This window comes from Bacillus sp. 95MFCvi2.1, assembly GCF_000374965.1.
In the GTDB taxonomy this organism is placed as follows: Bacteria; Bacillota; Bacilli; order Bacillales; family Bacillaceae_G; genus Bacillus_A; species Bacillus_A pseudomycoides.
Map to the genome: position 1 here is coordinate 1 of NZ_KB895708.1, position 57,671 is coordinate 57,671.

The window sequence follows — 57,671 nt, forward strand, 5'->3', positions numbered from 1 at the left end:
TTACATTACTGCTTTTAAAAGTTCTGTTACTAATGGAAGTACTCCACCTAAGAATGATAAAACTGCCATTGCGATTGCCATATGATTTCCTCCTCTTTGTTCGTATTAAGGTATGATAATTTTTATAAATAATTGCGGAATAATGAACTTACATTACTGCTTTTAAAAGTTCTGTTACTAATGGAAGTACTCCACCTAAGAATGATAAAACTGCCATTGCGATTGCCATATTATTTCCTCCTCTGTTGTTGATGCTAAGATGTGATTTATCTTTATGCTTTTATTATAGTAAGCGCTTACATTTTTATCAATACATTCTTATATGCAATATTGCATATAGGGAGGTAACGAAATATCACATTTTCGCATTAAGACATGTATTAGAAATTAATTGTTCTCTAAAACAAAAAAATGAACTGAATTCTCATAGACAACTGTAGTGAGGTGGAATTTTTGTTTTGGGATACTCCAAAATATTAGGTTGATGGGCATATGGTGCTATTTCTATCACTGAAAGTAAACTAATATTTAAAAGTTCACATTCAAATATTAAGTAAAAAACCTATTCCAGTATTGGAATAGGTTTAACTATTATAGATAAGAATTTGTTGTTAATTCCATGTTTGTAGATTAGAATTTTGGTGAATAATTTTATTATTTTGCCAATCAATTTTATAATTATCTATAGTTCCAAACTTGTCGTGAGGATGCTTATAGGTTTTGCTATTTGATCCTATCCAACCTTTTAAATATTCATAGGATAATGTATACACATCTCGTTCTCTAGCATGTTTTACAGATAAATCTGTTGAAGTTGCATTTTTATCTGCAATTATGATTGCCATTGTACTTGGTTGGAAACCAAATCTTACTAGAGATGGAAGTTCACTGTCTGATGAAAAATTATCTTCTGCATTAATGAGTGGATCGGTACGTGAGCTCATAAATAATTCATTACCATAATAACCATTTGAATCTCTATTATAAGGTCCATATCCTTTATTATAAAATTGATTAAATTCTACATTCCAATCTACTTTTTTATCTGTGTTATTTGTTAAAAACGTTTTATAATTTGGTTGTTCATATGATATAGTATTGGACCAAGATGCACCAGCTGATACGGAAGATGAGGGACCTTCTGGTTTAACCTCTAAGCTCCCACCTACATTGTATGAAACTGTAGAAGATACTGTTTTTGATTCAATTTCATTTTTAGGTGAAACTTTATAAAATTTTGCATTGTCATTACTTGTAATTTCTAACCCTGTTTTAAAAGCGGATGGCCAGAAAATCTGAGCTGAATATGTGCCAGTACCACGCGAAAAATTCGAAGCAATATTACTTCCTTCTGTAAAAACGATAGCATATTTTTTATCAGTATTTGGATCATCAATGAATGAAACTTTTATTGAATTTTTTATGTTTGCTTCAGCATTATAAGTTGAATCTAGACTATGCATAATTTTCGCACCTTGTCCTATTTCTTCAACTTTTGGTAAAGAATCTGCGTGTACAAATGAAGCGTTAAATGCTAAAGATCCACAAACGATTATTATTGGTGGTGGTATTACGGCAAGAGGTACTAAGTTATTAGATGAAGTGAAAGAAGAAGTACAGAAATATTTGCATCAAGAAATTTATAATACATGTGAGATTAGTTTAGCGCAAAATCGCAATCATGCGGGAATGATTGGTTCAATTTACCACTTATTACATCCCTATGAATAAATGATACAGATATTTTCATATAATTGAAAATTTATTCTTTTTTTCAATTGACAAATGATGCTACAATATAAGAGGAGAATACAATATTTTCCCATTTGGAAAATACCTTGTAGAAAGGAAGAAACTTCATGCCTATTATTTTAGAAAAAGGACAGAAGATTGATTTAACGAAGGGACAACCAGGAGTAGCAAAATTACAGGTTGGCTTAGGATGGGATCCAATTGGACAATCAGGTGGATTTCTATCTTCGTTATTTGGAAGTAAACCAAACATCGATTGTGATGCATCTGTGATTATGCTAGAAAATGATCGTTTTTTAAATAAAAATGATCTTGTTTATTTTGGAAATAAACTCTCTGCTTGTGGAAGTATTATTCATTCAGGTGATAATTTAACAGGTGAAGGTTCTGGCGATGATGAAACAATTTTCGTGGAATTACATAAAGTTCCGAGTCGTATTAATCGTTTAGTATTTGTTGTAAATATTTATGATTGCGTGAATCGTCGCCAAGATTTTGGCATGATTCAGAACGCATATATTCGTATTCAAAATCCGCAAACACGTGAAGAATTAGCGCGTTATAATTTATCGGAAAATTACGGCGGGAAAACAACGTTAGTTGCAGGCGAAATGTATCGCGATGGGAATGAATGGAAGTTTTCTGCAGTTGGAGAAGGTACACAAGATAAGAATTTAAGTGAGATTGTATCACGTTATCAGTAATACAATTTAAGGAGGAATAATATATGGCATCGATTTCGTTAAAAAAAGGACAGAAAGTAGATTTAACAAAAACAAATCCAGGTCTTTCTAACGTTCTTGTAGGTCTTGGCTGGGATACAAACCGCTATGATGGACAAAATGATTTTGATTTAGACGTTAGTATTTTCTTAGTAGGTGCAAACGGAAAAGTATCAGGCTCAGAAGACTTTGTTTTTTATAATAATCCAAAGGGAGCAAACGGTTCTGTAGAGCATCTAGGAGATAATCGTACTGGCGAAGGCGAAGGCGATGATGAAACAATTAAAGTAGATTTAAAGAATGTTCCTGCTCATATTGAGCGTATTTGTTTTACAATTACAATTTATGACGGAGAAAGCCGTAGCCAAAACTTCGGACAAGTATCTAATTCTTTCGTACGTATTGTAGATGAAGAAAAAGGTGCAGAGCTAATTCGTTATGATCTTGGTGAGGACTTCTCTATTGAAACAGCAGTAGTAGTCGGTGAGTTATATCGTCATGCTGGGGATTGGAAGTTTAATGCAATTGGAAGTGGATTCCAAGGCGGATTAGGTGCTTTGTGTAGCAACTTTGGTTTAGATGTAGAGTAATAAGAAAAATATATAAATACAAATTGAAAAACCGGCATAAAAGCTTTCTTTTTAGGTGGGAGAGAGCATCCGGCCATGAATAGAAGCGGTCAGATTCTCTTCCTGCCTCATGCCAAATGAAAAGAAAGTGCAGGTCACTTTTGTTTTTTCACAGCAGCAACTTAAATGTTGAAACATCAAAATGGATATATATGAGTGAACATATACTTTACTCGTGTATATACTTTTTAGAATCATAGTATAAGAGGTGAATATAAATGGTTATTCAATTACAAAAAGGACAGAAGATTGATTTAGGTAAGACAAGTCCAGGTCTTACAAAAGCAGTTATCGGCCTTGGTTGGGATATTAAATCATATGATGGCGGATCTGATTATGATTTAGACGCATCAGCTTTTTTATTAGATGCGAATGGAAAATGTACGAAAGAAACAGATTTTATTTTCTATAACAACTTACAATCTCCTTGTGAATCAGTTTTACATACAGGTGACAACCGTACAGGTGAAGGCGAAGGCGATGATGAGCAACTTGTTGTGGATTTAACTAAAGTTCCAGCAGGTGTTCATAAAATTGCAATTACAGTTACGATTTATGATGCGGAAGGTCGCAATCAAAACTTTGGACAAGTTGCAAATGCATTTGTTCGTTTAGCAAATGAAGAGACAAATGAAGAAGTTCTTCGTTTTGATTTAGGAGAAGATTTCTCCATTGAAACAGCAGTTGTCTTTTGTGAATTATACCGTCATAATGGACAGTGGAAGTTTAATGCAGTAGGAAGTGGATTCCAAGGCGGATTAGGTGCGCTTGTAAGAGCGTATGGCTTGGATGCATAAGAAGGAAACGAACTTCGTTTCCTTTTTTTGACCTTTCTATAAATCTAGCAAAGAATAGGGGAAAACAGTAAGATGAGCATTTTACAAGGAATCCTTGATACGTATGCCCAATTTTTTGACTTGGACATGTGGATTAAAGTATTACAAGATCCTGTATCTTGGGGATTAATTGGTACACTTGTTGTACTTGAAGGCTTACTATCTGCCGATAACGCCCTTGTGTTAGCGGTAATGGTAAAACATTTACCAGAAGAAAAACGCAAAAAGGCATTATTTTATGGGTTAATTGGTGCATATGCATTCCGTTTTATTGCAATTGGAATCGGTATGTTCTTAATTAAATTATGGTGGGTAAAAGTATTAGGAGCATTGTACCTTGCATGGCTTTCTATTAAATATTTCATTGATAAACGAAAAGAAAATAGTGAAGAAGAAGAACATGGCCTGAACCAAAATAGTATTCTTTTTAGAATGTTTGGTGTATTCTGGGGAACAGTTGTCATGGTTGAATTAATGGATATTGCATTTTCAGTAGATAGCGTTCTTGCAGCGTTTGGTGTATCCAATGAAGTATGGATTCTGCTTCTGGGCGGAATGCTTGGTATTTTAATGATGCGTGGTATTGCAGGTGTATTCTTAAGATTACTAGAACGTATTCCAGAGCTTGAATCAACGGCGTATATTTTAATTTTAATTATTGCAGCGAAGATGTTACTATCTGTTATTCATATTGAAGTGCCACACTGGCTATTCTTTATGATTTTAGTTATCGCATTTGGTGCAACATTTATTTTGCATTATATGCGAAATTCTGGACAAGCCCGAGAAGAGATTGCAGCTACTAAGAAAGAAGATAAATAATTGAAATGGGTTTGCTCGTTATGCGAGCGCCCATTTTTTATAACTTAAAATAGTTTATAATAAAAAGATAAGATATTATTTCTTTAAAAAAGTAAATGTTTCTGGAGGTGAACTGTCGTGTTTTCGCGTTTTACACTTCATCCATATGCATTAAAAGAAGAAGCTGACTTAAAACAATTCGAAATGATTTTAGAAAAACGCCCACAATATGAATTAACAGAGAATGAGATGAAATTTAGCTATATAGCTTGTCGTATTCTTGGTGTCCCAAACGATGTAGATGAATATTTTAATGAACTATTTGATTATAGCGAAGCAAAAGGAATTACTGTACTACACGAACAGAATTTAAATAAAGTAATCGATTCTGAGAAGCTCCGCCAAATTCAAGAAGTATTTACATTACATCAAGAAGCGCCAAATGGACTTACTGTAAACCGTCTTGTTGCACATTTATCAGGAAAGCAATTGTTACCAAAAGTGGATAATCCAGATTTACAACACTATATACATACAGCATTTATCACTGTATTGAAATTGTATGAGAAACAGCATAATCAATCTTTAAAAACAGAAGGATTTCGCCGTTTCTTAATTGATATAATTAAATTAAGCGAAAATTACGTAGCGAAATGGTTTTCTGCAATTAATTATAAGAAACAAATGCCGCGTATCGTCTGGTACGGTGATGCGAAAGAGAGTCAGATCTATTTCTTATATTTTCTTATTATGCTCGGATGTGATGTTCTCTATTATCATCCAGAAGGAAAAGATGGTTTTGAAAGCATTGATGATGAAGATAGGACTTTTGTCGTTTCTCATCCAGGTCGCGTTTCATTAGAGCCATTCCCTGATCGGCGTCGTGAGCGTGTTGCAACGGTAGCTTATCAAGCATCGAAAGAAATTGAAAAAGTGCTTCATCATGATAATTCATTATTATACAAACCGTGGCAATTTCGTACGTACACGCCTGTAGCACGTACGCTGAAGACAACATACGATGAACTCTTTATAATTACGAAAGAAAAAGCATTTATACGCCCGACATTCTTTGTGGAAAATAAACATATTTATATTCCGTCTTTATTTGCGAAAGTGTCAGGTGTTTCAAAAAATGATAAAGAATATTTTCAGCGATTGAAAGCTGTCACATCGTTTGATAACAGCTTATTAATTAATACATTCCCATTTACAAAAGAACAAAAAGCGAATTTTCAATTTCATTATCGTGATGCGTTAGACCGTGCTGGAAATCTGCATCCCGATCAAATTATGAATAGTCATTGGTGGCCACATAAGCGTTTACCTGAAGGGCTGCAACATGGGATTGCAGAAGCTATTATTCATACGTGTGAAAGTGAACTTTGTAAACCAGTTGGAAAAGAGACAAAACAAGAGGTAGCACTGTATGTTTTTGCACAGCTTTCCCAAATTCCACCTCATATTTTAGAGTTACTTGAGAAATTTGATTATTCGCAAGAAGTACCGAAAATTGTTATATTTAATAATGAAAAGAGTGGGGAATTAACTCGTTCTGATGCTGTCTTGTTGTTGTTTTTAAATCAAATTGGAATTGATGTACTACATTTTAATCCAAGCGGTCGAAATGATATTGAGCAGTATATTGAAGCGGGAGCGTTTGATTCGCATTGGCTCGAAGAAGTGAATTTAGATCTTGAATTTCATGGTTCATCAGCCTACAAGAACTTATCTCAAACAATTAAAGGACTATTTCGTCCATTTTTATAAGGAAAGGGAGAATCATACATGAATAATCCAGTCGTACTAGATTCAAAAACAGAATTGAATGAGCAAATTGCACAAGATGTTCGTTTACAGCTTAGACAAGATGCTGAAGTTCAACGTATTTATAATGCTGTTGATATTAAAGATCAACTGGAATTAATTGAACTTGGTAAAGAACCTTCTATGGAGATTTCACGTTTTGCAGATCAAATTTTACATACGATGTCTTTATCCAAGATAGAGGATTCCGGTGAACTTTTAAAACAGCTTGGTAAAATTATGGACAGATTTGATAGTAAAGATTTCGCGGAAGAGAAAAGTGGCTTTTTCTCTCGTATGTTTAAAAAAGCGGATAAAATGATTGAACAAATCTTTAGTAAGTATCAAACGATGGGCCGTGAAATGGACAAAGTGTACGTGGAAATTACGAAATACCAAGATGAAATGAAAAAATCAATTGGTACGTTAGATGGCTTATATGAACAAAACTTAAAATATTATTTAGACTTAGAGAAATATGTAGTAGCAGGAGAAATGTTATTAGAGCGTCTAAATACAGAACTAGTTCCAATGTATGAAGAACGCGTTCGTAACAATGATCAATTGGCAGGTATTGAATTAGAATCTTTAAGAAACTCTGTCGAAATTTTAGAGCAACGCATTGATGATTTAGAGAAGGCTCGTATGGTTGCGTTATTAACAGCACCACAAATTCGTATGATTCAGCGTGGTAATAACAAATTAATCGGTAAAATTAATACAGCGTTTATTACAACAATTCCTATTTTTAAAAATGGAATTATTCAGGCTGTGAATGCAAAACGTCAAAAGCTTGTTGCGGATTCTATGGCTGAGCTTGACCGTCGTACCAATGAACTACTTAAGAAAAATGCACAAAACATTGCAACGCAAAGTGTAGAGGTAGCAAGAATTTCTGGTTCTTCTAGTATTAAAATGGAAACACTTGAAGAAACATGGAATATTATTTCAAGAGGTATGCAAGAAACACAGCAAATTGAAGAACAAAACAAACGTGAACGTGAAGAAAGCCGCAAGCGTATGGCGGAACTTACAGAGAATATAAAAAAAGAATTACAAGGGTAATGTAAAAAGGCAATGAGGAGCTCCCTCATTGCCTTTTAATTTTTCTTAAACACTTTTATCATTTCGTTTATAACAAGTGGAATAATACTTAGTAATATAACAAATCCCCAATCTTTTAAAGTTAAAGCATGTACGCCAAATATATTAGCAATCGGTGGAATGGAGATAATGCATACTTGCATAAGTACACCAATAAGTAGGGAGAAAACTAAGTATTTATTTGTGAATACTCCGATCGAAAAGATTGATTTTGTACTTGATCGTAAATTGAATGAATGAACAAGCTGTGAAAAACTGAGTACGACAAACGCCATCGTTTGGGCATGTAATAAAGCATCATCATCAATTTGAGATGGGAAAAGAGGGAAGATATTTGTATCTCCTGTATATAATTTTGCCCCAACAATAAAGGCGATTAACGTGATGAACCCAATTATAATCCCGTTTAAAATAAGAAAAGGAACGCTACCATGAAACAAGCTTTCTTTTGCATCACGCGGCTTTTCTTTCATCACATCCGGATCTTCTGGGTCAACACCTAGTGATAGAGCTGGGAGTGTATCTGTAATTAAATTCACCCACAAAATGTGAATCGGACGAAGTGGGGTAGCCCAGCCGAGTAAAATAGCTAAGAAGAGTGCAATAATCTCTCCAAAGTTGCAAGAGAGTAAGAAAAGAATCGATTTTTTAATGTTGCGATAAATATTTCTTCCTTCCTCAACAGCTTTTACAATAGATGAGAAGTTATCATCTGTTAAAACCATGTCAGCCGCACCTTTAGCAACATCTGTTCCTGTAATCCCCATTGCGACTCCGATATCAGCTTGTTTTAAAGATGGTGCATCATTGACACCATCTCCAGTCATAGAAACAATATTTCCTTTTGCGCGTAGTGCCTTCACAATTTTAACTTTATGTTCAGGAGAAACGCGTGCAAAGACGTTTAAATGATTAATTTCATTTGTTAGTTTTTCGTCTGAAATACGATCTAATTCCGTTCCAATCATGACTTCGGATTCTTTTTCAGCAATACCAAGTTCTTTTGCAATAGCAAAAGCGGTATCTTTATGATCTCCTGTAATCATAACAGTACGAATTCCCGCGTTTTTACATTCTGCAATAGATGCTTTTACTTCTGTTCGCGGTGGATCAATCATGCCGACAAGTCCGATGAATATAAGATTTTCTTCCATGTGATTGGTGTTAACGTTTTTTGTGTCATACTGTTTGAAAGCAAATGATAGTACTCGTAAAGCTTTTTGAGACATCATTTGAGCAGCTTCTAATATTTGTTCTTCAATTGCTTCGGTTAAGACCTCCGTCTTACCATTTATAAAGATATGTTTACAACGAGGTAAGAGTTTATCAATTGCTCCTTTTGTCATGCTGTAATAGTTTTCATTGTACTCATGCAATGTTGTCATCATTTTACGTTCGGAGTCAAATGGTAATTCGTTCACGCGTCTATGTTGATCTTCTAAAGTATCCTTTTGAAGATGAAAGATGCTGCCGGCAACAAGAAGAGCAATTTCTGTTGGATCGCCAGTTTGTGATTCAGCCTTATAAGATGCATCGTTGCATAAAATCATATTTTCTAATAATAAGCGCTGAGCATCATTGTTTATATTTAAATTTTTTAGTTTATCGTATGTATGGTCACTATAGAAATCAGTAACTGTCATTTTATTTTGTGTTAATGTTCCTGTTTTATCTGAACAAATAATTGTAACAGAACCGAGTGCTTCTACGGCTGGAAGCTTACGAATAATAACGTTTTGTTTAATCATACGTTGCACACCAATTGCAAGAACAATGGAAACAATAGCTGGTAATCCCTCTGGAATTGCTGCAACCGCTAAGCTAATGGCAGTCATGAACATTTCTAACGTGTCTCGGCCTTGGAAATATCCGATGAAGAACATGGTGATACAGATTGCAACTGCTACAAAACCTAAATATTTCCCGACTTGAGCTAAGCTTTTTTGAAGTGGTGTTGCATCATCATCCGCTTCATGCAAGAGAGTAGCGATTTTTCCAATTTGAGACTTCATTCCTGTTTCAACAGCAACACCAACACCTCGGCCGTATGTAACAAGGGTCGACATAAAAGCCATATTTTTTTGATCACCGAGTGGTATTTGTTCTTCATTTTGAAGAGAAGGATGGTAAAGTGAATCTTTATCCACAGGAACAGATTCGCCTGTTAAAGCAGATTCCTCAATTTTTAAATTGGCGGTTTCAATAAGCCGTAAGTCACACGGAATATAACGTCCAGCATCAAGCATAACGATATCTCCTGGAACAACATCTTCGGACGGAATTTCTTTTAGTTCACCATCCCGTTTTACAATTGCTTTTGGCGTTGCCATCTTTTTTAATGCTTCTAAAGCTTGTTCTGCTTTCGATTCTTGAATGACACCAATTACAGCATTTAAGACAACAACGAGAGCAATAATGCTCGCATCGGCCCACTCACCAACAAAGGCAGAAATAAGAGCGGCAATTAAAAGAACATAGACGAGAACATCATTAATTTGAGAAAAAATACGTTGCCATAAAGTCCGTTTTTGTTTTGTAGTGAGTTCGTTTCGTCCATATTTTTTTAATCGAATTTGCACCATTTCGTCTGTTAGACCATGTTGTTCATTTGTTTCAAGTGCAAGTATTGCTTGATCTTTCGTTTTACTGTACCAATTGCTCATAGATAAACACCTCCGGTAAAAGCAGTTAGCAATGGTAATAAGATAAATATTAAAAAAAGAGTTTGGTGAAAGGGAAGGTCTATGGTGAAGTTCTCCTTTTATTGTACAGTATTTGGAAAATAGATGTAGAAAAGTGGAAGGGTGTCATTAATTTGTCGGAAATAAAAAAGTCCCTTTGTATAAGGGACTTTTCATTATTTTTTAATTAGCGTACCTAATTCTTCAGTAATAGCCTGCATTTCACTAATGCTGAATGTTTCACGTTTCATTACATGGTCGTAAATATCTCGTAAATCTTCGTACATTTCTTGGTTAAAGCTTTCAGCTCTCATTGCTCCTGCGTTTACCATGCGTAACTTTTCTTTAATAGCTTCTACCATATATTCAACATTTTCTTGCGATTTTACGGATAAATCCACCGAAGTGTCCCCCTTTGAAATAACATAAAGATATCTTAACATTTTTTATCATTTTCGTTAATGAAACTTTTCAACCCTATTAAATTAGTAGGGATTTCCTTTATAATTAATAATTGGTTGTTTATACTATATGTATATATAAGAAATGCACCAAGAAGGGAAGAAACAAATATGATTCAAGTATTGTTTGTTTGTCTTGGGAACATTTGTCGTTCACCGATGGCAGAAGCGATTTTTCGTGATCTTGTCGTGCAAGAAGGATTAGAAGATAAAATTCAAATTGATTCTGCTGGAATAGGCGATTGGCATATTGGTCATCCACCTCATGAAGGAACACAAAAAGTTTTAAAAGAAAATGAAGTCTCTTTTGAAGGAATTAAAGCACGTCAAGTAGAAAAAGAAGACTTAACAAAGTTTGATTATATGATTGCCATGGACAACAAGAATATGGCAGATTTAGAAATTTTAGGTAAAGCTGGAGGCTATATTGGTAGACTGTCCGATTTTGTTCCAGACGGTGGCTGGACGGATGTTCCTGACCCTTATTTTACAGGGAACTTTCAAGAAGTATATGACCTTGTAACAGAAGGGTGTGCAAAATTATTAGCATTCATTCGAAATGAGCAAGGAATATGAGAAAGCTTAGAAAGAAATACTTTCTAACATAAGAAATGAAAGGGTGAAGGAATATGGCAAAGAAGAATAATATAGCTCGAAACATTGCAATTGGGGTAGCAGCAGGTGTAGCTGTTTCTATGCTTAAGAAAGAAAATCGTGAAAAAGTGAAAAATACAGCAGAAAAAGCAAAATCAAAAATGATTGAAATTGGCGAGAATGCAAAGATAAAAGAAAAAGTGCAAACTGTTACAGATAAAGGACGCGAACTTGCAGATTTTAATGTAGTAAAGGCGAAGGTAGCGGAAATAAAGAAGCTAACGCCAGCTGTTGTTGGCACGTTAAAGGAAACAAAAGAAATCTTTAGTAAGAAAAAGATTGAACGAGAGGAAAAGCCAGAAACAATTGAAATTCAAGCTGTGTCTCCAAAAGTAGAAGAATTAAAAGTAGAAGAAGAACCGGTAGTAGCTGAAGATGGTGGAATGAAAGAAGCGCGTGAATTATTTATGAAGGACTCTAATGCAGAAGAAAAAAAAACAGAAGCATACATTGAGTTAAAGCAAGATAAAGAAGAGAAGAAAAGCGTTTAGAGAAATATGAAAAAAATTCTAGAGAAAGCAAGGGGAAATCGTGTCTATTCGTTTGGGAAAGATCTATATGACCGAACGATGCGAGATGACGTAGCGGGCCTAGCAGCACAGCTCGCTTATTTCTTCTTGCTTGCTATTTTTCCTGGACTTGTTTTTTTAATTACGCTTCTTGGATTTATTCCAATTCAAACAGAGGATGTGCTCAGTTTATTAGAGGCTTATGTGCCAGAAGATGCAATGAACTTAATTGAAGTGAACGTAGATAAAGTTGTAAATGAACAAAATGGTGGTTTATTATCGTTTGGTTTATTATCAACGTTATGGTTTGCATCAAATGGTGTAAATGCAGTTATGAATGCATTTAACCGAGCCTATGATGTAAAGGAAACGCGCTCTTTTATCGCGACGAGAGCTTTGTCTATTGTGCTTACACTAGCAATGATTTTTATGATTGTCTTCGCGTTAATTGTTCCTGTATTTGGACAAGTAATTGGTGCAGCTGTTTTTAAAGCGCTTGGTTTATCAGAAAGCTTTTCTTTCGTATGGAGTATTATACGGCTAGTAGCCAGTTTCTTAGTGTTATTTGCCTTATTTAGCTTTTTATACACATTTGCACCTGATCGAAAGTTAAAGAGAAGAGAAGTTATATCAGGGGCATTATTTGCAACGGTTGGGTGGATTGTGGTATCGTACTCATTTGCCTATTACGTGGATAAATTTGCAAATTATGCAAATACATACGGTGGTCTTGGTGGTATTATCATTTTAATGTTATGGTTCTATTTAACGGCTTGGGTCATTTTACTTGGCGGAGAAATTAATGGATTACTACATTTTTATCGAACAAGTGACAATAATTCCCGTGATGAAAAATAATTTTCTGTTCCATAATAAAGAGGAACAGGGGGGATTCAAAATGAGTAATAATAAAAAAAATCATAATAACAAAAACCAAGGTAAAAAAAATAGTAGCTCACATCCAAAACATAAAACGAGTAGCAGTGCTAATGGACATAATAGCTATCATTAAAAAAACGGGTTCCCTCTGGGGACCCGTTTAGTTATTTCCTTTTAATAAACGTAAGCCGTTTAAAATTACAAGGATTGTACTTCCTTCGTGACCAATAACGCCAAATGGAAGAGCTAAAAATTGTAGGAAATTAGAGCAAATGAGCATTGCGATTACTGCTAATGAAAAAATAACATTTTGTTTTACAATGCGGTTCATTCGTTTTGATAAACGAATGGCCTGTGCAAGGCGAGAGAGTTCATTTTTCATTAGAACGACATCTGCTGTTTCTAAGGCAACATCTGTCCCTTCGCCCATAGCAACGCCAATACTTGCTGTAGCGAGTGCAGGAGCATCGTTAATACCGTCGCCAACCATTGCCACTGTACCGTATTTTTCTTTTAGTTGCTTCACCGTTTCTACTTTTGTTTCTGGTAAGCATGATGCGTAGTATTCTTTTATGTTGCTTTCAGTCGCAATTGCTTTAGCCGTCTGTTCGTTATCACCAGTGATCATGATAGCTTCAACACCAATGCTTTGTAAATCACGAATAGCAGCAATTGTTTCCTGGCGAAGTGTATCTTTTAAAGCAATAAGCCCAAGAATTCCTTTTTCATTACTAATATAGACAACAGTTTTTCCTTCTTGTTCGAGTGTCGTAGCGATACCATTGTGAAAAGTTTTTGTTTCTTCGCCAATAAAATCGGCCTTTCCAATCTTATAAGCTGTATTTTCTAAAATTCCTTTTAAGCCAAATCCAGTGACATCTTCTACACTTTCGGGTTTCGTTAATGTAATGTCATATGCATGTTTTGCGTACTTGACGATAGCTTCTGCGAGTGGGTGTGTGGAATGACTTTCGATAGAAGCTGTAATATACAACACATCTTTTTCTGTTATTTCATCACGTACGTAAACATCTGTTACAGTCGGTTTTCCTTGAGTTAATGTTCCTGTTTTATCAAAGGCAATTGCCTTCACTGAGGCAAGGCGTTCTAAATGAATACCACCTTTAAATAAAATACCGCTTCGTGCGCCGTTAGAAATAGCAGATAATGTCGCTGGTGTAATCGATGCGACAAGCGCACATGGAGAAGCAACAACGAGTAAAATCATGGCACGATAAAATGTTTCGTTCCAGCTCCAATCTAGTAGGAAATGAGGAACAAACATCATTAGAGCAACGATGATAAGTACACCTTTTACATATGTTCCTTCAAATTTTTCGATAAAAAGTTGCGATGGTGATTTTTCACTTTGCGCGTTTTGAACGAGACGGATAATTTTTTGAAACAATGTTTGGTCGCTTCTTTTTGTAATTTTAACTTCAATAGCCCCGCGTAGGTTCACGGTTCCAGCGAATACTTCATCACCAAATTTTTTCTCATTTGGGATAGGCTCCCCAGTGATAGCCGCTTCATCGATATTTGTTTCACCGCTATGAATTGTACCATCTGCAGGTACGCGTTCACCTGGCTTAATTAAAATGATGTCATCAATTTCTAACTGAGCTACTGGAATACGTTCTTCTGTTCCATGTGAAATGAGCAAGGCTTCTTCAGGTTGTAAATCTAGCAGTGCTGAAATTTCTTTTTGGCTTTTACTTAATGTATAAGCTTCCATTGCACCGCTTAGTGCAAAGATAAATATTAAGATGGCACCTTCTGCCCAGTATCCGATAATAGCGGCACCAATGGCAGCGAAGAGCATTAACATTTCTACATTCAACTCTTTTTCTTCTATTGTATCTTCGATGCCTTCTTTCGCTTTCGCATATCCTCCAATTATATAAGCGAGGATATAAAAAACTATCCCAGCAGTTGTTGCTTCGTTTTTTGTGAATAACCAACCGGATAAAATGAAAACACCAGATAGGATTGCAAAGATAAGTTCATAATGCTTTTGGAATGATTGAATCCAGGATGGGTTAGACATATTCTTTTTTGATGGTAATGCTTTTACTTCTGAGTTCATTATTACTCGCTCCTTCCAAATTCTTATTGAGAAAAAGAATCAAAATCGAAATCCCCATAAAACGACGAAAGCTGCCATCCATACGGATAGCAGCATTTCTATTGAAAAATTTTATCAGTTATTATTTTGTAATTATTCTATATTATATCATATGTTTTTACTTGAGAATATGTTTTTGTTTATATATCAAATTGAAAAACTTGTTTTTTTGCGTTTCCTTTGGTATATATGAATATTGTTCGTAAAAAGGTCGGAAAGGAAGACGATAAGTGAAGACAGAGAAATTTTTTACCCATCCAATTGGTGTGTTTGCTGCAGCGCTAGCAGCGACATTTCTATGGGGAAGCGCATTTCCTTTTATTAAATTAAGTTATGCTGAACTCGGAATTCAGCCACATGAAGTTGGCGAGCAAATATTATTTGCTGGTTATCGCTTTTTCTTATCTGGTGTGATGCTCTTATTCTTTTTTAAAGCAATAGGAAAAGATATGCATTTCAAAAAAGAAACAGGGAAGCAATTAGTGCAAATTGGTTTATTTCAAACATTTCTACAATATGTATGCTTTTATATTGGTATGAGTTACAGTTCTGGAATTGAAGGTGCTATTATTTCTGGTACATCATCTTTTTTTCAAATTTTAATTGCGCATTTTTTGTATAAAGATGATGCATTAAATATTCGAAAAGTAATTGGCGTGTCTATCGGTTTTTGTGGTGTGATTCTTGTGAATGTTCCAAGTGATGGAAGTATGGCGTTTCATTTTGGAATTGGTGAATTATTGCTTCTTGGGGCCGCGATGATGTATTCATATGGAAATATATTGGCAAAAGAAGGAAGTAAAACATTAGATGTTGGGTACATGACAGCATATCAGATGATTTTTGGATCTATCGGATTATTATGTATTGGTATTTTTCAAGTTGGATTTATGCCTTTTGTATTCAATATGAAAGCACTATCTATGTTACTTTATTTATCCTTCTTATCAGCGGCGGGGTTCTGTATATGGAATACAGTTATGAAGTATAACAAGGTCGGAAAAGTATCGATGTATATGTTCTTTATACCAGTATTTGGAGTCTTATTATCCAGCATGATTTTAGGGGAAGCAATTCATTCATTTGTTTTATTTGGATTAGCATGTGTAGCAGCGGGTATTATCGTAGTAAATCGGACACCAAATATGCAAAAAACGGAGCAAGAGAAACAAGCGGCATAAAAAGAGTAGGATTAATTTCTTTTAGTTTTAGAAAAAAGGATAGGAGTGTTCCTCTTTTTTTGAAATTTTATATGATAAAAACAGGAGAAGATAGGTTATATCACGAAGAAATATTAATATCCATTTATTGAGGAGAACATATTATGAATGAAATTTATATATTATTAATTGGACAGGTCATTGTATTTGTTGTAGGTGCGGTTTATGCAATAGCACAGACAAAGCAAACGGGAGAAAATGAGCCTTTACCATTATTGATTCGTCTTATTCTTAGTTTTTCTTTAACTGGTGGTGCGATCTGGATTTGGTTACAAGATCCATCTGTAGAGTATCGTCAGTGGGCTGCAATTGGTATGACTTTATCTACGCTTGGTGATTTATTTATGGCAGGGATCATTCCATTTGGACATCGGTTAATCGGCGGTATGGTTACCTTTGCAATTGCGCATTGTTTTTATGTAACAGCATTTTTGCAAACGGGTATCTCATGGAATGGGTTCTGGATTGGAGTAGTAGCATACGGTTTATTTTTAATAATTGGTTGGTTCTTTTTTATTCGCAATCAAAAACAAGATAGGCTGTTTACAATTGGTGCGCTCGTATATGGTTTATGGGTTGGAGGAATGGCGTGTTTTGCATTTGCATTATACTATGCAGACAACGGAATGTGGTGGATTCCAGCGCTTGGTGGATTGTTATTTGTGATTTCTGATTTTATTATTGGTGTAACGGATATTGGTGGTCGCAAAGTAAAGTATGATCCACTTTGGATCTGGGTAACATATGTTGCTGCACAGATGTGTATTGTATATGTTGGAATATAAAAGAGGATATCTCTAAAAGTAGCTATTGAGCTACTTTTGGGATATCCTCTTTTTTGATTATATATTATGCTACGATGTTCTTTTGCTGTAAAGCGGAAAGACTATATTCGTCAGCCGCTTTATAACCTTGAGATAATAGCTCATTAATGTATATTTTGTTATAAATAAAGCAGAAAACTAAATTAGAAAATCCGAATGTAAAAGCACTTGCAATTAAGATAATTAAAAACCATTTCCAATCCCCACGGAATATAGCAGGGGAAAATCCGAAGAAAAAGACAGTCCAACTAAAACCTAGTTTTGCCTGTTTAATTTGTCCAGTATTTTCGTTCCTTAAAAAATGAGTCCTCCTTGGAGTATATGCATTAATTTATAAAAGACCAATCTAGTATATCAATTACATTTAAGAATATTATTCAGATTTATAAAATTTTATAGGTTTTATCTTATTCTTTCGGAATTTTGTGGAAATTAATAATAAAAACTATCTATAATAAATGTAACAAAGGGAGAGGAATGAGAGATGGAAAATGAAAAAGAAAAGTCGCTTTCGTGAGCTTTTTGAAATACTAGCTATTGCGTGTTTGTTGTTTTTTTTAGTGAAAATTTTTGTGTTTTTTCCAACAACTGTGCAGGGAGCATCTATGAGGCCAACATTGCAAGATGGGGATAAAGTAATTATTAATAAGTTAGCAAAGAGATTTGAAACCTATGAGCGTGAAGATATTATTGTAGTAAAGACTGATAATTTTTATGTGAAGAGAATTATTGGGTTGCCAGGAGATGTAATTGAGATGAAAAATGATCAATTATACGTAAATCATCAAGTGCAAAGTGAACCTTATTTAGATAAAAATAAAAAACAAGCGAAACAACTTCTTATTAATTTAACTGAAGACTTTGGTCCTATTACGATTCCGAAAAATAAAATTTTTGTCATGGGAGATAATCGTTTAGTGAGTAGGGATAGCCGTAACGGCTTAGGACTGATTCATAAAACAGAAGTGCTTGGCACATTAACTGCAATCTATTATCCGTTTGATCATATGAAAATTGTGAACTAGAAAGAAGGGACAATATGGAGGATATGATTGGACACATTCTAGTAGGAGTTGGTCGCGCAGCAATTGCATTAAGTGAAATATGTGTTGATGCAGGTAAAGGGATTGTAAGAGGGACTGTTAGTATTATAAGAGTCGCTGGAGACTTTATGTTAGATGAAGTGGTAGAGGATGCATTAGAAAGATTAGCGGAACGAGAAGAACGGAAAAAGAAAAGAGTGCAGCGACACATAGAAAAACTGAAGCGGTATACATGGTTCAAGGTTTTATATGAGGATAAGCGCTGCCAGGAAATTTTTAATTATAATAAAGCATGCAGGGATGTATTAAGCAAACGTCGTTATGTACATAAGTTAATTCATAAAGAAGATGAAAGAAAGAAATTCATTAAGCGTGTGAAAATTGATGCAAAGGTTAATGATGTTAATTGGGATATGTGAAATAGAATATAAGTAAAAAACCAAGCAATTGTTACAATTTGCTTGGTTTTTTGTATTTACCTAAATTGTAGGTGCCTCGTTCGTTGCTATTTTCAAAGAAGGGGCTTCATCGTTTTTTTCATTTAGCATGAATTTGTACTGCAATAACTGTAATTTAAACAGTGTTAAAGGATCATGATATGTTTCTGGATTTGTTCTTAGTTTCGTTAATGCATTTTCATCTTCATTTATTTCGAGATGTGCAGCTTCCACAGTTTGCTTTAATATGCTAAGAGGTTCTTTAAAGAACATCATAATATCACGTTCTAATGCACTCTCGAATAATTCAAATTGAAGGAAGAACTGTTCAGAAATAGTTGTTGTTACATCTGTATAGTCTTCGGTCTCGATATAATTTTTATATTTGTTGTAAAGCATGGATTGATTTTTCTGCATGTTACCGAATAGCTTTCCAGCACTTTTTAATAGAAATTGTGTTGGTGTAAAGCGTAGTAAAATATTCACATCATCAACTTTGATCCGGTTTGTCATCCTTGCAACATCGCGGCGCCAATCATCAAGTAGTTGGAAATCGCATGGTAGTTTCATACGTTCTTCTTCGTATAATTTATTAAATGTTTCACTCATTTCATCTAAATAAGATTGACTTTGAATAAATTCATTATGGACTTTTTCAATCCATTCTTGAATAGATTGAGTAAACTTAGGTAATATCATTTGTTGTAAATGTTTTTGAATTCTTTCATTCATTGCTGCATTTAATTCTTCAGGAACTTGTTTAAAGTCACTATCTTCATGAACTAAATCGGAACAGCTCTGCAATAATTCAGGAATTTGATCATGAAGATCATGTATAATTTCATCTTTCGTTAAACGATATGAGTCTGTAATAGAGCGAGTCTTATCTTTTTCAATAGCAGTCAGGTTATTAATGAAGCCATTTAATTTCACTAAAAGGTGTTTATTCCAACGGATTGACTTTACTAACGTATTTTCTAATTGTACGCGTTCATTTAAGAGATACGTGATGGTCTTTTGAATAAACCATAATAGTTTTTCCGTGCGTTCGGTTTCTATATTTCTATTATTAAAGTTTGAAGTAATGGATTCTGTTAAATCACTTAGTTGCCCGCTGTTCTCTTCTAAAGATGAGTAAGGGAATACTCGTGCATTTGGAAAATGTACACGTATTTTAGACTCGGTTTCATTTAGCATTTTATTTGCTGTTTCATCACTAAAGATTGTATCGATTGTATTTAAAACAAAATGAACTTGTAAAGTCGGTATTTGTTCTCGTATGTATAGTAGTGTATCGATTTCTTCATCAAGTAAAGGCGAAGAGGTATTAAGAACATATAATAGATTATCGGTTGCATGTAAGTATTCAAGATTTGTATTCTCTTTATTGCCATTTCCATCAAAACCTGGTGTAACGATAAATGAGAATTTATTTTTTCGTAAAAACCTACATGGTAATTTAAACTCAATACATTTCTGCTCAGATTCTGATTTTGGAGGAACAGCCATCATTTCGTAAAATTCATCCAAATTGGAAGTAGTTCTTATTGTTAAATCCGTGAGTTCTGTAATTTCTGTTTGCGCATTATCTTTAAATATGATAGCGGCTCCAGGAGAATTTTTTAGTATACTTTCCCCTAATATAGAATTGATAAAGGATGATTTACTAGCATCATTCGTACCTGTAACGAGAACTTGTTGTACGTTTAGGTCGGAAAGTTCTCGAACAAGCCATGTGAAAGAATGTCCTAAGTCTACATCATTCTTTTCTGCCCATACGACAATAGTTTCAAATAAGCTTGAAACTTTGTCTAGATCAACTGTGTTAACTGTTTTTGAACTAGAAAGGAGTGTTTCAGCGCTTTTTACAAGTAATGTATCAAGGCTTTTAGGTGAAATCTCATTCCATGCTAACGTTGCAGCGGAAACAAATAGAGAATGTTCTGCTTTTGTTAAGCTAAACCAATTTGTTAACAAGTCTGGAATAAGTTCCTGTAGTTCATGCATCAAGTATTGTCCTGTAATTAATTCACAGTAGGTGTCTTGATAAAGAGTAACAATTTCATCCCATGAGTCGTAAGAATCTACCTCGACGTGTAAAAAAAGGTGATTGATTGTTTGAATCCATAATAAGTAGGTTGACTCATCTTGATAGATTTTCCAAAGTGATGAGACAAGTTGCTTAAATTGAACGGAATCGACGGTATATAAAACTTTTAATGCTTCATAAAAATATTTTGGTTTCATTTGTTTTGTGAATCCTTGATTCACATAACTTGTTAAAATCTCAAACCAATGTAATGATTTCGTTCGAATTCCTTCTTGAACAGCAAGGTCAATAGCATTGTTCCAATCCTGCTGTTTCTCATAAAAGGAACGAGCAATGGCAGTGATATTTGGATAGTCTGGTTGGAATGAAACTGCTTCACTAATGACCTTAAAAGCAAGTCCTAAGCGATTTTGTTCGATGTACAGAGAAAGAAGTTGCAATGAAACTTCCATTGTCAGTGTTGTGTCTTCTGTTTGAATCGATGTATAGATTTCTTCTGCCATTGAAAGCAATCCTAATTCAAAATAAGCGTCTGCTATATTTTTTTTTGCCCATAGAGAGAGATCATTGTTTACTTTCTCCCACTTGAAGATGGCTGTTTCGAAATCTTTATGATGATAATTAACTTCTCCTTGTGCGAAACGAATGTTAGCGATATTGGAAAATTCATTTTCAGCTTCATTTACATATGCTTCCCCAAGTACTTGAGGAGCCTGAACAGAATCCTGTTCAGTTAAGAATGTTTCATAGTATACCTTTTGAATCAATTGTTTTTCTATGGTCATGTTTTTTCCCCCTGTATAATTTAGAAAAATGATTTTTATGTAAAAGGATGCATAGTACTCTACACGGATGGAAGATGCATGTAATCTTTTTAAATATATGTTTACTGCCTATATCATTTTTCTTGAGAGTCAAACCGATGCTAAATGTAACTTTTCTTTATTGTAACAAAAATCACGCTTGTGAAGTCGGATTTTCTTATAATTATGAAGTGAAGTATGGATTTATCACGCTATTCGTGGACAATATGCATTCACACCTTAAGGTCCTGAAAAATGAAGATTAAAAGTAGTAAAAAGTTTCATTACAGGTAAGATGAATAGGAGTAGAGTTCATTATAAAAACGATGTATAGTGAATATGTATACCATGTTTGCTTAAAAGATAGAGAGGGTACAATATGGAATAACGATTGTGCATAGGATGTGTCATCCAAATGGAACAACATATTGGTGAGTTAATCTCACATTATGGGTATTTGGGAATTATTATAGCTCTTGCGGGTGGAATAGTGGGTCTGCCAATACCAGATGAGTTTTTGCTGACGTTTGTTGGTTATAATATTTCGAAAGGAACTATGTCAGGGACAGCTGCTTTTTTAAGTGGAATGGCTGGTGCGGTACTTGGAATTACTTTAAGTTACATACTTGGCTTAAAACTTGGACTGCCTGTATTAAAAAAATATGGTCCAAAGATAGGAATTAAAGAAAAGCAAATTGAAAAAACGCATGTTTTGTTTGAAAAATATGGTCCTTTTTTAATAATGATTGGATATTTTATACCAGGAGTTCGTCATTTAACTGCATATTTTGCTGGTATGTCAAATTTAACGTTTTGGAGATTTTGTCTATACGCATACGGTGGTGCTTTCATCTGGATTAGCGTTTTTATTGGACTTGGATGGAAACTTGGAGAGAAGTGGCGCTTTGTTGAATATAGTTTGCATCATTATGGAATGTGGATTTTAATTATCTCAGTAGTAGTTGTACTTATTGTATGGCTCTACATAAGAAGAAAAAAAACCGCTAGTTAAGCGGTTTTTAGCTGAAAGCAATGAAGAGAACACCTGCTGTAATACATACAACACCCATTCCAGTCATGAAGTTTAATTTTTCGCCTAATATAATTATTGCAAGAATAATTGAAAATACAACACTTAATTTATCTACAGGAGCAACTTGTGAAACTTTTCCTGTTTTTAAGGCGAGAAAATAAAACAGCCATGATGAGGCACCAGCTATACCACTTAACGTGATAAATAGCAGTGCTTTTTTATTCATTAGAACGTCACCAATATTTTGAAATTTACCTTGTATCATAATTACACCTATCATAAATAGTGCCATGATGATTGAACGGATAGTTGTTGCCACATTGGCATCGATTCCTTCTAAACCAAATTTTCCAAAAATGGATACAAGTGCTGCAGCAATTGCTGATAATAATGCGAATAATAGCCATGAACTCATAGTAAAATTCCTCCAGTCTTGTATTATTATACATGAAAATCATTCTCAAGTATAACGGATAGCAAGAGGATGTTTTGAATATAACTATGAAAATAGTAAAGGCCCATCTAACATAAAGATGTTAGATGGGCCTTTGATCTATTATTCTGCAATTTCTTCATATAAAAAGTACGTTACATTATAAATGTGTTCTACTTCATCATCTGTCATAAATAAAAGCTCTTCACGCTCAATTCCCTTTTTCTTTTCAATAAACTCAATCATATTTTTCCGTTCTTCTCTTTTCATCATTTTGTTTCTCCTCCCAATCTGTTTTAATACAGATTATTTAAGTTGATACTATTATATAACAGAATCTTTAGAAAGTTCCATCTTTTTTATCTTTTTTTTGATAAGAACTTTTCGACAAAACAAGCCCTTTTAAAGGGCTTGTTTTTGAATTACAGTCGTAAAAACTCTGGTTGAGTCGTACCAGCACTATCGATGTAGTAAATTGTATTTGGATTGATCTTTATAAGTACATAGTTAGGATCTTCAGGGCCGAGTAACCAGCGTTTTAAGTTGTTGTTCCAAAATTTATTTTTTAATGTTTGCTCTTCTTCAATTGAAGCGGTGCCTTCTACTTCGATATAATCTTCATCCCATTTCTTCCCTTCTCTTCCGAGTAGCACGTGTACATTTGAATTTTGTTCGATATCTACTACCTTTTTGGAATTACGATCTGTTGCGACATATAATACAAAGTCTTCATGAAAAAACATCATAAAACAGCTATGTGGCTTATTTTCACGCACGGTAGCTAATACACCTGTTCTTTGTCCTTCAATAATAGTTGCAATTTTTTCTTTTAAATTCATTTTTTGAGCCCCTTTCTGTTATCCGTAATTTCATTCTGCGGAAACTTGTTGCTTAAAATTTTTTACACTCTTTCATACTTTTTTCTTCAATCGTATTTTTTAAACGTATTTGTGATGAAATGGGACAAGTTAGGAGAAGAATAATGATAATAGTGGGGGAAATACATACGATGAAAGGATGGAAAATATGTTTAATAAAATTTTCTTAATACTTGCACTTGCTGGTGTACCGCTTTCTATTCTTGGAAATACGTTGCATTGGCCACAAACAATTATGTTTGCTGTGTATTGCATTACAATTATTGCTCTCGCTGCTTTTATGGGAAGAGCGACAGAAAGTTTAGCTATTGTCTCTGGACCAAGAATTGGTGGGCTATTAAATGCAACCTTCGGGAATGCGGTTGAACTTATCATTTCAGTTTTTGCATTACAAGCAGGGCTAACTGAAGTCGTACTTGCTTCACTAACTGGTTCCGTTCTTGGCAATTTATTGTTAGTTGGAGGTCTTTCTTTTTTTGTAGGAGGGCTCAAGTATAAAAGACAAAGTTTTAATGTTTATGATGCAAGGCATAATTCGGCCTTACTAATATTTGCAGTTGTTGTAGCATTTGTTATTCCAGAAGTTTTTTCAATGAAGATGAGTATAGACAAAACATATCAATTAAGTATTGGGGTTTCAATCATCATGATTGTCATGTATTTAGCCGCACTATTCTTTAAACTGGTTACGCATCGTGGTGTGTATCAGCATAAAAGCGATGAAGTAGAACATGAGGAAGAGCCTGAATGGTCAAAAGGGAAAGCATTACTTATTTTAGCGATTGCAACAGCGGCTGTTGCTTATGTATCCGAGGCGCTTGTTCATACATTTGAAACGGTAGCAAAATCATTTGGATGGTCGGAATTATTTATCGGGGTTATCATTGTTGCGATTGTTGGTAACGCCGCGGAGCATGCCTCTGCAATTATTATGGCTTATAAAAATAAAGTGAATATTGCAGTTGAAATTGCAGTCGGTTCAACCTTGCAGGTTGCCATGTTCGTTGCCCCTGTTCTCATCATACTTTCGATGTTTTTTACGGTAAAAATGCCCCTTGTATTTACAATGCCGGAACTTGTGTCCATGATTACAGCGGTCTTTTTAACAATTGCAATTTCAAATGATGGAGATACGAACTGGTTTGAAGGAGGAACATTATTAGCCGCTTATTTCATTATGGGAATTGGCTTTTACTTGTTATAAAAAATTGGGATAACAATATTACGGAGAGAAAATAATAGAGATAGTTAATATATAAATCCATTTTGATTTGCAGGCATATAAGTCGCTGCTACGAAGAACAAAAGGTGACATGCACTTGTTTTATCTCTTTGTTTTCACTTGGCATGGGGGCAGGAAGAGGATCTGACCGCTTTTATGCATGACCAGATGCTCTATCCCACCTAAAAAGAAAGGTTTTATGTCGGTTTTTCAATTTGTATTTAATAGCTATTTAAATGATTTATACACTCTTAAATTAGGAAGGGGTAAAGTAGGTGAAACGAGTGTACAGCATATGTCTTTCAACTATGGTCTCGTTTATTTTATTATTTCCTTATAGTAGCTCTGCAAAGACAACAATAAACGTAAAGATGCCTTCATCTGTTTTGAATATTTCAAAGGACAATACGTATCCAAATGAAGCGCAAGATTTACCGCGTTTGCAGCCAAGTGAACTAGCGAAAGAATTACTGAAAACATCGACCATTCGAATCGAAAACCCAGATTTAATTCGGTTGTTTAATGAAACTTCGATTTCAAATGCACCTCTTGCAGTTGGATATAGGGCGAAAATTTATTTAGGTCAATGGCCGTTAAATTATGAATCAACAGATACAGCGATAAATTGGGAATATAAGCAAGTAAATCGTAATGTATATGATAACCGTGGTGTGGAGCGGTTATATCCGCTTCGGTACAAACAAGAATCGCAAAAAACGGTAGAAGGTGGTTTAACAGCCTATATTAAAGATACAGATGATGTGAAAAAGATGATTCTTTTAAAGGCGATGGAGAAGGTGCAGCTTCCTCTTTCTTTTAAAACAACAATTGGTTATGGTACTGGAAATGAGCGTGTATATAATATCAGTCCAAAACAACTTGGGTATTTATATGCATATACACCAGCGGTAAATGAAAAAGGAAAAGTTACATTTGGAGAAGTATATCTTGTTTTAAAAGGAAATCAGAAGAGGCTTGTCATTAAAAATATTACTTCACAAGGAATTGGGGCATCTATTCCTATACAAGATTATGTATCCTTTAAATTTATTTCTTCGCCTTATCCACAATAGCAAAAAAACGTCAGCTAAATATGCTGACGTTTTTTTTGCTACAGTGTAATATTTGTTTCTTTTGTTAAGAAATCTTCGGTTGGATAATAGCTGTTTTTCACAAGAATATTTGGCCCAAGGCATTTTACAGCAGGGCAGTGACAACTTAATGATTTCGCTGTTTTCGAACTACACCATCTGTCGTAGGCTTCTTGTAATGTGTTTGTTTGAATGTTACCAAGCAGTGGAATATCACCAAAGTCTGTTACGATAATGTTGCCATCAAAAATATTTACATTTAAGCGAGAACGCCCATCTGGATCGTTACGAACCGTCACGTTTTTGCTTAAATGTAATTTTCTTAATGTAGCTAAGTCACGTTCATCATTACTACATGCGTAGAAAGGTAGTGTGCCAAATAACATCCATATATTTTCATCACGAATATCTAATAAATGCTCGATTGCACTTCGAATTTCATCTTTTGTTAAAATTTCAAGGTTGCTAGCAAAATCACTTGGGTACATAGGGTGTACTTCATGGCGCTTACAGCCCATTTCTTCGACGATTTGACGATGAATGTGTTCAATATGTGGTAGGGTACGTTTATTTAACATTGTTTCTGCTGACACGAGAACACCTGCATCTGATAAAGCTTTACTATTTGTAATCATTCGTTCAAATAGTTTAGCACGTTGTTCATAAGTAGGTTTGCGCTCCATCATTGCAAATCCACCTTCAACGAAATCATCAATTGTTCCCCAGTTATGTGAAATATGCAACACATCTAAATAAGGAATAATTTGTTCATAACGGGCTAAATCTATAGTTAAGTTTGAGTTGATTTGAGTGCGAACGCCTCGTTCATGGGCATATTTTAAGAGTGGTGTTACATAGTTGTCGACGGATTTTTTTGAGAGCATTGGTTCTCCACCCGTAATACTTAAAGAACGTAAATGAGGAATCTCATCTAATCGTTTTAATAAAAGTTCCATCGGAAGCGGATTTGGATCTTTTGGCTGTAATGTATAACCAACAGCACAATGCTCACAGCGCATATTGCATAACGTTGTCGTTGTAAATTCAACGTTTGTTAATAGTAGTTTGCCGTACTCTTCAAGGTCCATATACGCTTCCCATGGATCGTAAGAAGGAGTAATCGGCTTCATTGTTTGTGATATACTCATCTGAAATACTCCTTTGACTGTTGAAATAACAATTTGTCCATCCTCTATAATAGAAGAATATGGACGTTTTATAAAGTGAAACTTTTTGTAACAAAAATTCTTCATCTGTTGATTTCACTTCAAGTAATGGAGGAAGTAATTTAAATGTCTGCTTGTATGTAATCAAGTATTGTGGCAAAAATGATGAAAATTCATGTTCGTGATAATCATTTTTGCGGTATAATAAGAGTAACTCGAATAAAAAGGAGAGTGCCTTTGTGGGAAAAGCAATTCAAGATAAAGATTCACAATTAGTATATTTAAAAGAACGTTTAAATATGTTCATCGAAGTAATCGATACAATTGAACCAGAAGAGGTAGAATTAGAAGATGTAGATCGTCTTCTTGCGATGTTAGATGAATTAGAACTGAAATGTGAGCAATTTAAAAAAGACGAATAATATAAAACGGCTGCCAATTATATATTGGTAGCCGTTTTCTGTAAATGCGCTGTTTTATTAGAAAATATATAGATTTCCTGCCCGATTAAATAGAAGGAATATGGAAAAAAAGGTATAATCAAGTTGTGAAAAATTTCGTTTGATCTTAAGAGTCATAAAATAAAAACAAAGACTCTAGAGACTTAAGGGTGAAAATTTCATCTCGTAGCGTTTTGGTAGCGTTCACAATTGAGGGGGAAGTAACAATGGAAAAGCTTCAAGAAAGTATGTATCAACTGATTGTTGAAACATCAACGAATTTACCGAAAGATGTTCGTCGTGCAATTCAACGAGCAAAAGAACGAGAAAATGCAGGGACTCGTTCTGCAATGGCGCTTGGCACCATTACAAATAATATTAAAATGGCAGATGAAAACATCTCTCCAATTTGCCAAGATACAGGGATGCCAACCTTCAAAATTTATACACCAGTTGGCGTAAATCAATTACAAATGAAAGAAGCAATTTACAGTGCGCTTGAGCGGGCGACACAGGACGGGAAACTTCGTCCGAATTCTGTTGATTCTCTTTTCGGAGATAATAGCGGTAATAACTTAGGACCAGGTACACCTGTGATTAAGTTTGAGCAGTGGGAGAAAGATTATATTGATGCTCGTTTAATTTTAAAAGGGGGCGGCTGTGAAAATAAAAATATTCAGTATAGCTTACCTTGTGAATTAGAAGGACTTGGACGAGCAGGTCGTGATTTAGAAGGGATTCGCAAATGCCTTCTTCATGCGGTATATCAAGCACAAGGACAAGGGTGTAGTGCAGGAGTAATCGGTGTTGGTATCGGGGGAGACCGTACGTCAGGTTATGAGTTGGCAAAAAACCAACTATTTCGCACATTAGATGATGTGAATCCAATTCCTGAATTACAGAAGCTTGAAGAATACGTATTAGAGAATGCGAACAAGCTTGGCATTGGTACGATGGGATTTGGTGGAGAAACAACCTTACTTGGTTGTAAAATTGGAGTATACAATCGTCTGCCAGCTAGTTTCTATGTGTCTGTTGCATATAATTGTTGGGCGTATCGTCGCCTTGGTGTAACAATTCATCCTGAAACAGGTGAGATTATCGATTGGTTATATCAAGAAGGTGAAAATACACTTCAACAAGAAGTGGAGCACGCAAAAAGTGAGCAGCGTGAAATTGTACTGCAGGCACCAATTACAGAGGAGCAAATTCGTGAACTTCGCGTTGGAGATGTCGTTACCATTAACGGGATGATGTACACAGGTCGTGATGCAATTCATAAGCATTTAATGGATAACGATTGCCCGGTAGATTTAAATGGACAAATCATTTATCACTGTGGTCCAGTTGTAGTGAAAGATGAAAATGACAATTGGAAAATTAAAGCGGCAGGTCCAACGACAAGTATTCGTGAAGAGCCATATCAAGGCGACATTATGAAGAAGTTTGGTATTCGTGCTGTCATCGGTAAAGGCGGCATGGGAGAAAAAACATTAGCGGCACTAGCAGAACATGGTGGTGTATATTTAAATGCAATCGGTGGTGCTGCGCAGTATTATGCAGAATGTATTAAAGAAGTGAAAGATGTCGACTTCTTACAATTTGGTATTCCAGAAGCAATGTGGCACCTACGTATTGATGGCTTTAAAGCTGTTGTAACAATGGACTCTCATGGTAATAGCCTACACGCAGATGTAGATAAAACATCATTTGAAAAATTAGCAAGCTTTAAAGAACCGGTATTTAAGTAAGTGGAAAAATGCATCTCGAATCATTCGAGGTGCATTTTTTGGTACATATAGAAAAACTTGTTTAGAATGAAAGGAATATTGAAAACAGAAACTACAGGTACGATGATATATGGAAAGGAGACTATTTATGAAGCATAGATGGTTATATATAGGTCTCATTTTTTCAATTATAATGACACTTGTTCCAGTTTCTGCTTTCGCGTATACGAACGCACCAAATCACTGGGGGATTCCGCGAGCAAAAAATGAGATCCCGCCAGATGCAGGGGAAAAATTTACTGACCTACTCCGGGGTAATGGTGGTTTTTATTTAGGAGACCCGAAGAAAAAAGATATATATTTAACATTTGATAATGGATATGAAAATGGATATACTGGAAAAATTTTGGATGTACTAAAAGAAAAGAAAGTGCCAGCAACATTTTTTGTAACGGGTCATTATATAAAGACGCAAAAAGAGTTATTATTAAGAATGAAAAATGAAGGTCACATTATTGGAAACCACTCTCGAAGCCATCCTGATTTTACAACTGTAAATGATGAGAAACTTCGTGAAGAATTACAAAGTGTAACGGATGAAATTAAAAAAGTAACCGGACAAAAAGAAGTGAAATATGTACGTCCTCCGCGTGGGATTTTTAGTGAGCGTACGCTAGCTCTTGCGAAAGAAATGGGATATTATAACGTATTTTGGTCGCTTGCATTTTTAGATTGGAAAGTAGATCAGCAAAGAGGATGGCAATATGCTCATAATAATGTAATGAATATGATTCATCCAGGATCCATTATATTACTTCATGCTATATCAAAAGATAATGCAGAAGCGCTTGCGAAAATCATTGATGATTTGCGCGAGAAAGGGTATCATTTTAAAAGCCTGGATGATTTAGTAAAAAGCAATCAGCCGTAAGCATGTATGCTTACGGTTTTCTCATGCTATAATGATGTGTAAAAAGGATGGGGAAACGTATGTGGAGCGAACATGTTACGTTAAAGGATTCGTACCATTTTGAAGAGGTACTCAGGCGTTTGTCTTTTGATCCACTCAATGTTGTTCAATTAGAAGAGAAAATAGTTTATGTCCCACTTCTTATGGATGAAGAACAAATTGTTGTCCGCGTACAAGGAATTGGTACGCTTCAAAACCCACAATTTTGGGTTTCAAGTCAGACAGGTGAACAAGAGAAGGTTATGAAACGCATCTATTCCATTTTTCAATGGAATGAATCTTTTCAAGATATACAAACCCATTTTAGAAACACATCATTACGTCCACTTTTTGAAACATATGCCTATACACCACTTGTTTTAGAGTTTGATTACTTTGCTTGTCTTCTTCGTTGTATTATTCATCAACAAGTTCATTTGAAATTTGCTACTTCTCTTACAGAACAATTTGTAAAGCGATATGGAACAGAGAAGAATGGCGTTTTCTTTTTCCCAACACCAGAAAGGGTAGCGAATATTTCAATAGAAGAGCTCAGAAATCAGAAATTTAGTCAACGAAAAGCTGAATATATGGTAGGACTAGCAAAACATATTGTGGAAGGTAAGCTAAATTTAGTGGAGCTAGAAAAACAAACAGAAGAAGTAGTAGCAGCACAATTGTTACCAGTACGAGGTATTGGTGCATGGACGGTGCAAAACTTTTTATTGTTTGGGCTCGGACGGAAAAATATGTTCCCAAAAGCAGATATTGGGATTCAGCGTGCACTTCAAGGTATATTTCAATTAGAGAATAAACCAGATGATGCATTTTTAGAAAAAATGAAACAAGAGTGTGAACCATACTGCAGTTATGCAGCGTTGTATTTATGGAAAAGTATAGAGTAGAGGTGTAATAATGGTACAAAAGCAACATGAGAGTAAGTTGGAAGTTGGTCAAACGTTTCCTGTGACAATTAAGCGTCTAGGGATTAACGGAGAAGGCGTTGGTTATTTTAAGAGACAAGTTGTTTTCATTCCAGGGGCATTACCAGGAGAAGAAGTTGTTGCGGAAACAACGAAAATTCAGCGTGGCTTTGCTGAAGCGAAAGTGAAAAAAATTCGTAAAGCATCACCGCATCGCGTAAAACCGCCATGCCCAGTATATGATGAATGCGGTGGTTGTCAATTGCAGCATTTAGATTATAAAGAACAGTTGAATCAAAAGCGAGATATTGTGGTACAAGCCTTTGAAAAGTATATGAACGGAAGCATGGAAGCTGACATTCGTCCAACACTTGGTATGGGAAACCCATGGCATTATCGTAATAAAAGTCAATTACAAGTAGGACGTAAAGATGAAAAAGTGATTACAGGATTATATAAACAGAACTCACATCAATTAATTGATATTTCTCACTGCATGATTCAGCATAAAGCAACAAACGAAGCGACAAAAGTTGTACGACGTATATTAGAAAAATTGAACATTTCTATTTACAACGAGAAAAAACAAAAAGGTCTAGTGCGTACAATTGTGACACGTGCTGCAGTTCAAACAGGGGAAGTACAAGTCACATTAATTACAACAAAAGAAGAATTACCAAATAAAGAGCAATTTATCGCAGAAGTACAAAAACAGATGCCAACAGTCAAATCGATTATGCAAAATGTGAACTGGCGTAAAACATCTGTTATTTTCGGTGACAAAACATTCAACTTAGCTGGAAAAGAAGTCATTCAAGAAACACTCGGTGATTTATCATTTGAATTATCAGCACGTGCATTCTTCCAGTTGAATCCAGAACAAACTGTTGTCCTTTACAACGAAGCGAAAAAAGCCGCTGCGTTAACAGGAAAAGAAAAAATCGTTGATGCATATTGTGGCGTTGGTACAATTGGGCTTTGGCTAGCAAATGATGCAGCAGAAGTGCGCGGTATGGATGTCATTCCAGAAGCGATTGAAGATGCAAAGGAAAATGCGAAACGTCACGGATTTACAAATACAAAGTACGAAGCTGGAAAGGCAGAACAATGGCTACCAAAATGGGTGAAAGAAGGCTGGCGTCCAGATGTAATCGTGGTTGATCCACCGCGTACAGGTTGTGACGATAAGTTACTTGAAACAATTTTAAAAGTACAACCAAAGCAAGTTGTTTATGTTTCTTGCAACCCTTCATCATTAGCGCGTGATGTGAAAGCATTAATGAAGAGTTATGAAGTGGAATATGTACAACCGGTTGATATGTTCCCACATACGGCGCATGTGGAAAATGTGGTAAGGCTTGTTAGAAAAGAAAATTAAAGGTGTAGCAGTGAGAGATAGGTCTTATCGAAAAATCGATAAGGCCTAATTTTTATTCAGGATGAATTACGCTGAATCGTATCATAAGTAACGGATAGTGATTTGAATTAAAAAATGAATTGTTTATTTTAGATGAAAACCTGATGTAATGCTTTGTTTGTCATCACTAAACAGCCTTAGAACACTTATTTGAGCGAATGCATCTGCGATATGAGTACAGTGAATTTTTGGTTTACGTCTATTGGAATAATGTTAATAGAAATTAGCACTGATCTTTGCATGATGGAGTGCTTTTTTATTTGTTTTTAATTCCTATATAAATTCCGATTACTTTAACTTTAATTCGTATGTAAGTAAATAATATGATGATCAAAGGATTATACAAATATTTGGTAAAACAAAGTATACTCAATATAGATAAATATAATCAATTTAATTAGGAGTGATTTTTATACTTAAGCAAAACGCAAAAAGGATACTTATATCATTATTAACAAATCCAATATTAATAATTGGATACTGGATTTTTTGTTATGAGTTAGCTTCATTCTGTACGTATGGAAGAATGAATTATAATATTTATATTTTATTATTATGTATAGTATTTTTTATATCTATAATTACATTTACTACAATGAAAATGATAAAAGATAGAGAATATGAATCTAAAAAATTAACTAATTTAACTGCATGGAAATATATTTCTATTATCATTATTGTGGTAATCACATCATTTTATGGAGTACAGATTTATAAAAGTGCAACAAATTATGGAGGCAAGCTTGCATGGTTTATAGAAAGGTTAAAACATGAAAGGTCAGTTAAATTTAAACATAATAATATATATGAATATGGGGTAGAAGGTATTTTTGAAGACATAAATAAAAAATATACTTTGCCAAAGAAATTATATATGGCAACTGATTTTGATCTTACATTTCATTCAGATGGAACAATCACAGCGTTTGATACATTTGTTTATGGGAAAAATGCTGATGGAAAAGAGGAAACTTACTTAATAACTTATAATAAAAAAAAGTCACAAGACATTACTATAATACGAAATGGATATGCAAATCCTGATTATGATGATGATAAGCTAGTAGAACCTTTAATTAAAACGGTTAAGGCTATTCCAGTTAAGCGAACAGTTAGTAAGTGGAATGAAGGTAAGTATGGATTGATTTATTACGGGAAAAGGAATTGGGGGTACAATACGGAGGGAATTATTAATATTAATGAGGATGGTAAGGAGCATAAACTTGAAGAAGCAACTTCTGAAATCATTGGATATACTGTATCTATATTTGTCCCTGGAAAAGAGAAAGAGTTAGTACCTGCTAGATATAACTTAATAGGTGACCCGAATTGGAGTAAACTAAATACTAAACCAAATCAAAAGAGTTCTAAAGAGAAGCAACAAGATTTAACTAATAGCAAGGAACAGTTTTTCCTATCAAAAGAAGTTGGTTATAAACTAAATATGACAGAAAAAGCATTAGGTAGTGCTTTTTATTCACTAAGCAAGACTATTGATGGAGGTAAAACATGGGAGGTTATAAATACAGACCCATTCATCGGAGGAATTGGTAGTGTATCAGGAATAACTTTCATAAATGATAAACTTGGATTTTTAGGAGCAATCCGTCCTTCTGGTACTAACGGAGAGCTATATCGTACAGATGATGGGGGCGTATCTTTTAAAAAGATAAATTATACACCTCATGAAGTGAAATTAGATCATACACAGTCTATAATAAGTCCTTTTGATTCTCCTGGTATGCCTTATGAGAAAGATGGAGTTTTTAATATGTTAGTTGGACAAGGAGCAGATGGAGATTATAATGGTGATAGTAGCGCACTTTATCAATCAAAAGATAAAGGAGAAACATGGGAATATATAAAGGAAGTTGAAAAATAGTTAGAGTTAGTACTAAAGGTGAATAAATAAAATGGCCTCCGTTGCAGGTGCAACAGTGAACAATACCATAAGCAAATGGGTTTTTATGGCAGTTGAATATAAGTATACAACTGTTTTCCACCCTGCACAGGAGAAATGCGGAGCATAAATAATAAAAACAAAGAAGCAGAAAATCACTTAGGATTTCCTGCTTCTTTGTTTTTATAAAGAAAATACTTGAGATACTGCTATTCGCTAGTACACGACAACCGGTTCATAAGTGCTGAGATTATCATACACAGTTTTCGCAACACTAGGAGGAAGGTTAACACATCCGCCCGATCCTCCCGTTAAATAGGCATTATTGGCCCAGTTTGTCCGCCAGCCGGCATCGTGGAATCCTTGTCCGCCATTTGTGAACGGAGCCCAGTAATCTACATTAACGGAATAATCGGGTTTACCTACTGCGCTACCTTTGAGTGTGTACGGTGATCGTTTATAGAGTACATACCACACACCTGGTGATGTATCTTCACTCGTGCTATGTTTACCAGTTACTACATTCGTTGTGACTTCCAATTTTCCATTTTTGTAAATCCAAATTTGCTGTTCTGCAATAGACACTTCCGCATACGTGTCTCCAATGCCATTATTCGCTGTTGTTTCATAACCGATGCCTTCATTATTCCAGCCATTTCCGTAAATATTAGAAGCGGAAAGCGATTTTTCCCCTTTTTCGAAGGCTTCTTGGATTCGTTTTGCTTCTTTTTCAATATGTATTGCCCAGCCATAGCCTTGTCCTTTTACTGATATGACCGAACCAGAATGGGTTTTAAATGCGAAGTCTTTATTTAATGTTGATTTAGAATTATTAATTTCAGCAATCTTGTTCTTAATGTCGCTCGCGTCGATTGTAACTTTCATATCCTTTGACATAGAGGCATTTTGAATTAAATCTTTAGCTTTTAAAGAGTAAACTTCATTTTGTACCTTATAATCAATGGTTTGTTGAAGAAGATCCTGTAGCGCTTGTTCTTCTTTTTTGACAATCGAATCGTTTTCCTTAATAGGCTGTATGTATACAGGATTCAGATGGATTTCACTTTTATATTTCTGCTTGTCGTAATCCTTTAATAGACTAGCAACATCATACTGTTTTCCGTCAATGCTTTTTGAGATAACAACTTTGCCCTGTTCGAGCTTCGCCATAGCATCTTGAGGCGCTTTTAAACTTTTATTCATAGATATGAGTTTTTCTTCTACAAGTTTTTTCATCGTTTCGCTTCGATACTGATCCGCCTTTTCTGGTAGCAACGAATAATCCTTTTCCTTTGAGGAAGGGAAAAATGTCCACTGGCCTTTTAATAGTTTCTTAACTTTAGGCAAATCTTCTTCCGTAAGTTCCGTTTGCGTATCTTTTTCATCTAAAATTTGTTGTTGGCCGACATAGACTTTGTTTTCTAATCCAGATGTTTTTAATTTCTTTAGTGCCTGATCAGCAGTCAGACCGCCGACTTTTGTGTCATTAATCGTAACCTGTGAATTGAAACGAGTTGCCTGATAATAACTCATTCCCCCAATTAGAAGTGCAATTGTAACGACGCCACCTGCTGTGATAAACTTCCAATTTTTAAAACGCTTGCTTGAGTTTACTCGTTTTCTATCAACTTCTTCAACTGATTCATTTATTGTGTTGTTGTTCATAAACTATTCCTCCGTATACATCAACGTCAACCGATTTTAAACTAAAACCATTGACTAGTGTACCTTATTATTCTTAAAATTTCATTATTTTTGACTAGATTTTATCGCATTGAATTGGTTGAATTTGTATTTTTTTAATAGAGTGAGATATCAAAAGGATAGCTAAATTCTTTTGATTCACAATGAATAGTCCCTTACAATGCCCTTGCAAGCCCATCCCAAGCCCCTTACAAGTAATAAATCATTACAAAAACAAAAAAAAACTACTACTACAAGAATCATCCTAAAAGAAATAAAACCGTATTAGTCATTTTTTTAAAATCAAATTGCCAAATTTCCTCATTCGTCCTTATATCTATTAAGGAAACGGCAATTTCCTATGTGCCGCAAAAGATGGGAGGAATCAATATGGCAGTATACCGGAATGTACAGGTGGATTTTTGGCAGGATGATTTTGTATTGGACTTAACGCCGGAGGAACGATACTTTTACATATACTTGCTGACATGCTCTAAAACGACGCAATGCGGCATTTATCCGTTACCGAAGCGTTTGGCGGAGATGGAAACAGGTTATAACCGGGAGACTGTTGAGAAGCTACTGCAGCGGTTCATTGACTATGGAAAAATATTATATGATGCAGAAACGAAGGAGCTATACATCCAGAACTGGGTGCGCTATAACCTAGTTACGAACACGAACATCGAGAAATGTGTTTTGCGTGAGCTAAAGACTGTGAAAAGCAAAAAGTTTTTACATATGTTTCTTCAAAAATGTTTGGAGGAAGGGCTGAGCATTCCGCTGTTATTGGAGCATTTTGGCATGCCGGTTGAAGAGTCTCAAGCTGTTCCTCAAGATGATGCCGAAAGCTGTGAAACAGATGGGGAAATTGATTCGGGAGGTAATGTATTCACGTTTTATGAACAAAACTTTGACAGCTTGTCACCGCATACGATGGAGGAACTGAATGCGTGGATGGATGATCTGTCAGATGAACTTGTATTGAAAGCACTCCAGATTGCCTATGAAAATAACAAGCGGACGCTTGCTTATGTGAAGGGCATTTTACGGGACTGGCATGAAAAAGGATATACGAGGCTTAGTGAAGTAGAGGAAGCAGCAGTGAGGTTTCGGAAGAAGGAACCGTCTGTTGCCCATGATACTGAGAAATTTCTAAATGATTGTGAAGAATGGGAGAAAAACGTACCGTCTGAAGAAGAGCTACAGAAGTTCTTGCAGGAACATGGGTGGCGCCCGTGAACTAGAAAAGGGAGATTATACATTATTGATTTAATATGTGTGGTCTATGCGCATAATACATTGGCAGAAGTAGACGCCTAATCAGCTGTCTTGTGTTACTATGAAAAGAAGATTACGAAAAACATCATAGAATGCTTAAAATTTTTGTTTTATGTAACGGAAAAAGAAAGGCGGTGAGTCTGTTAATAAAAACATGAATAGGAAAATGTCTATGTTTTTAATAGCAGAAAACAATGAACAACTACAAATTAACAATTCAATATGACGGAGGCCGCTATAAAGGTTGGCAACGTCTTGGAAATAATGATAATACGATTCAAGGGAAAATCGAAAGTGTATTATCAGAAATGACCGGAAGAGAAATCGAAATTATTGGCTGCAGCAGAACAGATGCTGGTGTACATGCTCTTCACCAAGTAGCTAATTTTAAGATTGATGAGAATTTACCAGAACTTAAAGTTAAAAAGTATTTAAATCAATACTTACCAAACGATATTAGTATTACTGATGTAGAGTTAATCTCAGAACGCTTCCACGCTCGCTACAACTCAAAAGCGAAAACGTATTTATATAAAATTTGGAATGAGGAACATACAAATCCATTTATGCGTAAATACAGCATGCATGTTGGGAAAAAGTTAAATATTGAAAACATGCAAAAAGCAGCGCAATATTTAATTGGTTCACATGATTTTACTGCTTTTTCTAATGCTAAATCTAAAAAGAAATCTATGGTTCGTGAAATATATATGCTCGATGTCGTGGAAAGTGAAGGTTTCATCCAAATTAGAGTGAACGGAAATGGATTTCTTCACAATATGGTGAGAAAAATCGTTGGAGCATTAGTAGAAGTTGGATTAGGTCAGTTAGATGCTGAAGTGATCCCACAAATTTTAGAAGCGAAACAACGAAATCAAATTAATTGTCTTGCGGATGCGAGTGGATTGTATTTGGAGAAGGTTGATTTTTAGGGAAAAATAAAGACCGTCCTTTCGGAACGGCCTTTATTTTTTATGCTTATAGAACATTCTATGATTACGTATTTAGCCCATACTTTTTTAATCGATATTGCAAGTTTTGTCTACTTAATCCTAAGTATTTTGCGGCTTGCGAGATATTTCCATTATGTTCTTTAAGCATTTGAATAATATATTCTCTTTCCATTTCTTTTATTGTGTTCTTTAAAGTTTTCGATGTATGATCTAATTTATCTGTTTCCCATCTAGCTAGAGGAGGTTGAATAGGGGATTCGTTTTTTGTTAGCTCATAAAAACGAGCTGGGATATGGGATGTTGTAATAACGTCCTCATCTTCAATTAAGTTCATAGCCCCTTCAATTATGTGCTCTAATTCGCGTATATTGCCGGGCCAATCGTGTTTATAGAAGAAATTTATTACGCTGTCATCCACACCTTGTACTCGTAAACCAAACTGCATATTATATTTTTCAATAAAGCTATGAAGAAGCGGTAAGATGTCTTCTTTCCGCTGTCTTAAAGGTGGGAGAAATAAAGTAACGACGCTTAGTCTGTAATATAAATCTTTTCGCAGGCGATTATGCGTGATAGCTTCAATCGGATCTTCATTAATGGTAGCTATGATTCGAACGTCGACTTCTTTTTCTTGTGATCCGCCGATTCTTCGTATTGTTTTATCTTGTATTGCCCGCAATAATTTAGCCTGAAGTGCAGGGCTTAGCGAGTTAATTTCATCTAACAATAAAGTTCCACCATGTGCTTCTTCAAATAAGCCTGGTTTATCGATTGCGCCTGTAAACGCTCCTTTATTCGTACCGAATAATAAGCTTTCCATTAAAGTTTCAGGAATGGCAGCACAATTTTGTGAGATAAAAGGTTTTCCAGCACGTTGACTTTTATTATGAATACTTTGTGCAAATAGTTCTTTTCCAGTTCCTGTTTCTCCCACAATCAGTATAGAGGAAGAGGTACGCGTTACTTTTTTTGCTTCTGTAATAACCGATTGAATCGCGCCTGAATTACCTATTATATGATTGAAGGTAAATTTCGTATGATGCCCTCGAATCGCGCGCCCTTTACTCGTTTGCCTTAATGGAGGAAATTCTTTTACGATTTCAACAGCGCCCTTGATTTTTCCATTCTTCACTATAGGGAAGGTGTCATTAATCGTTGTAATCTCTTGCCCCCTATTATTAAAATAAGTCTGTTTTATATTTTTCTTTGCTTTGCCAAGTGTTAATGCCTCTATAAGAGTACTATTCTGGTTTTCTTCAAAAGCAAATACTTCTAAAAGATTTTTATATAGTACATCTTTATGATCCATTGATTCAATCGCCATCATTTTGCGGTTATAAATGATCGTCTTACCTTCTTCGTTAATCATATGAATGCCAATATCAATTTCATTCAGTAAAGTTTCATATAGCATATTCATTTTAACTAATTTTTTGAAATTGATTTCTTCTGTATACATGTTTCATCTTCTCCTTGTTATACCCTATGAAGACTGATTTTTCTTAATTTTAATAAAATTTTTGCGAGTATGCAAAAAAAATTTGCATGTTTAAGGTGAAAAATCTTTAAAAGAGAAGAAAGATATTGCGTGGAATTCAGATTTTTTCAGTACTATCTCTTAATCCTAAGTAAGAAATTAGGTTGGTATATATCTTGCATGAATAGTAGTTGAATCTTATAAATTTGGAGGTGGGGGAAAAGAGTTACATGCGCACTTAATAAGAAAGAGGGGTTTAAAAGATGAAAACAGTAATAGAAAACGTGTACAGCCCTTGCTATGGCAGAGTTGCAAAATTATTTATTAATGAAAGTTCCTACGTATATGAGTGGGAGAAATTAGCTTTAATTGAAACGATGGATGAACGGAAAGTAGAAGTTAAAGTGGGAATCAGCGGTTATGTGGAATTGCTAGAAGTAGAAGAAGGACAAGTTATCACGGAGAAAACATTATTAATAACAGTCAGGGATGATTTATTGATTACAGGAAGTGATTAATATAGTCCTTCTGGATGATGTACCGTTTTCTAAGGATCTTTTAAACAATTGTGGAAAATTATAAAAAATTTTAGTAGCAACTATTTATCGTATGATAGGTATTTCCTTGGATTGGGAGATTTTCTTTTGAAAAATCTCCCTCTTGTTACAATTCTATCGTAATCATGAGTATGCACTTTATTTTTTTATATTATTTTTTAAAGCGTTTACATTTCTGCTAGGGGGGCTCATATGGAAAAGCAAAATCAGGAGTTAAAGCGAGAGCTAAAAAGTCGACACATATTTATGATTGCACTTGGAGGGGTTATTGGCACAGGTCTTTTCTTAGGATCAGGTTATACAATTCATGAAGCAGGGCCAGGCGGTGCGATTGTAGCGTATCTTGTTGGGAGCTTTGTTATGTATTTAACGATGCTTTGTCTTGGAGAGTTAGCTGTTGCTATGCCGAATGCAGGATCTTATCAAATGTATGCTACAAAGTATATTTCGCCTGCGGTAGGTTATGTAGTTGGTTGGATGTCATGGTTAAACTGGGCTGCTACGATAGGGATTGAGTTGATTGCAGTAAGTATTTTAATGAAGCGCTGGTTTCCGCATGTACCATCTTGGATATGGTGCGTCGTGTTTGCAGTCCTTCTTTTTTCGATTAATGCATTATCCTCACGGAGTTTTGCAGAGGTTGAGTTTTGGATTGCCGGCATTAAAGTAATTACAATTATTGCATTTATTATTTTAGGCGGGGCAGCGATGTTTGGATTTTTACATATGAAAGGAAATGACGCAGCACCGATGCTTTCAAACTTTACTGATCACGGGGGACTGTTCCCGAATGGACTGAAAGCGATTCTAATTACCATGATTGCCGTTAATTTCTCCTTTCAGGGGACCGAGATTGTTGGGATTACGGCCGGTGAGAGTGAAAACCCGGAGAAAACCATTCCGAAAGCAATTAGAAATACAGCTTGGCGTATATTCATTTTCTTTATACTTTCTATGTTCATACTCGCTGGGTTATTCCCATGGGAAAAAGCGGGATTAGTAGAAAGTCCATTCGTAGTTGTATTTGATAAAATTGGGATTCCGTATGCCGCAGATATTATGAACTTTGTTATTATTACAGCGGTGTTATCAGTAGCAAATTCGGGCTTATATGCAACTTCTCGTATGCTTTGGTCTATGTCGAAGCAAGGGATGATTAGTCCAATTTTTGGGAAGTTATCTAAAAACGGTGTTCCTATTTATGCATTACTTACAAGTACAATTTTTGGTTGTCTTTCTTTATTATCTGGTATATATGCAGAGGATACAGTTTATTTATGGCTTCTTTCTATTGCAGGATTCGGTGGAATACTAGTCTGGGCATCGATTGGTTTATCAAATTTTCTTAGTAGAAGAATGTACGTAAAGCAAGGCGGGGATATTAAGGATTTGAAATTTAAAACGCCGTTGTATCCGTTTGTGCCGCTTCTTTGTTTCGGATTAAATATGACTGTAATTGTGGGCATGGCTTTTATTCCAGATCAACGTATGGCATTGTATTGTGGTGTTCCATTTATGATTGTTTGTTTACTGTTTTACCGTGTTACAAAAAATAAGAAAAAATCAATGGAACACATTGAAAAGAAGGACACAGTAGAAGTAAAAAGTTTATGATGGAATTTTAGGTTTGATTTTTATGTAGATGAGTAATAGTGTTATAAAAAAATCAACCGTAGGTACATAATCACAGCTTTATGTTATATGTAGAGAATGACAGGATATCATTAGTATTGAAATGAAAATCAAAAAAACGAGCTAATCTACCAGATAGCTCGTTTTTTATAAAATACATGTAGACTAAGAGGATTGATCTTTTTTGATTTGTAGTTTAACAGTCCAAAAAGCAGCAAGCATAATCGCTGCGATACAACCGCTAACTGTCCCGAGTAGCTGTGCATAAGGAAGGCTATTCATGTCGCTGTTGAGAAAAAACATCATGCATAGGATTGCAGGGAAAAGGTACAGATAATATAAGCGTTTCAGTCGTTTATCTTTTATCATCAACTTAGCCCCTTTTTATAAATTTATAATTAAATTATAACATAAAATTTCCCAATTCGTGTGGTGAAATTCTGATTTGTGAAAGAGTAAGAAAAGTTTCATCTTAAGTTATGGATAAAATGAAGAAGTTGAAGTTCAGCAGTTGATTGAGTTTACGAAAGTGATTACCGCTTTTATCTATGAATGGTGTCATACACAAAAATAAGAAAAAATTAAGGTTTTCCTAATAAAAGGATAAGATACATCATGTAATATGAAAAGTACCTGTCGTGTAATCGTACAAACTTTGATGTTTGTACGATTTTTTAGGATGGAACTATTTCAGAAGCTAGTCAAATTAGAATTCCGAAATAGTTCCATTTTTCTTGAGCAGCCTCTAAGTTTTCTTCTTTATATCAGCCAATTTCTCTTTTGCTAACTCAACTGCAATTGCATCATCCAAATAGCCAATTGGAAATATATAATCTGGAATAATGTCTGTTGATAAAACAAAGTACAGTAGGGCACTTCCAATGATAGCACGCTCATTGAGAGGAGTGGACTCTTTGCAAAATTGATGATACATATCTGTTAATTGCTCAATGAAAGGACCTGTACTATCAATTTGCTCTAGTTTTGTTGAGAAACTCTCATGAATGCGTCTCTGACCTTCTGTTGTTTGTGCATATCTTTCATAATTTTCAAGTTCCTGTTTCACACGAGTTGTTGTGTACTCATAATCAAATAAGTTGGAGGATTGTAATGTTTGTTGAATTGCATCAAGTGATGTGTACATATCTGTTTTTTCTTTTTTTGTATGAGGGGAATCTGTATAGATTGCATCATATAACACTTGCGGTGGAATTTGCAGACATTCTGCAAATTTTTGCAGGTGTTTTTGTTTTGCTTGTTGTTTACCATTTATAATTCTTGAAATTGTGGAAGGATCAATGTTTGTAAGTGTTCCTAATTGGCGCATAGATAAGGCACGTTCTTTTAATAATTTTTTTAATAAGGTACCAAGTTTATCATTTGGATTTTGAGTAGACATAGTTTTGGCACTCCTTTTTTTTCTAAGGTGTTGAAAAAATGTGGAGCTTTTTATTACAAGTATATGAAGCTGACAGGCACAGTTGCTCAACATTTGCATAATATGCAATGAAAAGTGAACAGAAGGAGTGAATGTTGATGAGTACAGCCAGTTTATTTTCAATTTTTTTGATTGGAATTGCTTCTAATTTAGATAATGCAGGTGTAGGTATTGCGTATGGGATTCGCAAGATTCGAATTTCTGGATTTAATAATTTTATCATCGCCTTTTTTGGTTTCTTGTTTGCTCTATTGGCTGGCTTTTTTGGAAGTTGGATTTCATTGTTTATTTCAGATTTTATCGCAAATTTAATTGGTGCACTTGTACTCGGGATAATTGGGGTATTTGTTTTATGTCAACCCTTACTTAGTAAGCAAGGGGAGGTATCAGAGAAAGATGGAAGCGTGATGAGAATATTACGTAATCCTGAGAATGCTGATTTTGATAGATCTAAAACAATCAGTTTTTCTGAAGCATTGGTATTAGGTGTTGCATTATCAATTAATAATCTTGCAGGGGGATTTGATGCGGGAGTAACCAACTTGAATCTTTGGTGGACTGCAATTATCTCAGGTACATTTAGTTTCATTTGTATTAGCGGTTTTTCCTATATAGGGAAGAGATTTTTAGCGGAATACTTAGGAAAATGGGCAACAATTATTGCGGGCATTTTACTAATTCTTATCGGAATCGATCAATTGATGTGAGAGCAGATTGGAAAACAATATTCGAATATTTCCTTGGAAATAAAACAAAGTACTGCATATATCGACGTGTTTTTCTTCATACTAACATTGATTTCTTTTAAAGAAAGGGGGATGAGTATGGGACGTGGTAAAGCATTTGATCATAAGAAAAAAGGTCATGATCATCAGCCGCCTAAAGGAGCATTCATTCATAAGGATGTAAATGAGCATACGTTAGAAGAGGAAGAATTACCAGTTAATATTGAAACGTACAAAAATAGTTTAAAAAAACATTAAAGCACCTATATAGGTGCTTTTTTAGCGGATGTCCTCAATTAATTGCTGTGATTCTTCATACATGCCATATTCACCTAGAACTTGAATGCAACGCCATTTTAATTCCTCAATACTTGGTTCAAGTTCTTCGGGAAGGACATGATGAATGTCTTCAAGCCCCATTCCAAAATGAATAAGCTCTAGTACTTGATCATCAATATTTCGATCCATTAATAATTCCAATACTTCTAAATTGAATATGTATCGATAAGCCTCATCGGGGGAAACAACTTTTAATTTTAGGCTTTCTACAATACTGAGTATAAAAAGAAGGATGGTTTTTTCTAGGACAGGCTGTTCCTCCATTTGAAAAATAAGTTTCATTTCTTTTACACCTCCACCGTATAGCGTTAGGTTGTACTATATTATTCGGGAGGGGGGAACAAATATGCATAATAAAAAAAGTTATCCTATTTAAGTGGGGGCAGGATAACTTTTTTATTTGTTGGAATTTGAAATTGAATTATAGGTAATGAGGAAAACTGTCATTAAGAAACCTTTTTAAAAAATACTCCAACCTTCCTGAGCGGAGAGTAACTCTAATATTTTAAATCCAGCGATACTATTTCCATTTGCATCTAGAGCTGGTCCAAAAATACCGATTCCCATTTCGCCTTTTACGCAGCCAAAAATACCACCGGCTACCCCACTTTTTGCGGGAATACCAACGCGGATTGCAAATTCACCAGATTCGTTGTACATGCCACATGTTACCATAAATGTTTTGCAAATTTTTGTGATATGTCTTGGAATAATTTGTTTTTTCTTATATGGATCGTAGCCATCCATTGCGAAGATTAAACCAATACGTGCTAAATCAATACAGTTTACTTCAATAGCACATTGACGTGTGTATAAATCCATTAATTCCTCGATATTGCCATCAATGATGCCATTTTGCTTCATATAGTAGCAAAGAGAACGATTTAAGTAAGCAGTTTCTAGTTCAGAGATGGCTACTTTTGAAGAGTAGTTAATTGTAGGATTGTCTGTAATATCACGTACGAAGCGGAGAATTCGTTCCATCTTCTCTTCGTTACTATCTCCTGTAAGCATACTTGTAATAGCTAGCGCACCAGCGTTAATCATTGGATTAAGAGGTTTAGAAGGGCTAGTTGTTTCTAGCTTAATAATAGAATTGAATGGGTCACCAGTGGGCTCCATTCCAACTTTAGAGAATACATATTCTTCACCGCGATCTAGAAGAGCAAGAGCAAGTGTAATTACTTTTGAAATGCTTTGAAGGGTGAAGAGTGTTTGTGAGTTACCAGCATGGATATATTCTGTCTCTTTATGGTAGATAGCGATCCCTAAATCGTCTGGATTTGCATTTCCTAGTTCGGGGATATAAGTAGCAAGTTTACCTTTTTTTGTATATGGCTTTACTTGTTCTAACAGCTGTTGCAAGTTATTTATCTCGATGCACTGCATAATACCAACGCTCCTGTTCCTGTTTCACTAAGTTTACTGTTCCCTATAAACTTGGAAATAAATAATAACATGAAAAAGTGGAATGATAAAATGAAACTTCTATTTGAATAAAAATTGAAAACAATATAAACCCTTTTTTAGTTGGGAGAGAGGATCTGGCCATGCATAGAAGTGGTCAGATCTTCTTCCTGCCCCATGCCAAGTAAAACAAAGAGAGAAAACGAGGGCAGGTCACCTTTTGTTCTTCATAGCCGTGGCTTATATGTTGGAAAATCAAAATGGCTGTATAGTTGCCTTATCTTTCATTTTAGTCGGTAATAAAAGGAAAATCCCCCTTTTATATAACAGTTTGAAAATGGGGAATATATCCATAAAAAGTTCATAAATAAAAGCTACACATCTATACAACTATATGTTATTATGATTATGTAATAGAAAGCGTTTTCTAAGGTGCAATTATAATGATAACGATTTCATAAATTGAATAGGGGGAATTACAATGTTGCAGTTTCTACAACGTATTGGTAAAGCGTTAATGCTTCCAATCGCAGTGTTACCAGCAGCAGGATTATTGCTTCGTTTAGGTCAACCAGACGTATTTGATATTCCTGTTATGGCACAGGCCGGTGCAGCAATTTTTGATAACTTAGCACTTATTTTTGCAATTGGTGTTGCAATCGGTTTATCTGTTGATGGTAGTGGTGCCGCAGGTCTTGCAGGTGCGATTGGTTATCTAGTTATGAAGAATACAACTAATACTTTAAGTGTTAGTTATTCAACAGCAGAATTAAATGATAAATTAAAAAGTGTTCAAGACTTACTCGGTTCAGTTGATCCAAGTAAGTTAGCAGATACAATGACAAAAGTTTCAAAAGCATCGGCTTTAACACCGAAGATAAATATGGCTATACTTGGTGGTATTATTGCCGGGGTTGTCGCTGGCTTATTATATAACAAATTCCATAAGATTAAGTTACCAGAATGGTTAGGATTCTTTGCAGGAAAACGATTCGTGCCAATTATTACTTCTGTTGTCATGCTTCTTTTAGGATTAGTATTCGGTCAAATTTGGCCAACAATTCAAAGCGGTATTGATGCAGTAGCACACGGTATTGTAAACTTAGATGCAATCGGAGCTGGTCTATTCGGTTTATTAAATCGTCTATTAATTCCAATTGGTTTACACCATGTAATGAACACATATTTCTGGTTTGTACTTGGTGATTTTACAAATGCAGCAGGCGATATTGTTCATGGTGATATCGCACGCTTCTTTGCGCAAGATCCATCAGCAGGTATGTTTATGACTGGGTTCTTCCCAATTATGATGTTCGGTTTACCAGCAGCATGTTTCGCAATGATTGCAGCTGCTAAACCAGAAAAACGTAAAATGGTTACAGGAATGTTAGCTGGTCTTGCTTTAACATCATTCTTAACTGGTATTACAGAACCAATTGAATTCTCATTCATGTTCTTATCTCCAGTATTATATGGTATTCATGCTGTATTAACAGGTATTTCGTTATTTGTAACAACAAAACTTGGTATTCACGATGGTTTCTCATTTAGTGCCGGTGCGATTGATTATTTCTTAAACTTAGGTATTGCAACAAAACCGTTATTATTAGCGGGAATTGGTTTGATTTATGCAGCAATTTACTTTGCGGTATTCTATTTCTTAATTAAGAAATTTAACTTAAAAACTCCAGGTCGTGAAGATGATGAGGAGTTAGTAGAAGAAGATGAAGATGAAGTACCAGTTGCAGGATCTATCGGTGAAACTTACGTAGCAGCATTAGGCGGAAAAGACAACTTAACCGTTATTGATAACTGTGCGACTCGTTTACGCCTACAAGTCAAAGATGCAAACTTAGTAAATGAGCCAGCATTAAAACGTGCAGGTGCAAAAGGTGTTATGAAATTAAGTAATACAAGCGTGCAGGTTATCGTAGGTACAAACGTTGAATCTGTAGCTGATGATATGAAAAAACATGTATAAATAATTGTAAAAGAGGATGTTCAAAAAGGTCGATAAAGTTGATCTTTTTGAGGGCATCCTCTTTTTTTATAGAAATATTATCGGGAATCTTACTTTTTGGAATTTTCTTTTTCTTTTTTTGTGCATATTTGTTGGTAATACGTTCGTCACATGATAAAGTAGGGATGGTATAAAACAAAACTTCCATTAGTTAGGAGAAATTAGAGGGTATCTTTTTTATGAATGGATTAAATTATTGGTAAATAAGGGGAAAAAAAGAACCATGAATGAAGAAAAGGATAGTGTCAGTGTGAAAGCTCGTCGACCGGTTACATACATAAAAAGAACGGTCATTCTCATTGTATTGTTTTCGCTTGTATATTTTGCGTTTACAAAAATTACTCCACATAATAAGAAAGAGAATGCGTTAAAAGCAACTAAGGAAGTAAAGAAAGAAACGGTACAAAAACAAGCAGAACAACCTCCGGAAGTGCCACAGCAAGCTAATAAGGAAGTGGAACAACCTGTCCAAGGACCACCACAAGAAATTAACGAGAATGCCCAATTAGATGAGTATTTAAAGAGCAAAAATTTTAGTGGAACAGCAGTTGTTGTGAAAAATGGAAAAGTACTTTTGAATAAAGGGTACGGGCTGGCAAATCAGGCGAAAAAAATACTAAATAATTCAGAAACAACATTTTATATTGGCTCAATTTCAAAGGCATTCGTAGCGACAGCGATTATGCAGTTAAAAGATCAAAATAAACTTCAAACAGAGGATACAATAGCGAAATATATTCCTAGTTTTCCAAGAGGTAGCGAAGTTAAATTAGTTCATCTATTGACACATACATCTGGAATTCCTGAATATGAGGCAGGAGCAGATGATATTTCTCATGAGGAATTGTTGAAGCGAATTGGACAACAAAAACGTTTATTTAATCCAGGTGAAAAATGGAAGTATTCGGATTCCAATTATTCAATACTTGGTTACATTGTTGAGAAAGTTAGTGGACAACCATTAGAAGAATATATTAAACAACATATTTTTGATGTTGTAGGCATGAAAAATTCGGGTTTTGGTACTGAATTAGAGAAAACAAAGTATCCTTCTACTGGTTACAAGATTGTAAATAATAATATGACAGTACCTGCTATCCCGAGTATGTCACAATTATATGGAAATGGCGACATATATACGAGTGCAAATGATTTATACTTATTTAACGAAGCGCTATTTTCTGGGAAGCTAATATCCAAAGAAAGCTACAATCAAATGTTTACAGCATTTAAAAAAGATTATGGATTTGGATGGTATGTAAATCCAGGAAGTTACTCTAATCACGGTGTAATGCCGGGATGGAATTGTTTAAATGGATTTAGTAGAAGTGGTAATGCGTATGTTATTTTATTATCTAATATTCAAAATAACATTAAATCATTTGGTACGGTTAATAATGATATTTATACGATGTTGCAGCATATTGAAGTGTAAGAGACTATCTTTTGGGGTAGTCTTTTTTTCATGTAAGTTGAGAATTGATGTAAAAGAAGACGGCATTCCACTAGAAGCAGTTCAATATTTTTCAGCAAGTGGCGGGTCACTTGTTTCGATATCGGTATCTGAACATGCGGATTTTGAAAAAGCGGTATACTATGCGGTAACAACAATTATAACCTTTAAAAATTAGAAGACATCGTAGTAGGATGCCTCTTTTATTGGAAAAGTATAAGAGTTGACAATTAAACTTCGTTGTAACTATAATTGTTTCAACTTGATCGTAAAGGGGAAATTAATCATGACGTTAAAAATAAAAGTCTATTCGGATTACGTTTGTCCATTTTGTTTTTTAGGTGAAAAGCCACTGCAAGAAGCAATTCAAGGAAAAGATGTAGAAGTAGAATGGATGCCGTTTGAATTACGACCATATCCAGCGGAGCGAATTGATCCATGGAATGAGCCAGATAAATTAGGGATGTTTCAAAGCACAATTATGCCATGGGCAGAGCAAATGGGTGTTGATATGAAACTGCCCCGACTTTCACCGCATCCATATACACATACAGCTTTTGAAGGATATCAATTTGCGAAAGAATATGGAAAAGGAAATGAGTATCAGCACCGTGTATTCACAGCATTTTTCCAAGAAGAACGAAATATCGGCGAAATTGAAGTGCTAGTAGAAATTGCTGGAGAAGTCGGATTGAATCAAGAAGCATTTCGAGCTGCTTTAGAAAATCACACATATAAAGCAGCTCATGAAAAAGCAGTACATCATGCATATTATGAACAGGGCGTACAAGCTGTACCAACATTTATTATTGGTAATAGCGTTGTCCAAGGTGTCCGAGATAAAAAAACGTTAGAAGCAGTGATTGAACAAGAATTGAAAAAAGAAACTACAACTTTGTCAGAAGGAATGACATGTAACATAGATGGTTGTGAGTGATAAAAATAGCTGTTGGGAGTGTCCCAACAGCTATTTTTATTTTAAATAAGTTCTGCCATTTCTCTATGTTCAAGCTTATATGTAGCAAAAACCAAAAGAGGAGGTATTAGAAATTAAGTATGCAATTCCCCCGCAGTATTTGCCCGTCCCAAGTAAAAGACGTTCTGGATTACAAATGGATCAAGTTACATTTGTTGTTGCTCATGATACCGGAAATCCAAATGCAACAGCTGCTCAAAATATATGGAGAAGAAAATGATTTATCCCGCATTAACGGACAGTAACACTCCCACCTCAAAATTCAGCGAAAGCAAAGAAGTTAGGTGGGAGATGAACTGTCCGTAAAAGCCCGATTGGTGAGGGCTAATAATCAGTGGAGGATGGAGAAAACCCTCACTGATTAAAGTTTCACTTTATATTGTGTGGGGACGAACGAATGGATTAGTGCAAATTCGAAATATGTAAAATATATTTCCAATTAATCATGAAAAGAAGTGTACCAAACAGGTACACTTCTTTCTATTCTGTTCTAAAAAAACTATAACAGAATAAGAGGTAAGGGTATTACAGTTTGAAATGGGTATGACCCTTTATACTACAGAATAGGATTCGTTCATAAGAATACCAAAAAAATACAATTAAGGAAAGAGTTAATTTAAAAGAGTTTTAAATGAAGTTAACACTATGTGTATAGTGATTTGTTCAATATTTCACAAACGTGTCACAACTATCTCATTCACTTTTTTAAAAAAAGTAGTATTCTAAATGTGTAAGCTGTTATATAAAAAATCTTAGTCCTGTACTAATCAAAAAATGGAGGAGATTAGGATGACTCAAGTATTAGAAAATGTAAAAAATGCATGGACAAACTTTAAAGGTGAAAAGTGGAAAGCAGAGATTGATGTCCGCGACTTCATTTTAAATAATGTAAACATTTATGAAGGTGACGAAGCCTTCTTAGCGGGAGCAACAGAAGCAACGAAACAACTTTGGGATCAAGTAATGGAGTTAACAACACAAGAACGTGAAAATGGTGGCGTTCTTGATATGGATACAAGCATTGTTTCTTCTATTACATCTCACGGTCCTGGATATTTAAATAAAGATATTGAAAAAGTAGTTGGTTTCCAAACTGACAAGCCATTTAAGCGTTCATTACAACCTTATGGTGGTATTCGTATGGCAGAACAAGCTTGTGAAGCTTATGGATACGAAATGGATAAAGAACTTAGTCGTATTTTCAGAGATTGGCGCAAAACGCATAACCAAGGTGTATTTGATGCTTATACTCCAGAAATGAGATTAGCTCGTAAATCAGGTGTTATTACAGGTCTTCCAGATGCATATGGTCGAGGACGTATTATTGGTGACTATCGCCGCGTGGCATTATACGGTGTTGATCGTTTAATCGAAGCGAAAAAAGAAGACTTAAATTTAACCGGCGGTGTAATGAGCGAAGATACAATGCGTTTACGTGAAGAGTTATCCGAGCAAATGCGTGCACTTCAAGAGTTAAAACAAATGGCTGCTTCTCATGGTTTTGATATTTCTAAACCAGCAACAAATGCACAAGAAGCATTCCAATGGTTATACTTCGCTTACCTTGCAGCGATTAAAGAACAAAACGGGGCAGCAATGAGCCTTGGACGTACTTCTACATTCTTAGATATCTTCATCGAAAGAGATATTGAAAATGGTACATTAACTGAAGAAGCGGCACAAGAAATTGTCGATCATTTCATTATGAAATTACGTCTTGTGAAATTTGCGAGAACACCTGATTATAATGAATTATTCTCTGGTGACCCAACTTGGGTAACAGAATCTATCGGTGGTATTGCACTTGATGGTCGTCCATTAGTAACGAAAAACTCATTCCGTTTCTTGCACACATTAGATAACTTAGGACCAGCTCCAGAGCCAAACTTAACAGTTCTTTGGTCTAAACAATTACCACAGAACTTTAAAAACTACTGTGCGAAAATGTCTATTAAAACATCTGCAATTCAATATGAAAATGATGACATTATGCGCCCAGAGTATGGCGATGATTACGGTATTGCTTGTTGTGTGTCTGCAATGAGAATAGGTAAGCAAATGCAGTTCTTCGGAGCTCGTGCAAACTTAGCTAAGACACTATTATATGCAATTAATGGCGGTAAAGATGAAAAATCAAAAGAACAAATTGGACCTGAATTTGCACCTATCACTTCTGAAGTATTAAATTACGAAGAAGTTATGCGCAAATTCGATATGACAATGGAATGGTTAGCTGGTTTATATTTAAACACATTAAATGTTATCCATTATATGCACGATAAATATAGCTATGAACGTATTGAAATGGCACTTCATGATACAAATGTTCTTCGTACAATGGCAACGGGTATCGCTGGCTTATCTGTAGTAGCTGATTCTTTAAGTGCAATTAAATATGCGAAAGTAAAACCAATTCGTGATGAAAATGGCATTGCAGTTGACTTTGAAATTGAAGGTGATTTCCCTAAATACGGTAACAACGATGACCGTGTAGATGAAATTGCAGTAAACCTTGTGAAAACATTTATGAACAAGCTTCGTAAACATAAAACATACCGTAACTCTGTTCATACAATGTCAATCTTAACTATTACATCTAACGTTGTATATGGTAAGAAAACTGGTAACACTCCAGACGGTCGTCGTACTGGTGAGCCATTTGCACCAGGTGCAAACCCTATGCATGGACGTGATACAAAAGGTGCACTAGCGTCACTATTATCTGTTGCAAAATTACCTTATGAAGATGCGCAAGATGGTATTTCTAATACATTCTCAATTATTCCAAAAGCACTTGGTAAAGAAGATGATGTACAAGTTAAAAACTTAGTATCTATGCTTGATGGATATGCAGTGAAAGAAGGACATCACTTAAACATTAACGTATTTAACCGTGAAACATTAATGGATGCAATGGAACATCCTGAAAAATATCCACAATTAACAATTCGTGTATCTGGTTACGCAGTTAACTTCATTAAATTAACTCGTGAACAACAAATCGATGTAATTAACCGTACAATGCATGAAAGTATGTAAGTAAAAAGTTTCCCTCTGTTGTAATAAAAGCAGAGGGAGGCTGTTTCAATAAAGGAGGAAGTTAACATGGTAAAAGGAAGAATTCATTCTGTAGAGTCTTGTGGTACTGTTGATGGCCCAGGAATTCGTTATGTCATATTTACACAGGGGTGTCTATTACGCTGCCAATATTGTCATAATGCTGATACGTGGGAAATCGGTAAAGGAAAAGAAATAACAGTTGAAGAAGTGATGCAGGATGTTACATGTTACCTTCCTTTTATTGAAGCTTCCGGTGGTGGCATTACTGTGAGCGGTGGGGAACCATTACTGCAGTTAGACTTTTTAATTGAGCTATTTAAGAAATGCAAAGAAATTGGAATTCATACAACAATCGATTCTTCTGGAGGCTGCTATTCTGAAGAGCCAGAGTTCCAAAGAAAATTAAATATTTTAATGGACTATACAGATTTAGTATTATTAGATTTAAAACATATCGATCCTAAAAAGCACCGTAAATTAACTGGTAAAACGAATGAACACATTCTACAATTTGCTCGTTATTTATCTGATAAACAAAAACCAATTTGGGTAAGACACGTATTAGTTCCAGGTGTTACTGATAGTGAAGAAGATTTGCAGAGATTATCTAGCTTCATTCAAAGTCTTTCTAATGTAAAGAAAGTTGAAGTCTTACCATATCACAAGCTTGGTGTATATAAATGGGAAGCACTTGGACATAAGTATCCTCTTGAAGGGGTAGAACCTCCAACAGAAAAAAATGTTCAAAAGGCAAAAAATATTTTACAAGCAGTCTAATCCATTTGGATTAGACTTTTTGCTTTCTTTTAATAAAATCTAGAGTATATCTATAGAAAAGAGTATACTGAAAGTGGAATATCCATATTTTTGTAAAGAAATAAGAGGATAAATTTACATAATTGTAAAGGGAAAACCAAATAGTAACAAGAATTAAGAAGTAGCAGGGTGAGTATCATGGAATATGATCATTTGTAAGTTATTGCGAAAGCTCTGATAGGAAAGTATAATGTAAAGATATGAGCACAGATAGGATTAAGGGGTCAATCTTATATGCTTTGCATATCCACGACAGGTACATAGCTAACATGAAAGTGTTGGAATCCAAACATGTAATTTTTTTTAGGAAAATGTTTTTCCTATTGTCGTATATGCAATATGGGAAAGCGAAAAAGCTAGGAGTGGATTTGTTTGATAAAAAACCCCAAGGTTTTAATATTAACTGCACATTACGGTAACGGTCATGTGCAAGTAGCAAAAACATTAGCACAAACATTTCGTCAAAAAGGAATTGAGGATGTGATTGTGTGTGACCTATTTGGAGAGTCACATCCAGTCATAACGGATATTACAAAATATTTATACTTGAAAAGTTATACAATAGGTAAAGAGCTATATCGCTTATTTTATTATGGTGTAGAAAAGATTTACGATAAGAAAATTGCATCGTGGTATGCGAATTTTGGGAGAAAACGCTTAAAAGCATTATTACATGCAGAAAAACCAGACATTGTTATTAATACATTTCCAATTATTGCAGTACCGGAATTGAAAAAACAAACAGGTTTCTCAATTCCTGTTTATAATGTGTTAACAGATTTTTGTTTACACAAAATATGGATTCATCGTGAAGTAGATCGTTATTTTGTAGCGACAGATCATGTGAAAAAAGTAATGGTTGAAATTGGTGTACCTTCAGAGCAAATTGTAGAAACTGGGATTCCAATTCGTAAAAACTTTGAATTAACTATTAACCCGGAAATCCTATATAGTAAATATCACTTATCTCGTGAGAAAAAGATTTTACTTATTGTAGCAGGTGCCCATGGTGTATTAGGAAATGTAAAAGAATTATGTCAATCATTTATGACAGTTCCTAATCTTCAAATAGCTGTTGTCTGTGGGAAAAATGAAGCCTTAAAACAAGAGTTATTAGGGCTTAAGGAACAAAAGCCTGAGGCATTAACAGTATTTGGTTATGTAGAGAATATCGATGAGTTATTCCGTATTACCTCTTGTATGATTACAAAGCCAGGAGGCATTACATTAAGCGAAGCGGCAGCTTTACAAGTACCTGTCATTTTATATAAACCAGTACCGGGACAAGAAAATGAAAATGCAATATATTTTGAAAAAAAAGGAGCTGCACTTGTAATTCGTGAAGATGAGGACATTTTTGCGAAAACAAAGGCACTATTAGAAGATGATAGGAAGCTCTTACAAATGAAAGAAGCGATGGGAAGTATCTATCGTCCAGAGCCAGCTTGCCACATTGTAGATGCAATTTTAGAAGAGAACCATGTGCAATCTAATCATATGCCGATTAAGTCGCCAGCTCTTGCTCAATCTTTTACGTAATATGAAACCCTCTTTGTATTTGGAAAGAGGGTTTCTTTGTTGTTTTGTAGGAATTCAGTATAAAAGTTAAAGTTAGTCACAAGGTATAACTGCCCTAGCCAAAACAGTTCCCCTCGATAAAGTTGTATGTTTTTATATATTCGTTATATGTTATCCACAAGAGAATGCGGTTTCAATAGACGGTAAAGTCGGAATATTAACAACGATATCCACATTGTCCACAATTTTCAGAAAAAATATCCACAAAATAAACATGATATTTGTGATTAAGTTTATAATAATCCAAAAGAATCGATAAATTTATACACAATTCTATTATTTTTGTGGATAAAGTTTTCCACAAAAAATACCCCTTATAATATAAGGGGTAAATCTTTACTTTGTCATCCAAAAAGTAAAGGGTAGGAGAGGGTAAAAAAATTACCTCAAGTTTCACTTTATCCCACTATTTGTGGGCAGTAAAATTCCATCTCAAACTTTGACGAAAGCAAAGAAGTTAAGTGATCAACTGCCCGTAAAAGCCCGATTGGTGAGGGCTGATAATCAGTGAAGGATAAAGCACCCATTGATTAAAATTTCACTTTATAATTATACACCTTTAGGGCGATATCCCGCTGCACGATCTGCTCTTCGAAACTCTCGTTGATAAAGAACCTCTTGTGTACTATTTAATGTATTTCTTGCTTTTTCACGTTTCTTTCTATCCATTACAGATCACCTCGTGTCATAAAGTTATTATCTATCATTTCCAATGACATAAAGAGGTATACACAATAAACAAGTATATTCATTTTATCCCGCTATTCGCGGGCAGTAAGGCCCCCACAAAATAGGTGGGGGATAAGTTTCCCACTGATTAAAGTTTCACTTTATAATTAGTGACATACTACGCTTCTTTTAAATGATGAGTATCTTGGAATGTAGTATCACGCATTGTAGAAAGAGTATATTGATCTTTTGGAATTTCATATAAGTTATATACTTCTTCGATTGTGTTAATTTGATCATAAACAGCTTTTCTAGTTTCGTTTGCTAGGTTTACATATGGTAGTTTTTCAGCTGCTTTCATCGAACGAATATTTACTTTGCGAATACGCATAAAGATTATTTCAATATCTAACTCATAGAAAAGCTCGCTGAAAAAAGCATCTTTTGCTAATTTATTATACCCCTGGCCATGATACGGTTTTCCAAGCCATGTACCAAGAAAACCAGCTTTTTCTTGCACATCAAATAAAGTAATCGTGCCGATAGGGTTTCCCCATTCATCTAAAATTGTGCGTGAAATTAATTCACCACGCTCTTCTGCTTCTATTGTTTGCTTTGTTAAAAATAAAAACTCTTCGTATGAATAAGCTTTTTGACGCACAAAAGGGAAGACAGCAGGATCCACCATTAAATCATATAGAACGTGGCTGTCGTGTAAGTCGCGTTTTTTTAACATACTAACTCCTCCTCATATGAGGGTAGCATGACGAAAAAACACCCCACCCTCGAAATTTTTATATCAACCTTTAAAAAATTTCGGGGTGGGAATCGAACCCACTAGAACCAGTCTATAACGCTGGTGGCGCACCATTTGCCTTCCCCATTCATCAATTTGAAATGAAAAATCACGACACAAATTGATTATGGTTTCATTCAGTTTATAATCGTATAATACTTTATCTAGTCAAAAAAATAAACTAGTTTTTTTTATTTTTTTTGTAAATTATTTTTCCATCAATCATAGTTAGTACGGGCTTGGCTAAGTAATGAAATGGGTGATGTGTCCATAATACAAGATCGGCATCTTTT

Annotated in this window: 53 protein-coding genes and 2 pseudogenes (1 of these 55 running past the window's edge); 36 read left to right on the plus strand and 19 right to left on the minus strand. The window is 34.9% G+C overall.

Annotation, left to right across the window (positions count from 1 at the left end):
* Positions 1-611 precede the first annotated feature (611 nt).
* Positions 612-1,463 (minus strand): beta-channel forming cytolysin, encoded by an 852-nt coding sequence (locus C568_RS0121620; RefSeq protein WP_018782705.1) that lies wholly within the window; start codon positions 1,461-1,463, stop codon positions 612-614.
* Positions 1,464-1,539: 76 nt separating this feature from the next.
* Here C568_RS0121620 and C568_RS0121625 point away from each other — a divergent pair.
* From C568_RS0121625 to C568_RS0121655, 7 genes and pseudogenes are all read left to right on the plus strand, one after another.
* Positions 1,540-1,731 (plus strand): annotated as a pseudogene (locus C568_RS0121625) (ROK family protein); the annotation flags it as partial.
* A 128-nt stretch (positions 1,732-1,859) separates the two neighbouring features.
* Positions 1,860-2,456 carry a TerD family protein gene (locus C568_RS0121630; RefSeq protein ID WP_006093378.1) on the plus strand — a complete coding sequence of 199 codons (597 nt, stop codon included), beginning with the start codon at positions 1,860-1,862 and terminating at the stop codon, positions 2,454-2,456.
* A 23-nt stretch (positions 2,457-2,479) separates the two neighbouring features.
* Positions 2,480-3,064 (plus strand): TerD family protein, encoded by a 585-nt coding sequence (locus tag C568_RS0121635; RefSeq protein WP_003194793.1) that lies wholly within the window; start codon positions 2,480-2,482, stop codon positions 3,062-3,064.
* Between the two features lie 257 nt (positions 3,065-3,321).
* Complete coding sequence (locus C568_RS0121640; protein WP_006093376.1) at positions 3,322-3,900, plus strand: TerD family protein; 579 nt, start codon at positions 3,322-3,324, stop codon at positions 3,898-3,900.
* Between the two features lie 72 nt (positions 3,901-3,972).
* Positions 3,973-4,761 carry a TerC family protein gene (locus tag C568_RS0121645; protein ID WP_006093374.1) on the plus strand — a complete coding sequence of 263 codons (789 nt, stop codon included), beginning with the start codon at positions 3,973-3,975 and terminating at the stop codon, positions 4,759-4,761.
* Between the two features lie 117 nt (positions 4,762-4,878).
* On the plus strand, positions 4,879-6,510 hold the full coding sequence (locus C568_RS0121650; RefSeq protein WP_018782706.1) for a YceG family protein: 1,632 nt from the start codon (positions 4,879-4,881) through the stop codon (positions 6,508-6,510).
* 18 nt (positions 6,511-6,528) lie between these two features.
* The gene (locus tag C568_RS0121655; RefSeq protein WP_003194801.1) at positions 6,529-7,611 is read left to right on the plus strand and encodes a toxic anion resistance protein; all 1,083 of its coding nucleotides are present in this window, start codon (positions 6,529-6,531) and stop codon (positions 7,609-7,611) included.
* Positions 7,612-7,646: 35 nt separating this feature from the next.
* Here the strand turns inward: C568_RS0121655 and C568_RS0121660 are convergent, their stop codons facing one another.
* The gene (locus C568_RS0121660; RefSeq protein WP_018782707.1) at positions 7,647-10,313 is read right to left on the minus strand and encodes a cation-translocating P-type ATPase; all 2,667 of its coding nucleotides are present in this window, start codon (positions 10,311-10,313) and stop codon (positions 7,647-7,649) included.
* Positions 10,314-10,507: 194 nt separating this feature from the next.
* Entirely contained in the window at positions 10,508-10,732 is a 225-nt protein-coding gene (locus C568_RS0121665; protein WP_003194805.1) for a DUF1128 domain-containing protein, read from the minus strand.
* 171 nt (positions 10,733-10,903) lie between these two features.
* On the opposite strand from C568_RS0121665, the gene C568_RS0121670 reads away from it, so the two are divergent.
* From C568_RS0121670 to C568_RS0121680, 3 genes are read left to right on the plus strand one after another with little or no spacing between them, the layout of a single operon-like run.
* Positions 10,904-11,368 carry a low molecular weight protein-tyrosine-phosphatase gene (locus tag C568_RS0121670; RefSeq protein WP_018782708.1) on the plus strand — a complete coding sequence of 155 codons (465 nt, stop codon included), beginning with the start codon at positions 10,904-10,906 and terminating at the stop codon, positions 11,366-11,368.
* Positions 11,369-11,421: 53 nt separating this feature from the next.
* Positions 11,422-11,937 carry a DUF4075 domain-containing protein gene (locus C568_RS0121675; RefSeq protein ID WP_006093368.1) on the plus strand — a complete coding sequence of 172 codons (516 nt, stop codon included), beginning with the start codon at positions 11,422-11,424 and terminating at the stop codon, positions 11,935-11,937.
* Between the two features lie 6 nt (positions 11,938-11,943).
* A complete protein-coding gene (locus C568_RS0121680; RefSeq protein WP_006093367.1) occupies positions 11,944-12,813 on the plus strand; it encodes a YihY/virulence factor BrkB family protein in 870 nt (289 codons plus the stop codon).
* A gap of 181 nt (positions 12,814-12,994) precedes the next feature.
* Here the strand turns inward: C568_RS0121680 and C568_RS0121690 are convergent, their stop codons facing one another.
* Entirely contained in the window at positions 12,995-14,920 is a 1,926-nt protein-coding gene (locus tag C568_RS0121690) for a heavy metal translocating P-type ATPase (protein WP_018782709.1), read from the minus strand.
* A gap of 269 nt (positions 14,921-15,189) precedes the next feature.
* Here C568_RS0121690 and C568_RS0121695 point away from each other — a divergent pair, with 269 nt between their 5' ends.
* The gene (locus tag C568_RS0121695) at positions 15,190-16,140 is read left to right on the plus strand and encodes a DMT family transporter (RefSeq protein ID WP_003194814.1); all 951 of its coding nucleotides are present in this window, start codon (positions 15,190-15,192) and stop codon (positions 16,138-16,140) included.
* Between the two features lie 143 nt (positions 16,141-16,283).
* Positions 16,284-16,964 carry a lysoplasmalogenase gene (locus C568_RS0121700; RefSeq protein WP_006093363.1) on the plus strand — a complete coding sequence of 227 codons (681 nt, stop codon included), beginning with the start codon at positions 16,284-16,286 and terminating at the stop codon, positions 16,962-16,964.
* A 64-nt stretch (positions 16,965-17,028) separates the two neighbouring features.
* Here C568_RS0121700 and C568_RS35675 read toward each other — a convergent pair whose 3' ends face one another.
* Entirely contained in the window at positions 17,029-17,334 is a 306-nt protein-coding gene (locus tag C568_RS35675) for a hypothetical protein (protein ID WP_029427600.1), read from the minus strand.
* A gap of 160 nt (positions 17,335-17,494) precedes the next feature.
* Between C568_RS35675 and lepB the strand changes: the two genes are divergently transcribed.
* Together lepB and C568_RS0121715 are read left to right on the plus strand one after the other, a co-directional pair.
* Positions 17,495-18,028, plus strand: a complete 534-nt coding sequence (gene lepB / locus C568_RS0121710; protein WP_003194819.1) for a signal peptidase I — start codon at positions 17,495-17,497, stop codon at positions 18,026-18,028.
* 14 nt (positions 18,029-18,042) lie between these two features.
* Complete coding sequence (locus tag C568_RS0121715) at positions 18,043-18,465, plus strand: hypothetical protein (protein WP_006093361.1); 423 nt, start codon at positions 18,043-18,045, stop codon at positions 18,463-18,465.
* Positions 18,466-18,525: 60 nt separating this feature from the next.
* Here the strand turns inward: C568_RS0121715 and C568_RS0121720 are convergent, their stop codons facing one another.
* The gene (locus C568_RS0121720) at positions 18,526-21,318 is read right to left on the minus strand and encodes a dynamin family protein (RefSeq protein ID WP_018782710.1); all 2,793 of its coding nucleotides are present in this window, start codon (positions 21,316-21,318) and stop codon (positions 18,526-18,528) included.
* Positions 21,319-21,751: 433 nt separating this feature from the next.
* On the opposite strand from C568_RS0121720, the gene C568_RS0121725 reads away from it, so the two are divergent.
* Positions 21,752-22,348, plus strand: coding sequence for a DedA family protein (locus tag C568_RS0121725; RefSeq protein ID WP_003194825.1), 597 nt, complete (start codon positions 21,752-21,754; stop codon positions 22,346-22,348).
* Positions 22,349-22,355: 7 nt separating this feature from the next.
* Here C568_RS0121725 and C568_RS0121730 read toward each other — a convergent pair whose 3' ends face one another.
* From C568_RS0121730 to C568_RS0121740, 3 genes are all read right to left on the minus strand, one after another.
* A complete protein-coding gene (locus tag C568_RS0121730; protein WP_003194827.1) occupies positions 22,356-22,784 on the minus strand; it encodes an EamA family transporter in 429 nt (142 codons plus the stop codon).
* Positions 22,785-22,925: 141 nt separating this feature from the next.
* Positions 22,926-23,072, minus strand: coding sequence for a BH0509 family protein (locus tag C568_RS0121735; protein WP_026008701.1), 147 nt, complete (start codon positions 23,070-23,072; stop codon positions 22,926-22,928).
* Positions 23,073-23,224: 152 nt separating this feature from the next.
* Positions 23,225-23,641: a pyridoxamine 5'-phosphate oxidase family protein gene (locus C568_RS0121740; protein ID WP_003194829.1), complete on the minus strand. Its 417-nt coding sequence runs from the start codon at positions 23,639-23,641 to the stop codon at positions 23,225-23,227.
* Between the two features lie 187 nt (positions 23,642-23,828).
* Between C568_RS0121740 and cax the strand changes: the two genes are divergently transcribed.
* The gene (gene cax / locus C568_RS0121745) at positions 23,829-24,884 is read left to right on the plus strand and encodes a calcium/proton exchanger (RefSeq protein WP_029427592.1); all 1,056 of its coding nucleotides are present in this window, start codon (positions 23,829-23,831) and stop codon (positions 24,882-24,884) included.
* Between the two features lie 293 nt (positions 24,885-25,177).
* A complete protein-coding gene (locus C568_RS0121750) occupies positions 25,178-25,975 on the plus strand; it encodes a YfkD famly protein (protein ID WP_026008703.1) in 798 nt (265 codons plus the stop codon).
* A gap of 38 nt (positions 25,976-26,013) precedes the next feature.
* On the opposite strand, the gene yfkAB is transcribed toward C568_RS0121750, so the two are convergent.
* Positions 26,014-27,141: a radical SAM/CxCxxxxC motif protein YfkAB gene (gene yfkAB, locus C568_RS0121755; RefSeq protein WP_016112955.1), complete on the minus strand. Its 1,128-nt coding sequence runs from the start codon at positions 27,139-27,141 to the stop codon at positions 26,014-26,016.
* 257 nt (positions 27,142-27,398) lie between these two features.
* Here yfkAB and C568_RS0121760 point away from each other — a divergent pair, with 257 nt between their 5' ends.
* The 6 genes from C568_RS0121760 to C568_RS0121785 all read left to right on the plus strand — a co-directional run bounded on the left by C568_RS0121760 (position 27,399) and on the right by C568_RS0121785 (position 34,500).
* On the plus strand, positions 27,399-27,581 hold the full coding sequence (locus C568_RS0121760; RefSeq protein WP_002174720.1) for an SE1561 family protein: 183 nt from the start codon (positions 27,399-27,401) through the stop codon (positions 27,579-27,581).
* 245 nt (positions 27,582-27,826) lie between these two features.
* Positions 27,827-29,350: a class I fumarate hydratase gene (gene fumA, locus C568_RS0121765; protein WP_018767229.1), complete on the plus strand. Its 1,524-nt coding sequence runs from the start codon at positions 27,827-27,829 to the stop codon at positions 29,348-29,350.
* A gap of 127 nt (positions 29,351-29,477) precedes the next feature.
* The gene (gene pdaA / locus C568_RS0121770; protein WP_018782711.1) at positions 29,478-30,260 is read left to right on the plus strand and encodes a delta-lactam-biosynthetic de-N-acetylase; all 783 of its coding nucleotides are present in this window, start codon (positions 29,478-29,480) and stop codon (positions 30,258-30,260) included.
* Positions 30,261-30,319: 59 nt separating this feature from the next.
* A complete protein-coding gene (locus tag C568_RS0121775) occupies positions 30,320-31,183 on the plus strand; it encodes a DNA-3-methyladenine glycosylase family protein (RefSeq protein WP_016112958.1) in 864 nt (287 codons plus the stop codon).
* A gap of 10 nt (positions 31,184-31,193) precedes the next feature.
* On the plus strand, positions 31,194-32,579 hold the full coding sequence (rlmD, locus tag C568_RS0121780; RefSeq protein ID WP_018782712.1) for a 23S rRNA (uracil(1939)-C(5))-methyltransferase RlmD: 1,386 nt from the start codon (positions 31,194-31,196) through the stop codon (positions 32,577-32,579).
* A gap of 442 nt (positions 32,580-33,021) precedes the next feature.
* The gene (locus C568_RS0121785; RefSeq protein WP_033794569.1) at positions 33,022-34,500 is read left to right on the plus strand and encodes a WD40/YVTN/BNR-like repeat-containing protein; all 1,479 of its coding nucleotides are present in this window, start codon (positions 33,022-33,024) and stop codon (positions 34,498-34,500) included.
* Positions 34,501-34,734: 234 nt separating this feature from the next.
* Here the strand turns inward: C568_RS0121785 and C568_RS0121795 are convergent, their stop codons facing one another.
* Positions 34,735-36,183, minus strand: coding sequence for a L,D-transpeptidase family protein (locus tag C568_RS0121795; protein ID WP_006093344.1), 1,449 nt, complete (start codon positions 36,181-36,183; stop codon positions 34,735-34,737).
* A gap of 408 nt (positions 36,184-36,591) precedes the next feature.
* Here C568_RS0121795 and C568_RS0121805 point away from each other — a divergent pair, with 408 nt between their 5' ends.
* Entirely contained in the window at positions 36,592-37,443 is an 852-nt protein-coding gene (locus C568_RS0121805; protein ID WP_018782715.1) for a DnaD domain-containing protein, read from the plus strand.
* Positions 37,444-37,676: 233 nt separating this feature from the next.
* A complete protein-coding gene (gene truA / locus C568_RS0121810) occupies positions 37,677-38,414 on the plus strand; it encodes a tRNA pseudouridine(38-40) synthase TruA (RefSeq protein ID WP_006093342.1) in 738 nt (245 codons plus the stop codon).
* Between the two features lie 64 nt (positions 38,415-38,478).
* Here the strand turns inward: truA and C568_RS0121815 are convergent, their stop codons facing one another.
* The gene (locus C568_RS0121815) at positions 38,479-39,894 is read right to left on the minus strand and encodes a sigma-54 interaction domain-containing protein (protein ID WP_006093340.1); all 1,416 of its coding nucleotides are present in this window, start codon (positions 39,892-39,894) and stop codon (positions 38,479-38,481) included.
* A 281-nt stretch (positions 39,895-40,175) separates the two neighbouring features.
* Here C568_RS0121815 and C568_RS0121820 point away from each other — a divergent pair, with 281 nt between their 5' ends.
* Complete coding sequence (locus C568_RS0121820) at positions 40,176-40,430, plus strand: hypothetical protein (protein WP_006093339.1); 255 nt, start codon at positions 40,176-40,178, stop codon at positions 40,428-40,430.
* Between the two features lie 231 nt (positions 40,431-40,661).
* Positions 40,662-42,083 carry an amino acid permease gene (locus tag C568_RS0121825; protein ID WP_006093337.1) on the plus strand — a complete coding sequence of 474 codons (1,422 nt, stop codon included), beginning with the start codon at positions 40,662-40,664 and terminating at the stop codon, positions 42,081-42,083.
* A 183-nt stretch (positions 42,084-42,266) separates the two neighbouring features.
* On the opposite strand, the gene C568_RS0121830 is transcribed toward C568_RS0121825, so the two are convergent.
* Together C568_RS0121830 and C568_RS0121835 are read right to left on the minus strand one after the other, a co-directional pair.
* Complete coding sequence (locus C568_RS0121830) at positions 42,267-42,470, minus strand: hypothetical protein (protein ID WP_018767239.1); 204 nt, start codon at positions 42,468-42,470, stop codon at positions 42,267-42,269.
* 376 nt (positions 42,471-42,846) lie between these two features.
* Positions 42,847-43,500 carry a DUF1232 domain-containing protein gene (locus C568_RS0121835; RefSeq protein ID WP_003194865.1) on the minus strand — a complete coding sequence of 218 codons (654 nt, stop codon included), beginning with the start codon at positions 43,498-43,500 and terminating at the stop codon, positions 42,847-42,849.
* A 137-nt stretch (positions 43,501-43,637) separates the two neighbouring features.
* On the opposite strand from C568_RS0121835, the gene ytaF reads away from it, so the two are divergent.
* Together ytaF and C568_RS34845 are read left to right on the plus strand one after the other, a co-directional pair.
* Entirely contained in the window at positions 43,638-44,246 is a 609-nt protein-coding gene (gene ytaF / locus C568_RS0121840) for a sporulation membrane protein YtaF (RefSeq protein ID WP_018782716.1), read from the plus strand.
* A 117-nt stretch (positions 44,247-44,363) separates the two neighbouring features.
* The gene (locus tag C568_RS34845) at positions 44,364-44,522 is read left to right on the plus strand and encodes a hypothetical protein (RefSeq protein WP_000532411.1); all 159 of its coding nucleotides are present in this window, start codon (positions 44,364-44,366) and stop codon (positions 44,520-44,522) included.
* Positions 44,523-44,543: 21 nt separating this feature from the next.
* Here the strand turns inward: C568_RS34845 and C568_RS0121850 are convergent, their stop codons facing one another.
* Both C568_RS0121850 and glsA read right to left on the minus strand, forming a co-directional pair.
* Positions 44,544-44,885: a DUF3969 family protein gene (locus C568_RS0121850; protein WP_003194872.1), complete on the minus strand. Its 342-nt coding sequence runs from the start codon at positions 44,883-44,885 to the stop codon at positions 44,544-44,546.
* A gap of 177 nt (positions 44,886-45,062) precedes the next feature.
* Positions 45,063-45,992: a glutaminase A gene (gene glsA, locus C568_RS0121855; protein WP_006093333.1), complete on the minus strand. Its 930-nt coding sequence runs from the start codon at positions 45,990-45,992 to the stop codon at positions 45,063-45,065.
* Positions 45,993-46,491: 499 nt separating this feature from the next.
* Here glsA and nagE point away from each other — a divergent pair, with 499 nt between their 5' ends.
* From nagE to C568_RS0121895, 7 genes and pseudogenes are all read left to right on the plus strand, one after another.
* Positions 46,492-47,991 carry an N-acetylglucosamine-specific PTS transporter subunit IIBC gene (nagE, locus tag C568_RS0121860; RefSeq protein ID WP_006093332.1) on the plus strand — a complete coding sequence of 500 codons (1,500 nt, stop codon included), beginning with the start codon at positions 46,492-46,494 and terminating at the stop codon, positions 47,989-47,991.
* A 262-nt stretch (positions 47,992-48,253) separates the two neighbouring features.
* A complete protein-coding gene (locus C568_RS0121865; RefSeq protein ID WP_006093330.1) occupies positions 48,254-49,465 on the plus strand; it encodes a serine hydrolase domain-containing protein in 1,212 nt (403 codons plus the stop codon).
* Between the two features lie 43 nt (positions 49,466-49,508).
* Positions 49,509-49,661: pseudogene (locus C568_RS34375) on the plus strand (sugar ABC transporter ATP-binding protein); the annotation flags it as partial.
* A gap of 108 nt (positions 49,662-49,769) precedes the next feature.
* Positions 49,770-50,420 carry a DsbA family oxidoreductase gene (locus C568_RS0121875; protein WP_018782717.1) on the plus strand — a complete coding sequence of 217 codons (651 nt, stop codon included), beginning with the start codon at positions 49,770-49,772 and terminating at the stop codon, positions 50,418-50,420.
* A gap of 828 nt (positions 50,421-51,248) precedes the next feature.
* The gene (pflB, locus tag C568_RS0121885; RefSeq protein WP_018782719.1) at positions 51,249-53,498 is read left to right on the plus strand and encodes a formate C-acetyltransferase; all 2,250 of its coding nucleotides are present in this window, start codon (positions 51,249-51,251) and stop codon (positions 53,496-53,498) included.
* A gap of 66 nt (positions 53,499-53,564) precedes the next feature.
* Positions 53,565-54,296, plus strand: a complete 732-nt coding sequence (gene pflA, locus C568_RS0121890) for a pyruvate formate-lyase-activating protein (RefSeq protein ID WP_003194887.1) — start codon at positions 53,565-53,567, stop codon at positions 54,294-54,296.
* Between the two features lie 411 nt (positions 54,297-54,707).
* Entirely contained in the window at positions 54,708-55,874 is a 1,167-nt protein-coding gene (locus C568_RS0121895) for a diglucosyl diacylglycerol synthase (RefSeq protein WP_018767243.1), read from the plus strand.
* 588 nt (positions 55,875-56,462) lie between these two features.
* Here C568_RS0121895 and C568_RS33435 read toward each other — a convergent pair.
* From C568_RS33435 to C568_RS0121910, 3 genes are all read right to left on the minus strand, one after another.
* Entirely contained in the window at positions 56,463-56,582 is a 120-nt protein-coding gene (locus C568_RS33435; RefSeq protein ID WP_003194890.1) for a YfhE family protein, read from the minus strand.
* 178 nt (positions 56,583-56,760) lie between these two features.
* Entirely contained in the window at positions 56,761-57,318 is a 558-nt protein-coding gene (locus tag C568_RS0121905) for a GNAT family N-acetyltransferase (protein ID WP_018782720.1), read from the minus strand.
* A 241-nt stretch (positions 57,319-57,559) separates the two neighbouring features.
* Positions 57,560-57,671, minus strand: the final stretch of a protein-coding gene (locus C568_RS0121910; RefSeq protein ID WP_003194894.1) for an amidohydrolase. The gene runs 1,019 nt beyond the window's last position; 112 of the gene's 1,131 nt are visible here — the last part of the coding sequence; the start codon falls outside the window, past its right edge; the stop codon is at positions 57,560-57,562.

Coding starts and splice junctions, on each gene's coding strand:
- C568_RS0121620 (WP_018782705.1), bottom strand. CDS start 1,463: ATGCATAGTCTAGATTCAACTTATAATGCTGAAGCAAACATAAAAAAT.
- C568_RS0121630 (WP_006093378.1), top strand. CDS start 1,860: ATGCCTATTATTTTAGAAAAAGGACAGAAGATTGATTTAACGAAGGGA.
- C568_RS0121635 (WP_003194793.1), top strand. CDS start 2,480: ATGGCATCGATTTCGTTAAAAAAAGGACAGAAAGTAGATTTAACAAAA.
- C568_RS0121640 (WP_006093376.1), top strand. CDS start 3,322: ATGGTTATTCAATTACAAAAAGGACAGAAGATTGATTTAGGTAAGACA.
- C568_RS0121645 (WP_006093374.1), top strand. CDS start 3,973: ATGAGCATTTTACAAGGAATCCTTGATACGTATGCCCAATTTTTTGAC.
- C568_RS0121655 (WP_003194801.1), top strand. CDS start 6,529: ATGAATAATCCAGTCGTACTAGATTCAAAAACAGAATTGAATGAGCAA.
- C568_RS0121660 (WP_018782707.1), bottom strand. CDS start 10,313: ATGAGCAATTGGTACAGTAAAACGAAAGATCAAGCAATACTTGCACTT.
- C568_RS0121670 (WP_018782708.1), top strand. CDS start 10,904: ATGATTCAAGTATTGTTTGTTTGTCTTGGGAACATTTGTCGTTCACCG.
- C568_RS0121675 (WP_006093368.1), top strand. CDS start 11,422: ATGGCAAAGAAGAATAATATAGCTCGAAACATTGCAATTGGGGTAGCA.
- C568_RS0121680 (WP_006093367.1), top strand. CDS start 11,944: ATGAAAAAAATTCTAGAGAAAGCAAGGGGAAATCGTGTCTATTCGTTT.
- C568_RS0121690 (WP_018782709.1), bottom strand. CDS start 14,920: ATGAACTCAGAAGTAAAAGCATTACCATCAAAAAAGAATATGTCTAAC.
- C568_RS0121700 (WP_006093363.1), top strand. CDS start 16,284: ATGAATGAAATTTATATATTATTAATTGGACAGGTCATTGTATTTGTT.
- lepB (WP_003194819.1), top strand. CDS start 17,495: ATGAAAAAGAAAAGTCGCTTTCGTGAGCTTTTTGAAATACTAGCTATT.
- C568_RS0121715 (WP_006093361.1), top strand. CDS start 18,043: ATGGAGGATATGATTGGACACATTCTAGTAGGAGTTGGTCGCGCAGCA.
- C568_RS0121720 (WP_018782710.1), bottom strand. CDS start 21,318: ATGACCATAGAAAAACAATTGATTCAAAAGGTATACTATGAAACATTC.
- C568_RS0121725 (WP_003194825.1), top strand. CDS start 21,752: ATGGAACAACATATTGGTGAGTTAATCTCACATTATGGGTATTTGGGA.
- C568_RS0121730 (WP_003194827.1), bottom strand. CDS start 22,784: ATGAGTTCATGGCTATTATTCGCATTATTATCAGCAATTGCTGCAGCA.
- C568_RS0121735 (WP_026008701.1), bottom strand. CDS start 23,072: ATGAAAAGAGAAGAACGGAAAAATATGATTGAGTTTATTGAAAAGAAA.
- C568_RS0121740 (WP_003194829.1), bottom strand. CDS start 23,641: ATGAATTTAAAAGAAAAAATTGCAACTATTATTGAAGGACAAAGAACA.
- cax (WP_029427592.1), top strand. CDS start 23,829: ATGTTTAATAAAATTTTCTTAATACTTGCACTTGCTGGTGTACCGCTT.
- yfkAB (WP_016112955.1), bottom strand. CDS start 27,141: ATGAGTATATCACAAACAATGAAGCCGATTACTCCTTCTTACGATCCA.
- fumA (WP_018767229.1), top strand. CDS start 27,827: ATGGAAAAGCTTCAAGAAAGTATGTATCAACTGATTGTTGAAACATCA.
- pdaA (WP_018782711.1), top strand. CDS start 29,478: ATGAAGCATAGATGGTTATATATAGGTCTCATTTTTTCAATTATAATG.
- C568_RS0121775 (WP_016112958.1), top strand. CDS start 30,320: ATGTGGAGCGAACATGTTACGTTAAAGGATTCGTACCATTTTGAAGAG.
- rlmD (WP_018782712.1), top strand. CDS start 31,194: ATGGTACAAAAGCAACATGAGAGTAAGTTGGAAGTTGGTCAAACGTTT.
- C568_RS0121795 (WP_006093344.1), bottom strand. CDS start 36,183: ATGAACAACAACACAATAAATGAATCAGTTGAAGAAGTTGATAGAAAA.
- C568_RS0121805 (WP_018782715.1), top strand. CDS start 36,592: ATGGCAGTATACCGGAATGTACAGGTGGATTTTTGGCAGGATGATTTT.
- truA (WP_006093342.1), top strand. CDS start 37,677: ATGAACAACTACAAATTAACAATTCAATATGACGGAGGCCGCTATAAA.
- C568_RS0121815 (WP_006093340.1), bottom strand. CDS start 39,894: ATGTATACAGAAGAAATCAATTTCAAAAAATTAGTTAAAATGAATATG.
- C568_RS0121820 (WP_006093339.1), top strand. CDS start 40,176: ATGAAAACAGTAATAGAAAACGTGTACAGCCCTTGCTATGGCAGAGTT.
- C568_RS0121825 (WP_006093337.1), top strand. CDS start 40,662: ATGGAAAAGCAAAATCAGGAGTTAAAGCGAGAGCTAAAAAGTCGACAC.
- C568_RS0121830 (WP_018767239.1), bottom strand. CDS start 42,470: ATGATAAAAGATAAACGACTGAAACGCTTATATTATCTGTACCTTTTC.
- C568_RS0121835 (WP_003194865.1), bottom strand. CDS start 43,500: ATGTCTACTCAAAATCCAAATGATAAACTTGGTACCTTATTAAAAAAA.
- ytaF (WP_018782716.1), top strand. CDS start 43,638: ATGAGTACAGCCAGTTTATTTTCAATTTTTTTGATTGGAATTGCTTCT.
- C568_RS34845 (WP_000532411.1), top strand. CDS start 44,364: ATGGGACGTGGTAAAGCATTTGATCATAAGAAAAAAGGTCATGATCAT.
- C568_RS0121850 (WP_003194872.1), bottom strand. CDS start 44,885: ATGAAACTTATTTTTCAAATGGAGGAACAGCCTGTCCTAGAAAAAACC.
- glsA (WP_006093333.1), bottom strand. CDS start 45,992: ATGCAGTGCATCGAGATAAATAACTTGCAACAGCTGTTAGAACAAGTA.
- nagE (WP_006093332.1), top strand. CDS start 46,492: ATGTTGCAGTTTCTACAACGTATTGGTAAAGCGTTAATGCTTCCAATC.
- C568_RS0121865 (WP_006093330.1), top strand. CDS start 48,254: ATGAATGAAGAAAAGGATAGTGTCAGTGTGAAAGCTCGTCGACCGGTT.
- C568_RS0121875 (WP_018782717.1), top strand. CDS start 49,770: ATGACGTTAAAAATAAAAGTCTATTCGGATTACGTTTGTCCATTTTGT.
- pflB (WP_018782719.1), top strand. CDS start 51,249: ATGACTCAAGTATTAGAAAATGTAAAAAATGCATGGACAAACTTTAAA.
- pflA (WP_003194887.1), top strand. CDS start 53,565: ATGGTAAAAGGAAGAATTCATTCTGTAGAGTCTTGTGGTACTGTTGAT.
- C568_RS33435 (WP_003194890.1), bottom strand. CDS start 56,582: ATGGATAGAAAGAAACGTGAAAAAGCAAGAAATACATTAAATAGTACA.
- C568_RS0121905 (WP_018782720.1), bottom strand. CDS start 57,318: ATGTTAAAAAAACGCGACTTACACGACAGCCACGTTCTATATGATTTA.